Genomic DNA, 55139 nt, shown 5'->3' on the forward strand with positions numbered 1-55139 from the left:
CCGACGACGTCCACCTCGTGCTGCGGCACTTCCCCGGGCAGGCCGCCCGCCTGGACACCCACCGAACGGAGGCGTGATGCGTATCTTCGACCCGCACATCCACATGACCTCGCGCACCACCGACGACTACGAGGCGATGTACGCCGCCGGGGTGCGGGCGGTGGTCGAGCCGTCGTTCTGGCTGGGCCAGCCCCGGACCGGCGTGGGCTCGTTCCGCGACTACTTCGACGGCCTCGTGGGCTGGGAGCGGTTCCGGGCCGAGCGGTTCGGGATCCGCCACCACTGCACGATCGCGCTCAACCCCAAGGAGGCCAACGACCCCCACCTGTCGGGGGTGCTGGACCTGCTTCCCCGCTACCTGGCCAAGGACGGCGTGGTGGCGGTCGGCGAGGTGGGCTTCGACTCCGGCACCGCCGAGGAGGAGAGGGCCTTCCGCCACCAGCTGGAGCTGGCCGGGGAGTTCGGGCTGCCCGTCCTGGTGCACACCCCGCACCGCGACAAGGCGGCCGGGACCCGCCGCACCCTCCGGCTGGTCGCCGAGTCGGGGATCGCGCCCGAGCGGGTGCTCGTGGACCACCTCAACGAGGCCACCGTGGCCATGGTGCACGAGTCGGGGTGCACGCTGGGCTTCTCCATCTACCCCGACACCAAGATGAGCCCGGAGCGCATGGTGCGCGTCCTGTCGGAGTGGGGCCCGGAGCGGATGGTGGTCAACTCGGCCGCCGACTGGGGCCGCAGCGACCCGCTCGCCACCCTGCGCACCGGCGAGGCCATGCTCGCCGCGGGCTTCACCGAACGCGACGTCGAACGCGTGCTGTGGGACAACCCCGTGGAGTTCTACGGCCGCAGCGGACGCCTGCTGCTGGACGACGTGCACGGGGCCGACCGCACCGCGACCTACTCGGGGAACTCGGTACTGCGCGGCGAGCGCGCGGGCGGAGGTGCCGCGTGAGGCTGCGCCACCCCGACGGAACGGTCGTCCACCTCGCCTACTGCACCAACGTGCACCCCGCCGAGGACCTGGACGGCGTCCTGCGCCAGATCCGCGTCCACGGCGGCGGCGTGCGCGAGGCCCTGGGCGCGGACCGGCTCGGCCTGGGCCTGTGGCTGCCCGCCCCGCTGGCCCGGGAGCTGGCGGCGGACCCGCGCCTGACCGACCGGCTGCGCGCGGAACTGGGAGCCGCCGGGCTGGAGACGGTGACCCTCAACGCCTTCCCCTACACCGGGTTCCACGCGCCCGTGGTCAAGCGGGCCGTGTACCTCCCCGACTGGACCGACCGGGCCCGGCTGGACTACACGGTGGACTGCGCCCGGGTGCTGGCCCGGCTGCTGCCCGACGACGCCGCGCGCGGCAGCGTCTCCACCCTGCCCCTGGCCTGGCGCGAACCGTGGGACCCCGGCCGCCTGTCCGCCGCCCGCGCGCACCTGGCCGAACTCTCCGACGCCCTGGAGGACCTGGCACGGCAAGGACGCCCGGTGCGGGTGGGGCTGGAGCCCGAACCCGGGTGCGTCGTCGAGACCACCCGGGACGCGGCCCGCCTGCTCGGGGACCCGCCGCCGCACCTGGGCGTGTGCCTGGACACCTGCCACCTGGCGACGGCCTTCGAGGAGCCGGAGGCGGCCCTGGACCGGCTCTCCGGCGCGGGCCTGCCCGTGGTCAAGACGCAGGCGTCGGCGGCCGTGGAGGTCCCCGACCCCGCCGACCCGGCCGCGCGCGAGGCCCTCGCCGCCTTCACCGAGGACCGCTTCCTGCACCAGACGCGCGCGCACGGCCGGGACGGGGCGCGGCAGGGCCGCGACGACCTGGACGAGGCCCTGGGCGGCGCCGACCCCCTGCCCGACGGCGCACCCTGGCGCACCCACTTCCACGTGCCCCTGCACGCGCCCGCCGCCACCCCGCTGCGCGGGACCAACGAGCACCTCACCCGCACCCTCGAATGCCTCCTGGGGCCCGGCGGCGCGCGCACCGACCACGTGGAGGTGGAGACCTACACCTGGTCGGTGCTGCCGAAGGAGCGGCGCCCCGCCGACGACAAGGGGCTCGCCGAGGGCATCGCGGCCGAGGTGGCCTGGGCGCGCGACCGGCTGACCGACCTGGGCCTGACCCTGCTCTGACCCCCGCGAAACGAAGGGACACCCCCATGCCGACGGAGGAACCGCGCCTGCTCGTGGTCGACGCGGTCGGGCTCACGCCCCGGCTGCTGCGGTACGCGCCCCGGCTGCGCGCCGTGGCCGACCAGGGCTGGCAGGCCCCGCTGGAGACCGTCCTGCCCGCCGTGACCTGCACCGTCCAGTCCACGTTCCTGACCGGCCGGACCCCCGCCGGGCACGGTGCCGTCGGCAACGGCTGGTACTTCCGTGACCTGGGCGAGGTGTACCTGTGGCGCCAGCACAACCGCCTGGTCCAGGGTGAGAAGGTGTGGGAGACCGCCCGGCGCCACCGGCCGGGTTTTCGCACCGCGAACGTGTGCTGGTGGTACGCCATGGGCGCCACCACCGACTGGACCGTCACGCCCAGGCCGGTCTACCACGCCGACGGGCGCAAGTCCCCCGACTGCTACACCCGGCCGCCCTCCCTCCACGACGAGCTGACCGCGGAGCTGGGGCCCTTCCCGCTCTTCCAGTACTGGGGGCCGACCGCGTCGCTGCGCTCCACCGAGTGGATCGTGGCCGCGACCCGCAGGCTGATGCCGCGGGCCGACCTGACCCTGTGCTACGTCCCCCACCTGGACTACGACCTGCAAAGGTACGGGCCCGACTCGGAGGAGGCCCGCCGTGCGGTGGGCGACATGGACGCGGCCCTGGCGCCCCTGCTGGACGACGCCGAGCGCTCGGGCACGGCCGTGATGGTCCTGAGCGAGTACGGCATCACCCCCGCCGACAGGCCCGTGCACGTCAACCGGGTGCTGCGCGAGGCCGGGCTGCTGGAGGTGTACACCCAGCACGGGATGGAGTACCTGGACCCGTGGGAGTCGCGCGCCTTCGCGGTGGCCGACCACCAGTGCGCCCACGTCTACGTCCGCGACCCCGGCGACGTGCCCGCGGTCGCCCGCCTCCTGGCCGGTGTGGAGGGGGTGGACCTGGTCCTGGACCGCGACGGGCAGGCCGGGCACGGGCTGGACCACGAACGCTCCGGCGAGCTGGTCCTCGTGGCCGACCCGGGCGCCTGGTTCACCTACTACTACTGGCTGCGCGACACGGCGGCGCCGGACTTCGCGCGGGGCGTGGACATCCACCGCAAGCCGGGCTACGACCCCGCCGAACTCTTCCTGGACCCCGCCGACCGGCTGGTCAGAGCGCGCGCGGCGGCCAACCTCGCCCGCAAGAAGGTCGGCCTGCGCTACGCCATGAACGTGGTCCCGCTCGACCCGGGCTGTGTGCGCGGCACCCACGGGCGCGCGCACGCCGACCCCGAGGACGGTCCCCTGGTGCTGTGCTCCGACCCCGGCTCCGCCCGGGAACGCGTCGCGGCCACCGAGGTCCGCGACCTCATACTCGGTCTCGCCGGTGTGCCGGCACCGGCGGGGCCGTCCCCTTCCCTCTGATGCGGTCACCGCAAGGGACCACCGGCCCGCCCCCTTCACGGTGATCTCGTACTCGTAGCGGGGTTCGGCGCTCCGGACCCGCTACGGGTACGAGATCACCGCGGGTCGGAACCCCCGTGCCGCACCGGCAACGTCTTCGGCCAGTCCGACGGGGCCGCGTCCGGCCAGCCGGAGGCGGACGAGCGCGGGACGGATGCGGCGGTCCCGGTGCCGCCGAGGCGCAAGCCCCCTGGGAGGCGGAGCACGCCGGGGACGTCCGCGGCGCCCGGTCCGGACGGAGCTCCCCGTCGCGCGGAAACCGGTCCGCGGCGCCCCGGTCCGGATGCGGCGTGAAGGCGCGCGCGGCGGCTACCCTGCTCCGGCGGAGGTGTCGACGCACCGCCTCCGCGACCGGCACGGACACGAGGTGAAGAAGGAGGTCCATGGACCCGCTCCCCCTGGCGTACGCGGCCGTCGGCACGCTCAGCGTGCTCCTCGCACTGTTCAGCGACCGCTTCCGGGAACTGCCCCTGAGCGAGCCGCTCCTCGCCCTGCTGCTCGGCGCGGCCCTGGGCCCCTGCGCGCTCGGCCTGCTGACGCTGTCCGCCGAGACGCGGGACACCCTCCTCCTGGAGGGAACCCGCCTCCTGCTGGCGGCCTCGGTCATGACGGCCGCGCTGCGGTTCCCGGTGACCTCGCTGCGCGGGCTGGTGGCCCCGCTGGCGCTGCTGCTGTGCGTCGCCATGCCGGTCGCGGCGGCCGTGACCGGCGCCGCGGCGCTGCTGCTCGGCCTTCCCCTGGCCCTGTCGGCGCTGGTGGGCGCCTGCCTGTGCCCCACCGACCCGGTGCTCGCCGCGTCGGTGGTGACCGGGAAGCCCGCCCGGCGCGACCTGTCCGAACGCCTGCGCAAGCTCCTCACCGGGGAGAGCGGGGCCAACGACGGGCTCGCCCTGGCCCTGGTCGGAGTCGCGGTGGCCGCCGCACTGCCCTCCGCCGGTCCCGTCGACGTGGCGGGACGCCTGGCGTGGGAGGTCCTGGGGTCCGTGGTCCTGGGTGTGCTCCTGGGAGCGGCCGCGGGAAAGGCGATGGAGGCGGCCACCCGCCACCGGGAGCTGGAGGACGGGCCCGCGCTCGTCTTCACACTGCTGCTCGCCGTCGCCGTGCTCGGGGCGGCCCGGCTGATCGGGGTGGGCGGTGTGCTCGCCGTCTTCGTCGCGGGGCTGGCCTACAACCGGACGGTGCGCAGGGGGGAGCGCGGCCCGCAGCAGAACATCGACGAGGCGGTCAACCGCTACCTGGCCCTGCCCGTGTTCGTCCTGCTGGGCGCGGTCCTGCCGTGGCGGGAGTGGGTCGGCTTCGGACCGGCCGCGCTCGCCTTCGTGCTGGCCGTCCTGCTGTTGCGCCGTCCGCCCGCGCTGATGGCCCTGACGCGGCCCCTGGGGCTGCGTCCGCGCGACGCGGCCTTCGCCGGGTGGTTCGGCCCGATGGGCGTCAGCGCGCTCTTCTACGCGGCGCACTCGGTCCACGAGGGCGTGCACGACCCGCGCCTGTTCGCCGCCGTCACGCTGGCGGTCACGGCCAGCGTGGTCGCGCACGGTGTCACCGCCTCGCCCCTGCGCCGGGTGTACGCCCGCCGCTAGGCAGTGTTTTTTTGGACCTCCGCTTCGCTTCGGTCCGTGTTCGGGCGCCCGGAGCACGGGAACCTTCGGTGTCTCCGGCGGGTTCGCTCGTTCCTCACGAACCCGCCTCCGCCACCTCCAGAACCCCGTGGGCGCCCGAACCAACCCCCACAAGCTGAGACCGGTTCAAAAAACAGACCCTAGCCGCTCCACCGGGGACGCCGCCCGCCCCGTCGTCGGGGACGGGGCGGGCGGGGAGGGCGGGAAGGTCACCCCCGACGCGGAGTCACAGGTCCCATTCGGTGCCGTAGCGCCCGGTCAGCTCGCGCACGTCCTCGGGCGAGAGCACGGAGAACTCGCTCCCCCGCAGCGACACGACGATGCGCGAGGCCTCCTCCAGCTCGACGGCGCCGTCCAGGGCTGCCGCCGGACCGGCGGCGGCCACGATCGAACCGTGGTTGGCCAGCAGGGCCGCGCGGAACCGCCCGGGCAGGCGGGAGAGGTTGTCGGCGAGCCGGTCGCTGCCCGGAGCCGCGTAGGGCACCAGGGGCGCCTGGCCGACCCGCATGACCAGGTAGGGCGTGACGGGCGGCAGCGCGGAGGCCTCCGACCAGGCGGGCAGGCACGAGGCCGCGCAGGCGTGCGGCGAGTGCAGGTGGACGACGGCGCCCGCGTCCGCGACCCGCCGGTACATCGCCTGGTGGAGCGGGAACTCCTTGGAGGGGGGCGGACCGGCGACGTGCTCGCCCGCCGCGTCCAGGACGGACAGGCCCTCGGGGTCGAGGTCGCGCAGGGAGACCCCCGTGGGGCTCATCAGGGTCAGTTCCCCGGCCCGCGCGGACACGTTGCCCGAGGCGCCGGGGCTGAGCCCCAGTTCGACGGCGCGGCGTCCGACCGCGCACAGCTCCCGGGCCGCCTCTCGCGCTTCGCGGTTCACTTGTCCCCCTCCCAGGCGCGGACGAACAGGTCCTCGCGGCCGAAGTTGCCGGACTTGAGCATGAGCTGGACGTCCTCGCCGTCGCTGTGTCCGAGCGTCCACGCGACGCCCGGGTCGATCTCGGGTCCCAGCGCGAGCGAGGCCACGCCCAGGCGCCGTACGACGGCTCCGCTCGTCTCGCCGCCCGCGACCAGGAGCGCGCGCACTCCCGCGGCGACCAGGCGTGCGGCGATCTCGGCCAGCGCCTCCTCGATGAGCGGCGCGTCGGCGGTGTCCACGACGTGTTCGGGTGCGGCGGTCGCGTACACCACGAACGGGGACGCGCCGCCCTCCAGGGCGCGCTCCACGGCCAGCGACACCGCCGCCCCGAAGTCCCGGCGCAGGTCGGACGGGAGCAGGTGGTGTCCCCCGCCGTGGGCGAGGGCGTGGCGCACCTGGCCCTGGGTCGCCCGCGAGGCGCTGCCCGAGAGCACGACGCGCGGCCCCGGGGGCGGGGTGAGCGGCAGGTGGCCGGTCCCGTGGGGGCCGGTGAGCCCCTGGGCCAGGGCGCTGCCGCCGGTCAGCAGGCGCAGGTCCCGCGTCGCGTCGGCGAGCGTGCGCAGGTCGGCGTCGGTCAGGGCGTCCACGACCACGAACCGGGCCCCCTCCGCGCTGGCGGACGCGATGGCGCCGCGCACCGCGTCGGCCCCTCGGGCGACCACCGGCCAGGGCACCAGTGCGACGTCGTCCGCGCCGCCGCTGACCTGGGGGGCGAGCAGGCGCGGGAGGCTGGAGTCGGTCATGGGCGTGAGCGGATGGTGGCGCATCGGGGACTCGTCGAGGGGGTCGTCCCCCACGAAGAGGTGGCCGCGGTAGACGGTGCGCCCGTTGGCGGGGAAGGCGGGTGCGACGACCGTGACCTCCTCGCCGAGGGCGTCGAGGACCGCCTCCGCGACCGGGCCGATGTTGCCGTCCGGGGTGGAGTCGAAGGTGGAGCAGTACTTGAGGTAGAACCGCTCGCACCCCGCGCTCCGCAGCCGGGCGAGGGCGTCCAGCGAGGCCGCGACCGCCGCGTCGGCGGGTGTGGTGCGCGACTTCAGGGCCACGACGACGGCGTCGGCCCCCTCCGCCGCGGCGGCGACGGGGTCGGCGCCGCCGGGGTCCCGCGTGTCCAGGACGACCGTGGTCCGGTGGCCGGAAGCGGTGAGGGCGATCGCGACGTCGGTCGCTCCGGTGAGGTCGTCGGCGATCACGCCGAGGGTCGCCATGTGAGGTACTCCCTGTGGTCGGGGCGGGTCGGTCGGGCAGGGGGTCCGGCGCACTGTGCGGCCCGGTGGCCGGGTGCGCCGGAACCCCCCTGTGGGACGGGCGGGCCGAAGTGGAGCGGAGGCCCGAAGGAACACTGGTCAGACGACGCCGGTCGCGATCATGACGTTGAGCACGAGGAACCCGGTGACGCCCGAGAGGAACGAGGCGACGCCGATCGACCGGATGCCCTGGCCCACCGTCATGTTGGACAGCGTGGTGGTGACCCAGAACCCGGACGAGTTCGCGTGCTTCATGATCTGGGCGCCGGTCGCGCAGGCCAGGTACACCACGATCGGCGCCAGGCCGAGGTCGTCCATCAGGGGCTGCATGATGGCCGCCGAGGTCATCACGCCCAGGATGTTGGAGCCGGTGATCGTGCAGACCGCCGCGCCGACGAGGAAGGGGATGACGACCGGTGACATGCCGGTGCCCTCGATGCTCGCGGCGACGTTCTCGGCCACGCCGGTCTCCCGGATGATGGTGGCCAGCGCTCCGCCGACGCCGGTCAGGGCCAGGGGCATCGCGGCGATGCGAAGCCCCGCCTCGAACAGGTCGTTGAGGGTGGCTTTGTCCTTCCAGCGCCCGCGGAACAGCGGCAGGGCCAGCAGGCAGGAGAGGAAGAGCGCCACCGTCGGCTCGCCGACGAACAGGACGGCCTCGGTGAACCAGGCCCCCTCCGGGAGCACCGGACCGGCCAGGGAGGCGACGATGATGAGGACGATGGGGGCCAGGATCGGCACCAGGGAGCCGAACAGGCCCACGTTGGCGGGGGCCGCGGCGCCGCCGGAGGCGGTCTTGGGGCCGGTGCCGTCGGAGATCCCCGGGGCGCCGGCGGAGGGGGTGCCCGAGCCGCCCGCGCCCGCCAGGTGTTCGACGAACTCCGGCTTGGGCGGCACGTAGGTCTTGATGAAGGACAGGTAGACCGTCGCGGCGATGACGCCGGGGACGCCCACCATCAGGCCGTAGAGGATGGCCTCGCCCATGCTGACGCCGAGCAGCGACGCCGACGCGAGCGGGCCGGGGCCGGGCGGGACGACCGAGGTCATGATGTAGGCGCCGAGGTAGAGGATCGGGCCGAGCTTCATCATCGACATGCCCGTGCGGTAGGCCAGGGCGGAGACGATCGGGATGAGCATGACGACCGCGGTGTCGGCGATGAGGGGGATGCCCAGCACGGTCGAGGCCAGGGCGATCGCCCAGGGCACCCTCTTCTCCGCGAACAGGCTCAGGGCGGTCTCGGTGATCTTGGTGGCCGCGCCGCTCAGTTCGAGCATCCTGCCGAGCACGCAGCCGAAGACGACCAGAAGGCCGACGTCGGCGAGGGTGCCGCCGAAGCCCTCGGTGACCAGGCCGATGGTCTCGGTGCCGCCCATGCCCAGGACCAGGCCGAGCGCCACGACCACCATGAACAGCGTGGCCACGGGGTGGACCTTGAAGCGGGCGATGAGCAGTACGAGTACCGCGATGGCGGTGAGGAACGCCAACAGGGTGTAGATGTCCGACATGTCAGTTGGTCCGATCGTTCACAGGTGCGTGCGGGCGTGGCGCCAGGCGTCCAGGAGGGGGGCGCTGGCGTCTGCCAGGTCGTCCAGGCGCACCAGTGCGCCCGCCGCGACGTCGCGGCCCAGGGTGGCGTGGGCCGCCAGGTAGAGCGGTGCGACGTCGTCGGGGGCGTCGGCCGTGTCCAGCAGGACGGGGGCCACTCCCTGGACGTCGTGGTGGTGTCCGCCCATGTCCAGCCTGGTCCCGGCGGGGAGGTCGCGCCGGGCGCGCCCGGCCAGGACCGCGTGCGGGGCCGGGTGCCGGGGGGTCACCGCGCGGCGGCGGTCCACGGCGTCCAGCAGGCTCAGCGGGGTCTCCACACCCATGAGGTGGTAGGGCAGGTACAGGCAGGCGTAGCGCCCCGAACGCGAGACCACGTGGCCCTTCTGCGCGAGCAGTGCCCAGGAGACGGGGTCGCCGGTGCGGACGACGGCGAAGACCCCTCCGGCGAAGGAGGCCTCCCCGGGCAGGCGGAGCACGCTGAAGACGTCCACGGCGCCGGACCGGGAGAGGATTCCGCCGTCCTCGGCGAGGGAGTAGACGTCGGCGAGTTCGGCGACGCGCGCGACGGGGTAGTGCAGCGCCTCGGTGTCGGGCACCAGGCCCGTGTGGTTGGCGACGACCCCCATCTCGCAGTAGTCGGCGGCGGCCGAGCGCGACAGGCCCGCCACCGCGCGGGCGCGGGCGGCGAGCGTGGCGGGCACGTCCTCGCCCAGGGTGAGCAGACCGGCCAGGCCGGGGGCGTCGACCTCCTGGTCGAGCTGGCGCACGCGGCCCGTGTCCGGGTCGAAGACCAGGTCGTACTCGCCCGACTTGCCGATCGCGACGACGTCCAGGCCCAGCAGGCGGGTCCGCTCGTACCACTCGATGAGGTTGGCGGGCTGGTCGCCGATCCCGGGGGTGTAGACCACGCCCCGTTCCCGGGCGAGGTCGGCCAGCGCGATCCCGGAGACGGAGTCGACCTCCTTGGAGACCATGACCACGTGGCGTCCGGCCGCGATGGCGGTGCGCGCGGCCCGGGTGCCCGCCTCGGGGCTGCCGGTGGCCTCGACGAGCACGTCGTAGTCGGCGTGTTCGAGGAGGCCGGCGTCGGCGATCACCGCGATCCGCCCGTCGGCCAGCGCGGCCACCTCGTCCGCGCTGGAGCACACCGTCAGCGCGTCGGCGGGGTAGCCGAGCTCGGCGCACAGCGCGATCGTCCCCTCGGTGTCCAGGTCGCACAGGACCGAGGGCCGCAGCCGCTCCATCCGCGGGGTCTGGGCGAGCAGGGTGCGCGCGAAACCGCCGCGGGCTCCGGTGAGCGCGTAGCGCACGGGCGGTGGCGGCGCCGTGGTGGCGTCGGTGGCTTGCATGGGTTCTCCTTCTTCCGGCCTCGCGAGGGGCACGTGTGTGCCAGGCCGCTACGGCAACGCGCCATGTTTAACACCAGCGGAACATTAGAGTCAACAATTATCACGACTGGTACCATCTGAGAACACTCGTTACCATGATGCCCATGAGCGGAACCGAGGGAGAGCGATGATTCCGGCGCAACGGCGTGAGCTGCTCGTGCGGGAGTTGCGCGGTACGGGCGTGCTGAGCGTGAAGGAGCTGTGCGAGATCCTCGACGTCTCGCACATGACGGTGCGCCGCGACATCATGACGCTGGAGGAGGAGGGCCGAGTCCGCTCGGTGCCCGGCGGCGTCGAACTGGTCTCGCAGGTGCGCTCGGAGCCCTCCTACCGCGACAAGTCGCGGGTGGACGTGGCCGAGAAGCGGGCGATGGCCCGCGCGGCGGCGGCCCTGGTCGGCGAGGGGCAGACCGTCTACCTGGACGCGGGCACGACGCTGGGCCATCTGGTGCCGTCGCTGTGGAGCGTCACCGGCCTCACCGTCATCACCAACGACATCACCACCGCCGCCTCCCTCACCGACCACCCCGACGTGACCCTGTTCCTCATCGGCGGGCAGATCGACCGCGAGAACCGCTCCTCGGTCGGCGACATCGCGGCCGCCACCATCGAGGAGTTCAACATCGACGTCGCCTTCGTCTCGACGAGTTCGTGGGACCTGAGCCGGGGCACCACCACGCCCTCGCGCGCGAAGGTCGCGGTCAAGCGCGCGGCCATGGCGGCGGCCTCGACGTCGGTGCTGGTCGCCGGGGCCGACAAGTACGGGGCCTTCGGCACGTTCAAGGTCGCCGCGCTCACGAGCTTCGCCTCGGTGATCACCGACGACCGCCTCGCCGAGTCCTCCGTGCGCGCGATCCGGGAGCTGGGCGTGGGCCTGGAGGTCGTCACGCCCCAGCGGGAGGCCGACGAGGAGGCGGAGGCCCCTACCGCCTGTCCCCCGCTCCGCCGGGAGTTTCCGTAAACCGGGCGCGCGTGCGCGTGACCGGGGGCGCCTGAGCCGAAGCAGGCGGAGCCCCGGGCTCTGGACCCCCGCGTGCGCGTGGCCGGGTCGGCCCCCGCCGCGCCGGGGCGCCGCCCGGCCCTTCGGCATGCCCTCCGGTCCTCCTGCGCGCTGTGGCGCGCCCGCCCGTGTGCCGCGTGCCGTTCACGTGCCCGGATCGTGGGCCCGGACCGTGCGCGCCAATCGTGTAACCGGACCGTGCTCCCCGATCGTGGGCCTGGAGCGTGCGCTCAGATCGTGGACCCCGATCGTGGGCTCAGATCGTGCGCCCGGAAAAACCCTGGACAAAAATCTTCCAATGTAAGAATCTGGGTGCGCGGCCCCGCCCCGCACCCTCGGGGGCGTGCCGCGATGTGAGCGACAGGGCGATGCCCGAGCGAACGAAGGAGCCCCCCGTGCCGACAACATCCGTGCAGCTGTACTCGGTCCGTGACGAACTCGCCGACGGCCTGGAGAGCGCCGTGGCACGCCTGGCCGAGATCGGGTTCGCCCATGTGGAGCCGTACGCGTTCCACCTGGACACCGAGGAGTACCGGCGCGTGTTCGCCGCGACGGGCGTCACCGCGCCCTCCGGCCACGCCCCCGTGATCGACGCCCAGACCCCCGAGGCGGTCTTCGACGCCGCCGCCGAACTGGGCATCGCGACGGTCATCGACCCGCTGGTCCCGGCCGAGCGGTGGCAGACCGCCGACCAGGTGGCCGGACTGGCCGAGCGCGTGAACCGGCTGGCGGAGCTGGCCGCCGAGCGGGGCCTGGAGTTCGGCTACCACAACCACGCCTGGGAGCTGAGCACCCGCATCGGCGACAGGCACGCGCTGGAGGTGTTCGTGGAGCACCTGGAGCCGCGGGTCGTGCTGGAGGTGGACACCTACTGGGCGGGGGTCGGCGGCGCCGACGCCGCCGCGCTGCTGCGGGCCTTCGGTGACCGGGTGCGGCTGATCCACGTCAAGGACGGCACCCTGGACGGCGACGTGACGCGGCAGCGGCCCGCGGGCGAGGGCGAGGTCGACGTCCGCGCGGTCCTGGAGGCCGCGCCGCGGGCGATCCGCGTGGTCGAGTTCGACGCCTACGCGGGCGACGTGTTCGACGGCATCGCGCGGTCGCTGGCCTGGCTCGGGGAGAACGACCGATGACGCGCACCGGGACCGGGGCTGCCGGGGCCAGCGGGGTCGCCGGGGCTGCCGGGGCTGCCGGGGTCGGCGTCATCGGCGCGGGCAACATCTCGACCCAGTACCTGGAGAACCTGACCCGGTTCCCCGACGTCGAGGTTCGCTTCATCGCGGACCTGGACCTGGCGCGCGCCGCCGCGCAGGCCGACGCGTACGGTGTTCCGGCGTCCGGGACCGTGGCGGAGCTGCTGGCGCGCGAGGATGTCGAGGTCGTGGTCAACCTGACCGTCCCGGCCGTGCACACCGAGGTCGGGCACCAGATCCTCGACGCGGGCAAGCACGTGTGGAGTGAGAAGCCCATCGCCCTGGACCACGACGCGGCCGCCGCGCTGCTGGCCAGGGCCGGGGAGGAGGGGCTGCGGGTCGCCTGCGCGCCGGACACGGTGCTGGGGGCGGGGACGCAGACCGCGCTGCGCGCGATCGCCCGCGGCGACATCGGGGAGCCGCTGACCGCGACCACGATGTTCCACGTGCCCGGGCCCGAGTCCTGGCACCCGGACCCGGACTTCCTCTTCGCCCACGGGGCGGGGCCCCTGTTCGACATGGGCCCGTACTACGTCACCGCGCTCGTGCACGTCTTCGGCGCCGCGACCCGGGTGCAGGCCGTGGCCTCCACCGGCCGCGCGACCCGCACGATCGCGAGCGGCCCCCGGGCGGGCCAGGTGTTCGAGGTGCAGGTGCCGACGCACCACGCCGCGCTGGTGGAGTTCGGCCCGGGCCGCTCCGCCCAGTCCACGTTCTCGTTCCAGCACGCGCTGCACAGGGCGGGAATGGTGGAGGTCAACGGCACCGAGGGCACGATCGTCCTGCCCGACCCCAACACGTTCGGCGGGGACACCACCCTGTGGCGGTACGACCGGGAAGAGCCGGTCACCATGCCCGCCGAGGGGCCCGTGTACGGGCGCGGGGCCGGGGTCGTCGACCTGGTCCGCGCGGTACGCGCGGGCAGGACCGAACGGGCGTCGGGGGCCGTGGCCTCGCACGTGCTCGACGTGCTGCTGGGCATCCGCGACGCGGCGGCCGGCGGAACGCCGGTGGAGATCACCTCCGTGGTGGAGCCGGTGGCTCCGCTTCCGCAGGGGTGGGACCCGGCCAGCCCGACGCTCTAGTCAGCACGGGCCTGACATGGAGGGCCCCGGGCGCCGTCACCGTTCGCGTGCGGTGACGGCGCCCGGGGCGCGTTCACGGGGTTTGGGCCGACGCCCCGCCACCGGTCCCGCCGCTCTCGGTCCCGGCGCCCGGGGCGCGTTTACAGCGTCTGGGCCGACGGGTCTCCCCCGGTCGTGTCGGTTCCGGTCTCGTCGGCTCCGGTTCCGTCGGCTCCGGTTCCGTCGGCTCCGGTTCCGTCGGCTCCGGCGTCGCTGTCCCCGGCCCTGTCGGCCCCGGTCCCGGCGCCCTCTCCCCCGCCGGGCAGCAGCCGTTCCAGGACCTGGAGCGAGCGGTAGACGTCCACTTCCCGCGGGTCGAGCAGCCACTGCAACTGCAACCCGTCGGACGCGGCGATCACCAGGGCCGCCGCGTCGTCGGGGTCGATGTCGGCCGCGATCTCGCCGGAGCGCTGACCGGCGCGGACGCGCTCGGCGATGTCGGCGCGCAGCGCCCGGAACCGTGCCCGGACGAACTCCCGCGTCGCGGGGTGCCGCTGCTCCTGCAACGCGTCCGTGGTCAGTGTCGCGTACAGCTCGACCAGGCCGGGGATGGAGCGGTTGCGCTCCGCGCTGCGCTCCATGACCGCGACCGCGGAGACGGTGTCCGCATCCGAGGGCTCGCACCCCGTCGCCTCGTGTTCGCGGTAGACCTCCACCAGGAGCTCGTCGCGGGAGGCGAAGTAGTAGCGCAGCGCCGCGTGGGACACCCCGATGGCCTCGCCGATCGCCCGTAGCGACGCGCCCACCCCGTGCTCGGCGAACACCTCGATCGCGCGCGACAGGATCTGTGACCGCCGCTTCTCGGCCTTCCGGTACGTCCGGCCGGAAGCACCCGCACCGCCCGCGCCAGCCGCGCCATTCGCGCTGTCCGCGCCGTCCGCACCACCCGCGCCACCGTTCACCACGCCCTCCTTCGACCCGGACCGCACGGTCGGCCGCCGCTGACGCGCGGCGGGACCGGTGCGGTTCTCTCCCTCGTGGACGCCTACCAGTGTGTCGGCATCGGCGCCGCGGCTCGTCCGTGACCGGGTCCGGGAGCCGGTCGGGATCACCGCCGGTTCAGGGGAGAGCGGACGCCAGGCCCAGGGTCAACAGCGGGGGTGCGATCAGCGCCACGACGCGGACGACGGCTCCCGCGGCGGAGGAGAAGGTGACCGCCAGGCAGGCCCGGTGGACGAGGTAGCCGAACAGGCCGATGAACAGGGAGATGGCGATGATGAAGGCGTCGGGGCCCTCGGTGATCATCATGGACGCGGGGAGGCAGGCGTAGAGCAGGGCCGCGACCGCGGAGGGGGCGGCCTTCGTGGCACGGAGCGTGGGGGTCCTGCGGCCGGACGCGCGCCCGTGCTCGCACGCGCACCTGCGGTTGGACTCGCGTCTGCTGCCGGACGCGCGCCTGCGCTCCAGGAGGAAGGCGATCAGGCCGGGAAGCGTGGTGACCGTGAGAAGGACGGCGTAGGCAGTCGTGAGCACGGTGAGGAGGAACCCGGGGGTGACGCCGTCCGCGATCGAAAAGGGCATCAGGAGGATCAGGAAGGCGTGGATGCCGCCGCCGGAGGCGATCCTGGAGACCGCTTCGGCAGCGGTCATCGCGTGTGCGGGCTCGGAATCCGGGCCGGGGCTCGGGTTCGCTTTCGGGTTCGAGTTCGAGTTCGAGTTCGAGGGCCTGGACGTGCTACGGAACGAGTACGGCAGGGGGTGCGCGTTCTCAGGGGGTTTCGACCGCGGAGCCATACCGACATCCCACCACGCCGGAATCCGCTGTCACCTCCGGCCCCTGCGGTGGGAGCAGGGCGCAGTTGGGGGCTTGTTCCCGTCCCATCAGGGCTCGTCCTCCTCCTGTGGGGGTTCGGGACAGATGGAAGTCCCCCTTCAACCCCCCAGGGCTCGGGACCGCTGGAAGTCCCCTTCAACCCCCTGGAGCTGAGCATGACAGGAGACCCGATAACCCCCCTGAACTTGCTGACGCAGGAACGCTCTACAACGTGCGGACCCCCTACGACGCGCGGTCACGCGCGGGGCTTCATGGTCGCTCTTGGCCGGAACCGTATACCCCCGTTCACGGATGGCTGAGGGAGATTCCCGGTGGGCGTTCCCACCAGCGACCTCCCGAACCCCTTCGTGACGCCCACCAGACACCTCGAACGACCGGCGTGCAGGGATCTCCTTCGGCAAGTTCGCTGGGCGAACTTGCTCTCAGTCGGTCCCCGCCCCCAGCACTGGACCTTGGAGTCAGAACCCACCACGACCACCCACCCCCCAGGGGCGGATGGGGAACCCGCAACCTCTACGGGTGCCTGGTCGCCGTCACCGGCACGCCCTACGCCAACCCCCCAGGGGTGAACGGCCACAGGACGTTCCACCCCAACCCCCTACGGCGCACTGCCGCTGTGCGCTCTACGGGCGGGTGGTTCGGCTTCGCGAAGGGCTCAACCCTCGGGGGCGAACGGCTACAGGATGTTCTACGCCGATCCCCTTGACGGAGCCGGTCAGAAGCCCTCGACGCGGGCTAGGAAGCGCAGCAGCCCCGCGTTGAAGGCGCCCGGCCGCTCCATGTTCACGGCGTGCCCGGCCTCGCGCACCACGGCCGCACCGGCGCGCGGGTTGGGCTTGGCGGCGGCCGCGGCGTGCTCGGCGGGCCACAGCTCGCTCTCGGCCCCGGCCACGAACAGGGCGGACACGTCCAGCCCGGCGACCGCGTCGCGCCAGTCGCGCCGGGCGTGGTCGCCCAGCAGTTCCAGCTCAGCCGGGGTGAGCTCGCGGTCGGTGCCGCGCATCGCGCGCAGCGTCCTGAGCAGGCGCACGCCGCGCCGCCACAGGGGCGTGCCGTGGCCGGTGGCGGGGATGCCGTCGGCGAAGTAGGTGTCGGCGTTGCCCTCGTCGTAGCCGTAGAAGCCGTAGGGCCAGTCCGCGGTGTTGAGCATCTTCGGCGTCTGGTCCACCGACACCGCGCCCGACAGGCGACCGGTGCCGTGCTTGGAGGTGTACGCCCAGACGGTGTTGGCTCCCATCGAGCCGCCGACGAGCACGACGCCCTCCAGGTCCAGCCGCTCCAGGAGGGCGTGGACGCAGTCGCCGCGCCGGTCCATGGTCATGCCCGGGGGCAGGGGTCCCGCGGCGCCGTGGCCGGGCAGGTCCACGGCGAGGACCCGGTATCCGGCGTCCGTGAGCGCGGGGACCTGGTGGCACCAGGAGGTCGCGGGGGCCTTGAACCCGGCCAAGAGGACGACCGGGCGCCCCCGGGAGTCACCGTGTTCGGTGTACTCGATGCCAAGCCCGTCGTCCGTGGTGATCAGCGTCATCGCCCCTCCCGAAATCCGGGGCCATCCTCGCACACGCCCCCGGGGGCTCCGAGGTCCGGGAGCGTGTAGGATTTTGGGAACGATAATCGTTTTCAGTCACCACGGGCGGCGGTGGAGAGGAGGAGGACGCGTACCCGCGGCCCGGCAGAGAGGGCGCGCACGGACCGTGCACCCTCGGGAATGCGAATCTCAGAAAGGTGAACATGCCCTCTTCAGCACACCGCCCGGGTAAGCGCAAGCCCACGCGGAGTTTCGCCAATCCGCTGGGAGATATGGACTACATCGACTACAAGGACACCACTCTTCTGCGCAAGTTCATCTCCGAGAAGGGGAAGATCCGCAGTCGCAGGGTCACGCGGGTGACCGCACGCCAGCAGCGGCTGATCGCGGCGGCGGTCAAGAACGCGCGCGAGATGGCCCTGCTGCCCTACCCGTCCAACACTCCGACGCACAGGTCCTGAGGACCCGCCGAACCCGTCCGGGAACCCCCCGGACGGGCCGTCGCGGTCAGGAGTGCTCGTCCCAGTGACCGTCGTGCTCGCGGTGCAGGTGACCGTCGTGGACGTAGTCCACGTGGTCCTCGTGCGGCACGGCCACGTGCCCGCAGCCGTGACCGTGCTCGTGCGCGTGCCCCTCGTGGACGGTGTGGCCCCGCGCGGAGCACTCGTCCCAGTGACCCTCGTGCTCATGGTGCAGGTGACCCTCGTGGACGTAGTCCACGTGGCCCTGGTGCGGCACGGCCACGTGCCCGCAGCCATGACCGTGCTCGTGCGCGTGCCCCTCGTGGACGGAATGCTGTGTGGCCATCTCTCCCCCTCGAAAACGACCGGCGGAAAAAGCGGGAACACATCCAGGACTATTCGATCAACGATCGCGCATCAAGCGCAGCCGGGGCGGTGCACGGAGAATTTATCCGCCTCCCATAGGAATTTCACACCGGGCCCCGGAGAAATGATTGTGCTTTTCATTTCCGCCGCAGCGGCGGGGACTACTAGGGCTCGGCAATGATTATCATTTCCTTGACCCACCACGACGAGGAGGCACCCCATGCCTGAGTACGACGATCCCTACGCCCGCTCCGGGCAGTACCTGGACCTGATGATCGCCGGATGGTGGGAACACCACCGGGAGGTCCTGACCGAGGCACTGGCCTCCCTGCCCGGGGATTCCGGCCCCGTCGTGGACGCGGGTGCGGGCGGCGGCCACGGAACCCGGCTCATCGCCGCGGCCCTGCCCACGGCCCGCGTCCTGGCCGTGGAGCCCTCCCTCCTGCTGCGGACGGTGCTGCTCTCCCGGATCGCCGACGACCCCGGTCTGCGGGAGAGGGTGACCGTGGACGGTGACGACCTGCTCTCGGCCCACCTGCCCGACCGGATCGGCGGCATGGTGATGGCCAACCTCATCGGCCACTTCAGCCCCCACGAGCGCGACCGCCTGTGGGAGGACCTGGCTCCGCGACTGGCCCCGGGGGCCTTCGTCCTGCTCAACCTCGCCGCCCCGCTGCGGCCCGAACACGTGGAGCGGGCGCGGATGAGCGAGGTCAGCGTCGGCGCCCGATCCTACGTCGGCTGGGCCGCCGCCGAACCCAGCGGACCCGAACAGGTCGAGTGGCACATGACCTACGAGGTCCACGAGCGGGACCGGGTCCTGGCCCGTGACGAGGTCCACTACGACTGGTGGACGCTCACCGAGGACGCGCTGCGCGCCGAGACCGAGCCCCACCGCCTGCGGGTCCTGCCCCACGGCCCCGCCGGGGCCGGACTGTACAAACTCCTCGCGTAGAACCGACCGCGGCCCCGCCGAGCGCCGCGCTCAGGAGGCGGGCGGCGGGGCGCTGCTGCGTCTGACCACCAGGTCGGTGGCCAGGTCCAGGCGCAGGTTGGCGGGGGTGCCGCCGCGCGCCAGGGTGAGCGCCATCCGGGTCGCCTCCTCGGCCATCTCGGTGAGCGGCTGGCGCACGGTGGTCAGCGGCGGCCCCATCCAGCGGGCCACCGGCAGGTCGTCGTAGCCGACCACGCTCAGGTCCTCGGGGATGCGCACGCCCAGCTCGCGGGCGGCCTCGTACAGGCCCATGGCCTGGAGGTCGTTGCCCGCGAAGACGGCCGTGGGCGGGTCGTCCAGCCGGAGCAGCTCCCGGCCCCGGTCGCGCCCGCTCTCCACGTGGAAGTCGCCGTAGCGCACGAGCGCGGGGTCGGCCGTCAGCCCGGCCGAGTCCAGCGCGGAGGCGTAGCCGTCGATGCGGGCCTTGCTGCACAGCACGTGCCGGGGCCCGCCGATGACGCCGATGCGCCGGTGGCCGAGCTCGATGAGGTGGCGGGTGGCGACCAGGCCGCCGTTCCAGTTGGCCGAGCCCACCGAGGGCATGTCCGGTCCCGGGTCCCCCGCCGGGTCCACCACGACGAAGGGGATGCCGCGCGCGGTCAGGCGGGTGCGCTGTTCGGGCGCCAGGTCGGAGAAGACCAGGATGACGGCGGTGGACTGGCGGGCGAGCACGGCGTCGACCCAGTCGTCGCGGGGGGTCTGGGCGCCCCCGGACTCGGTCAGTACGACGCTGAGCCCCTCCGAGCGCGCCACGCTCTCCACGCCCCGGATGACCTCGACCGCCCAGGCGCTGTCGAGTTCGTGGAAGACCAGGTCGACCATGGAGGAACGGCCTCCGCCCGGACCCCGGCGTCGCCGGTAGCCGTGGCGGCGAATCAGCTCCTCCACGCGTGCGCGGGTCTCGCTGGCCACGTCGGCGCGTCCGTTCAGCACCTTCGAGACCGTCGGCACCGATACGCCTGCGGCTTCCGCAATTTTCGAGATGGTGACCGGCTCCGAAAGGGTGTTTCGGGCGGAGTCGGGGGTCGGGTCTGCGCTCACGACGCCTGATCCTACGCGGTCATGGCAACTCCGCGCGGCCACGGGTGACCCAGCTCTCATCCTCCTATTGACGCTCGGGGTGACGCCGCGTACATTCGGGCGCAAATATTTCGAAATACTTACCGATAGTTTCGAAAGAGGAGTGGCCATGAGAACCCCCCGCCTGGGCTCCGCCGCCGGAGCGACGGCGCTCTGCCTGCTCGCCGTCACCGCCTGTTCCGGTGGCGGCGGCGGAGACGACCGCATGCACGTGTGGATGTACCAGGACACCCTGGTCGTGGTGCAGGAGGGCGCCGTCGAGAGGTTCAACGGAGCCTCCGAGACCGAGGCGGTCATCGACGAGGTCCCCGGGGACAGTTACGAGGAGCGCCTGCGCACGGCGATGGGCTCCAGCGAGAAGCCCGACGTGTTCTTCAACTGGGGCGGCGGCAGCATCGAGCCCTACGTCGAGCAGGACATGCTCGTCCCCCTGGACGACATGCTCGCCGAGAACCCCGAGTTCGCCGACTCCTTCATCCCCTCCATCCTGGAGGCGGGCAAGGTCGACGGCGTGCAGTACGGCATCCCCCTGCGCGGCACCCAGCCGGTCATCCTCTTCTACAACGAGACGGTGTTCGAGGAGGCCGGAGCGGAGCCCCCCGAGACCTGGCAGGACATCCTGGACCTGGTCGACACCTTCACCGAGGAGGGCGTCACCCCCTTCGCCCTGGCCGGGGCCGACCCCTGGACCGAGCAGATGTGGCTCCAGTACCTCGTGGACCGCATCGGCGGGCCGGAGGTGTTCGCGCGCATCGTGGAGGGCGACTCCGAGGGCTGGCGCGACCCCGCCGTGCTGGAGGCCGCCCAGATGGTCCGGGAACTGGTGGACCAGGGCGCGTTCGGCGACTCCTACGCCTCGGTCAGCTACACCGAGGGAGCGGCCTCCGCGCTGCTGTCCGAGGGCCGGGCCGCCATGCACCTGATGGGCTCGTGGGAGTACTCCACCATCCTGGACCAGAACGAGGAGTTCGCGACGAACGACCTGGGGTACGTGGCCTTCCCGCCGATCGGGGGCGGGGAGGGCGACCCCGCCAACGTGGTCGGCAACCCGACCAACTACTTCTCGGTCTCCGCCGAGACCGAGTACACGGACCAGGCGATGGAGTTCCTGACGTACATGTCCCAGGAGGAGTACGTCGCCGACATGGTGGAGAACGGCGAGGTGCCCACCACCACCAACGCCGAGGAGGTCGTCGCCGACAGCCCCAGCCCGGACTTCGCCACCTTCCAGTACGAGATGGTGCGCGACGCGCCGCACTTCCAGCTCTCGTGGGACCAGGCGCTGCCCCCGGAGGTGGCCACGCCGATGGTCACCGAGATCGAGTCGCTGTTCAACGGTGAGAGCACGCCCGAGCAGTTCGTCGACGCGCTGGCGGCCCTGTGACCGGCCGCACCGACAGCCAGGCGACCGGTGCCACCATGACCGGCGACCCGGCGGCCACGGGCGCCGGGGCGGGCGGCCCCGCCTCCCCCGGCCCCCGGCCCGGCCTCCCGCGCGGCGGAGCCGCCGCGCGGGGCGCCGCCCCCCGCACGGGGCGGCCCGGCCCGCTGTGGGCGGTGCCCGGCCTGCTGTACTTCGGGCTCTTCGCCGCCCTGCCGATGGTGCTGGTGGCCTACCTGTCCCTGACCTCCTGGGGCGGGCTGGGCTCGCCCCGCTTCATCGGCCTGGAGAACTGGTCGCGCCTGGCGGGCGACCCGCTGATGCACAACGCCGTGTGGCTGAGCGTGCTGCTGACCGCGCTCTCCTGGATCGTCCAGACCCCCATCAGCCTGCTGTTGGGAGTCTGGGCCGCCGGTCAACAGCGCAACCGCGCGGTGCTCTCCGCCGTCTTCTTCCTGCCGCTGCTGCTGTCCTCGGCGGCGATCGCCCTCGTCTGGCGGGCCCTGCTGGACCCCAACTTCGGCCCGCTGGCCTGGCTGGGGCCCCGCCTGGGACTGTCGTCGGTGGACGTGCTGGGCGGTTCCGACAGCGCGTTCCTGGTGATCGTGTTCGTCAGCGCCTGGCAGTTCATCCCGCTGCACATGCTGCTCTACCAGGGCGGCGCTCGCCAGATCCCGGCGACGCTGTACCAGGCGGCCGAGATCGACGGGGCGGGAAGGCTGCGGGCGTTCTGGTACATCACGCTGCCCCAGCTCAGGCACACCGTCACCACGTCGTCGGTGCTGATGGTGGTGGGCGCGCTGACCTACTTCGACACCGTGCTCATCATGACCGGGGGCGGGCCCGGCACCAACACCACGATCGTCCCGTACCTGATGTACCAGGCCGGTTTCCAGAGCTGGGAACTGGGCTACGCCAGCGCCGTCGCGTTCACCCTGGTGGTGACGGCGACGCTGATCGCCCTGCTCCTGGTCCGCTTCACCGGTTTCGGCGACATGCGCAGCACCCGGGAGGGCATGTGACCATCCGTCTCGCAGAGAGGCCCGCCGCACGGCGGCTCCCCGGCGGCGGCCGCCCCGCCCTCCCGCGGCGGCGGCCGGGCCGCCGACGACCCAACGTCCTGGCCGGGCTGGGCGCCCTGGTGTGGCTGGCCGTCGTGGGGGTGCCGCTGTACGCGCTGCTCGTGGCCACGGTGCAGCGCTCCGAGAACTACACCTCCGCCGGGCCGCTCACCCCGCCCACGGACCCGACCCTGGACAACTACGTCAAGGCGGTCGAGAACGGGGTGCTGGGCTTCGTGCTCAACACCGCGATCGTCACCGTCGCGGTGGTGGCGATCGTGCTGGTGCTCGCCTCCATGACCGGGTTCGCCGTGGTGCGCTCGCGCACCCGGTGGACCACGGGGGTGTTCCGGATGTTCCTGCTGGGGCTGGCGATCCCGTCCCAGGCGGTGATCATCCCGGTGTACCTGATCATCATCGAACTGGGGCTGTACGACACCCTGACCGCGATCGTGCTGCCCACGGCGGCGTTCGCGCTACCGGTGTGCGTGCTGATCCTGGTGGGGTCGATGCGCGACATCTCCGAGGAGCTGTACGAGGCCATGGCCCTGGACGGTGCGGGCCCGGTGCGCACCTTCCTCCAGCTGGTGGTGCCGATGTCGCGGTCGGGGCTGAGCACCATCGGCGTGTACGCCGCGCTCCAGGCCTGGAACGGGTTCCTGTTCCCACTGATCCTCACCCAGTCGTCGGACAACCGGCTGATCACCATGGGCCTGTTCGAGTTCCAGGGCGAGTACCGCGTGGACGTGCCCGGCATGCTGGCCGCGGTCGTGCTGGCGACCCTGCCGCTCTTCCTCGTCTACCTCTTCGCGCGCCGCTCCCTGGTGCGCGGCATGATGGGAGTCGGTGGAAAGTAGCCCCGGGCCACTCCACTCCCGCCCGGCGGCCGAGGCCGCGCGAGGCCCCGCCGACCCCTCCCCCCGGCGCCCGTCCTCTGTCAGGGCCCTCCCCCTGAGACGGGCACCGGGGGCACCTTCGCCTAATCCCCGTTCTTGGGCAGCAGGGACCCCAGCGGGCCCAGGTCCAGGTTGAGGTCGGCGGCGGAGAGCCCGTAGCGCTCGCGCAGCTCGGTCATGCGCTCCTCCAGCAGCATCAGCGTCATGCCGATGCGCTCCTCCTGGTCCTCGGTGAGGTCGCCCTGGTCCACGCGCCGCAGGGCCTGGCGCTCCATGAGCTGGCGCACCAGCTCCACCACGGTGAGCACCAGCTTGATCAGGTCGCGCTCGACCGTGTCGGGCTCGGTCTCGATCCGGTGGCGCAGTCCCCGCATCTCGGACTCCGGAGCCCCCTCGCGGGACCGGTCCGGGTCCGCCGTCTCGTCCAGGGCGTCCTGGAGCCGTCCCAGGATGTCGTTCCCGCCTCCCGGAACCGTGTCGGCGTCGGCCACGCGCACGGGCCCCTCGGGGCCCCGCGCCGCGCGGAGCGGGTTCCCGTTCACCTCTGGCATACCGTCTCCTTCCCCCTCCCTCCGGGGCCGGTCCTCACTCCTGCCGGATCCATCCGCTCAGGGGGTGACCGTGCTCCCAGGGCGAGGGCACGTTCTCGTTGATCGACGACACCAGGGCGTGCAGGGAGACCCGGACCAGGTCCACGTCGGCGATGGAGACGGTCAGGTCCCCCGAGACCACCACCCCCTTGGCCAGGACCCGGTCGAGCAGGTCGACCAGGGAGATCTCCCGGTTGGCCAGGGGGTGGTCCTCGTCCAGCATCGTGGTCAGGGAGTGGGCCTGGCCGGGGAAGCCGCCGGTGCCGGGCGGGCCGTCCCCGGCGGGGCCGGTTCCGTTCACCGTGCTCATGCGCCCGCCTCCACAGCTCGGGGGGAGGAGAAGGAGTAGGGGGCCCACGGCCCGGACGCCTCGATCCTGGTGCCCTCGGGCGCGCGGGAGTTCAGCTCGTCCACCGCCGCGAGGAACCCCGTCACCCGGTCCCCGTCCACGAGGTAGGCGTTGTTCATGACGTTCTCGCCGGGGGCCTCGGACAGCGCGGCGTTCTGCGTCTGGTGCTGGGCGCGCGCCCGGGCCATCGCGGCCAGGACCTCGTCGGCCCGCTCGCACAGCGCGGAGGCCCGCTGCCAGGTGTCGTCGCGGCGGTCGCGCTGCTGCCTGCGCCTGCGCAGGTAGGCCTTGCCCGGGCTCTCGTCGGCGGGGGCCCGCGGCTCGGGTTGCTCGGCGGTGCGCACGCCCGCCTCGGCGTAGACCTTCACGCCGACCTCGACCCGGTCCACGAGTTCGTCCAGGGTCGCCGCGAAGGCTCGCGCGTTCTCGCGCAGGACCCGGCGGACCCGTTCGTCCCCGCGGTAGACGGTGGCCAGCCGCAGCGGCAGGGCCACGGACCGCAGCGCCACCGCGTCCACGACGCCGTGGTGGGCGCGGGCCACCTCCTCCAGCCAGCGCAGGTCCTCCAGCTTGGCGTGGAGCGCCTGCTCGTCGAACTCGTCCAGGGGGACGGTGCTGACCGCGGCGGCCAGGTCACCCTCGACGACGAGGTGGACGGGGTGTCCGCCCACGCCCCTCAGGCCGTCGGTGGACGCCAGGCCGAAGGGGCGGCACACCGCGTAGACGTAGCTCGCCTGCTCAGGCCGTTCCATGGTCGCCCTCCTCCCGGGTCCGCTCGGACGCGCGCCGGGCGCCGGAGCCCTCCTCGGCCGGGGTCTCGGTCCCCTCCTCGGCGAGGGGGTCCGCCTCGGCCGCGGTGACCTGCGCGGTGCGGTGCTCCTCCAGGGCCTCGATGCGCTCGCGCAGGCGCCTGTTCTCCTCGGCCAGCTCGTCGTCCTCGCGCCGGGAGGCGCGGGAGGACAGGGCGGGGTCGTGCTCCCACCAGTCGATGCCCATCTCCTTGGCCTTGTCCACCGAGGCGACGAGGAGCCGGAGCTTGACCGTGAGGAGTTCAATGTCCAGCAGGTTGATCTTGATGTCGCCCGCGATCACGACACCCTTGTCGAGAACGCGTTCGAGCACGTCGGCGAGGTTGGCGGAGGAGGATCCGCCCGAGGAGCGGATCGGCCTCGGCTCGCCCCGCCAGGGCGTGGGTTCACTCATGCGTACCAGTTCCCTCCCGGTCCCGCGGAGCCGTCACGGCCACGGGTCACGCGCGTACCGCCGTCGCGGTGGCGGCCCCCGGTGCGGAGGCGGCCCCCGGCTCAGGAGCGCTCGGCCGCGGGCCGCTCCTCCTCGTCGGGGTACTCGTCCTCCTCTGCTTCCAGGTCCTGCTCGTCCGCCTCATCAGCGTCCTGGCCCTCAGCCTCGTCATCGGGGAACTCCTCCTCTTCTTCCTCTTCGCCCTCGTCGTCCTCGGGCTCTTCCTCAAGTTCCTCGTCGTCCTCGGCCTCGGGCCCCTCGTCCTCGGGCTCCTCCTCGAACCCGTCCTCGGGCTCGTCGTCGTCGGAGTCCCGCTCCTCGGGCCCGTCGTCGGAGGCGTCCCCGCTCCCGTCGCCGAGGTCGGCGAGCTCCTCCCGCTCCCCGGGGTCCAGGTCGGCGAGTTCGGCCCGCTCGTCGGGGTCCAGCTCCTCCAGCTCGGCCCACTGCTCCTCGGTGAGGTCCGCCTCCTCCAGGGCGACGGCGTCCTCGTGGGAGAGGACGACCTCGCCCTCGCGGACCTCTCCGCGCCAGCCGCGGAGTTCGGCCGCCTCGTCCCGGGGCAGCATCATGACCTGGCGCCGGTAGTGCTTGAGGTCCAGGCGCAGGCGCCTGCCCTGGGCCCGCCAGATGTTGCCCGTGCGCTCGAAGAGGCCCTTGGGGTAGTACTCCACCACCAGCAGGACGCGGGTGAGGTTCTCCCCTAGGGGGTGGAAGGTCACGACGCCCTTCATGGTGCCCTTGGCGGCCTCGGTCGACCAGGCGATCCGCTGGTCCTGGACCTGCTCGGTGACCTCGGCGCTCCAGCTGCGGCTGGACCAGAAGACCTTGCCCCTCCAGTGGGAGGAGGTGTCCCCGGTGCGCTCCGCGCTCTGCACGCCCTTGGCGAAGGAGCCGAAGTCGGGGAAGCGGGTCCACTGGTTGTAGGCCACGCGGACCGGGACGCCCACGTCGACGTCCTCGACGATGTTGACCATCTTGGCGGGCTTGCCGCCCCCTCCGGAGGAACCCGTGCCCAGGCCCTGGCCGACCTTGTCCTTGAGGCCCTTCTTGGCCTTGTCCTTCAGGCCCTTGGCCCCGCCGGTGACCACGGCGTTGACCGGGTTCTTGCCCTGGGCGAGCTTGCCGCCGACCCCGGCCGCGACGGGGGCGGCGGAGGCGCCCTCGCTGGTGAGGCGCTCCACCGTGGCCCCGAGCCTGCGGGCCGCGCCGTTGACCACGCTGGTGGCCTTGGCGCTGAGGTAGTCCTGGAGGGCGTCGGCGAGCTTGGAGGTGCCCTCGTTCCTGTCGGCGGCCGACCGCAGCCGGGCCAGCGGCCCCTGGGACTCAGTCGTCGCGGCCATCGTCGCCCCCCTTTCCGCCGGTACCCGAGGCGCGCTTGCGCCGGGCGGGCTTGGCGGCGCCCGAGGCGCGCTTGGCGGTGCCCTTGGCCCGGGTGGTGCTGCCCGAGGCGGCGCTCCGGGACGCCTTCGCGGCCTTGGTCCCGGTCCGGCGTTCGGAGGCGGGGGCCTCGCTCGACTCCGGTTCCTGCCGGGCCTCGGCGTCGCCGTCGCCTCGGGGCTCGTCCGCGTCCTCGTCGGTCCCGCCCTGCGCGGCGCCGTCCTCGTCGGCCCCGTCCTCGTCGGAGCCGGAGGCGGCCCCGGCCGCTCCGTCGCGCAGGCGTTCGGTGCGGCTGTTGAGGGAGTCGGCCAGGCCGCCCGCCCACTTGCCGGCGATGTTGCCCGCCGCGGTCCTGCCGACGTTGAGCAGCTGCTCGCGGGACTGGCCCTTGAGCTCACCCACCACCGGGAGCGCGGAGACCTCCTTGAGCAGCCCCTGGGCGAGCTGTCCGGGTTTGATGTCGAGCTTCTTGGCCCCCAGGTAGAGGCCCAGCCCCAGGGCCAGTTTGAACTTCTTCCTCCGGCCCAGCACGTAACCGCCCACTGCGGCGGCCACGATTTTCGCGGTGTCCCCCACGGGATCTCACCTCAATATCGTCTATCGAAGACCTTGTTGGTACCGCTCGGCTTCCTCCAGCCGGTCCAGCAGCTCGTCCTCCGCCTGGTCGAACTCGCTCTCGGACAACTCCCCGGCGTCGAAGCGCTCGGACAGTTCCGCCAGCTGCTGTCGGATGCGTGAGGGGTCGTACATCTCCCGCTCCGCCGCGTCCAGGACCTGGCGCGCCGTCCAGTCGACGAACCGGACCGGCGCGGCGGGAGCGGTGAGGATCATGCTGAGGAGGCCCATGCCCCTGACTCCTGTTCGGTGTCCCCGCCCGGCGGGGTCACTGTTGGGGTGACGCCACGAAGCTGTAGGGCGGCAGGGGTCCGTTGACGCGGACCTCCATGTAGGAGGCCAGCTCCTGTTGGATCCGAGCCGCCTCGCGCAGGAACCCCTCGGTGCGGTCCCGGTGCACGAGGAAGGAGGCGTTGGCCAGGCCGCCGTCCACGGCGGGCCAGGCGGACACGCGCTCGGCCAGGCCTTCCAGGGGCTTCAGGACGGTCTCGGCGTCGCGGCGCCTGAGCTCCTCCACCGCGTGGGAGACTTGCTCACCGAAGGCCATCCGCTCGGAGGGGGTGCCGCCTCCGGCCGCCTTGAGCTCCTCGTTGCGGGCCCGCAGCCCCTCGTCGGCGCGCAGCACGGCGCGCAGGGCCGCCTCCTCGTTGTGGCTGGCCTTGACGTTGAACTCCACCCGGTCCTGGAGCTGGTCCAGGAGGACGGAGTAGTGGTCGGCGAAGCGGGCCAGCTCGGCGGCGACCGCGTCGTCGTCCTCGCTCACCGCGCCGAAGCGCAGGGGCAGGACGCCGTGGCCCAGGGCCAGGTCCTGGAGGACGTTCTGGTGCGCGGTCAGGTCGCGCCGCTTGGCGCGCAGGCCCTCGGGTGCGTCGCTGACCGCGGCGGCCACGCCGTAGGCGCGCACGAAGCGCACCGGCGCCGCGTCCTCGCCCACACCGGACAGCCTCATGGCGTCGAGGGACTCGTCGTCGCGGACGATCCCGTAGACGTAGGTGCTCACTCCTCGCCCTCCTTCTTGGCGGAGGAGCGGCGGCGGGCGCGCGCGGGCTGCTTCTCCTGCTCGTCGGACTGCCCCTTGGAGAAGGACTCGGAGATGGCCTCGGCCGCCCCGGAGAGCGCGCCCTTGGACTTGCTGCGCGCGCCCTTCTCCATGCCGCTGTCGAGCAGGTCGGGGAGCCCGGCCCCGCCGCTGCTGGTCAGGTCGAGGCGGTTGCACGCCTCGGCGAAGCGCAGGTAGGTGTCGACGCTGGCGACCACGATGCGCACGTCGACGGTGAGGAGTTCGATGCCCACGAGGGAGACCCTGGCGAACACGTCGATCACCAGTCCCTTGTCGAGGATGAGGTCGAGGACCTCGTAGAGGTTGCCGGAACTGCGGCCGCCTCCGGATGACTGCTGCTGCATCACCGTCATCGGAATCATGCTCCTTTCGTCGGTGAGGTTGTGGAGGGCAGGCGCCCCGTCCGCCCGGGGTCGGCCGGGCTCAGCCGTCGGAGCGACCGCGGGTGTAGCGTTTGACGCGCTTGTATCCCTCGATCTCCCCGTCGGCGTCGAGTTCCACGGAATACGTGGCCAGCAGGCTCACCGTGTCCGGAACCCGGCGCAGTTCGAGTACTTCGAGGGTCAGGTCCCAGCCGTCTCCGGATCGTTGGAACCCGGAGACGCCCTCGACCTCCAGCCCGGTCACTTCCTCGAACTGCTCCTGGGCCTCGCGCAGACGCTGCATCATCGTCTTGCGTCGTTCCCCGCGCGGAGGGGAGCCGTCGTCCTTGCTGTCCTGACTCATGGATCTCCTGGCCGTCGGCCATTATCCGTTTTCTCTTGCCATGCCCTTGGCTTGACCCACTACCGAGAAAGACCGCGACAAAACCTTCCCGAGGTCAAGGCGGGCACAAACAGGCCGGGCGGGAACGCCCGGAACCGGGGAATCAGGGGAACGCAGGAACGCCGGGACGCCCGGGGAACGCCGGGACGCCGGGCCTCCGGGTGTTCCACGGGGCGCGGGAAAGCGGGAAATCAGGAGGGCGTCCCTGCGCACCGGCCCCGGAGAACACGGCACGGGAAAACGCCCGTGAGAATGTTCAGGGCTGCAACCTCTTAACAGGAAAGTAAAACCGCGCGGCGGCGCGGCGGAAAGTCCCTCAACCCGCGCGCAGGAGGCGGAGCAGGGCGTGCGCCTCGGCCGCCAGCGCGTCCCGGCCGGGGGCCAGGTACGCCCGCGGATCGGTCAGGTCGGGCCGTTCGTCCAGCCGCTCGCGCAGCGCCCCGGAGAAGGCGTCGTTGAGCCCTCCACCCACGGCATCCAGGACTACCTGGCGGCCTTCGACAACCCCGGCAACCAGGAGCCGGTCACCGGCTCCGGCCCGTGACGGGCGGGGGACGCGTGGCGGCGGGCCGCTCAGCCCAGCGCCTGGGCCCCGATGACCGACAGCAGGTGCAGCCTGTCGTGGCTCTCGCTGCCGGGGACGGCGGTGTAGACGAGCAGTGAGTGGGCCTGGCCGGGGTCGACCAGCCTCTGGCAGTTCAGCTCCAGGGGTCCGACCTCGGGGTGCACGAAGCGCTTGACGTGGTGGGGGCGCACACCGATCTCGTGGTCCTCCCACACCCGCCGGAACTCCTCGCTCCGGTCCAGGAGCAGGTCGGCGAGGTGGGCGGCCCGCGAGTCGGGTCCGCGCAGGGTGACGAGCTCGCGCAGCCCCGAGGCGTACATGCGGGTGAGGAACGGGTGCTCCTCGGGCGCGTAGATCCGCCGGGAGCCGGGATCGGTGAACCACCGGTACCCCGCGCTGCGTTCGGGCCCGGTGTAGACGGTCGTGTCGCCGGTGAGCGCGACGCCCATCGGGGACTGGCGCAGGGTCTCGCCGAGTTCGGTGGTGATCTCGGCGGGCGTGTCGTCCAGGCGGTCGAGGACCCGCTGCAGGCCGGGGCTGACGTGGTCGCTGACCGTGCCGCGCGGGGGCGGGTTGTGTCCGGCGAGGCGGAACAGGTGGTCGCGCTCGTCCAGTGACAGGTGCAGTCCCTGGGCGATGGAGGAGAGCATCTGGCCCGACGGCCGCGGTCCGCGCTCCCGCTCCAGCCGGGAGTAGTAGTCGGTCGACATGTGGCACAGCGCGGCGACCTCCTCGCGCCGCAGGCCGCTGGTCCTGCGGCGCTGCCCGCGCGGCAGCCCGACGTCCTCGGGTTGCAGCGCCTCCCGGCGGGTGCGGAGGAACTCGGCCAGCCCGGTGCGATCGATCACGGCACTCCTTCTTCCCAGTGGTGCTGCTCCGTGTCTACCTTGCGCGCGCGGCGGTAACCACGGACCGCCGATCCCCCCTTTACGGTCGAGGAGGTGGAAGGGGCGCCAGGGGCAGCCCGCCGATCCTGGGATCGGGAGGCCGTGGTTACGCCCCCGCTCCGGGCGGAGGATCGTTCCCGCGCACCGTGCACCGGGCACGGAGGGAACGGGGACCGCCCGAACGCGCGTCCGTGAGGACACGAGGGAGCAGAGCCATGCCACGTCGAACCATCGACATCACCGTGCCGGACCTGACCGGCAAGCGCGCGCTCGTCACCGGCGCCAGCGACGGGATGGGCCTGGGCATGGCGCAGCGGCTGGCCGCCGCCGGCGCCGAGGTGGTCATGCCCGTGCGCAACCCGCGCAAGGGCGAGGACGCCATCGCCCGGATCCGCCGGAACCAGCCCGACGCCCGGGTCTCGCTGCGCAGCCTCGACCTGTCCTCGCTCGCCTCGGTCGCGGCCCTCGGCGACACGCTCCGCGAGGAGGGCCTGCCGATCCACATCCTCATCAACAACGCGGGCGTGATGACCCCGCCGGACCGGCAGACCACGGCGGACGGTTTCGAGGTCCAGTTCGGCACCAACCACCTCGGCCACTTCGCCCTGGTGGGCCACCTCCTGCCGCTGCTGCGCGCGGGGCGCGCCCGCGTCACGTCGCAGATCAGCGTCGCCGCGAGGCGGGGAGCCGTAAACTGGGACGACCTGAACTGGGAGCGTTCCTACGACGGCATGCGCGCCTACGGCCAGTCCAAGATCGCGTTCGGGCTCTTCGGCCTCGAACTGGAACGCCGCAGCAGGGCCCACGGCTGGGGCATCACCAGCAACCTCTCCCACCCCGGGGTGGCCCCGACCAGCCTCCTGGCCGCACGCCCCGAACTGGGCCGCGACCGGGACACCCTGGGCGTGCGGCTGATCCGCGCGCTCTCGGCCCGCGGCATCCTGCTCGGCACCGTCGAGACCGCGAAGCTGCCCGCCCTCCTAGCCGCGACCGACCCGGCCGCCAAGCCCGGCGCGCTCTACAGCCCCAGCGGCCCCGGCAACCTCGGCGGCCAGCCCGCGGAGCAGCGGCTCTACACCCCGCTGCGCGGCGCCGACGAGGCCGAGCGGGTCTGGCGGGTCTCCGAGCAGCTCACCGGGACCGCCATCCCCGCCGCATGACCACGCGGCCCCCGTCGGGCGCGGCCGGTCGCACCGGACGGCCGCACCGCCGCGTCCGGCGCCTTCGCGTCCGGCGCCGTCGGCGTCGCGTCGGGTAGGGGTCGGTGGAGGTCCGCGGAGCCGCGGACTTCGGAACGGCTCGTGCCGTGTCGTTAGTATGCCTGCCATGGCCATCAGCAACTCCGAGCGGTCCGCGGCCCGCACGAAGGCGATCATGCGGGCCACGCTCGCCCTCGCCGAGGAGGCGGGGTACGCGGCGCTCAGCATCGAGGCGGTCGCCGCCCGCGCCGGCGTGGGCAAGCACACGGTCTACCGCCGCTGGCCCTCGAAGGGCCTGCTGTTCCTCGACTCGCTGCTGACGCTCAACGAGCCCGCGCTCGACTACCCCGACACCGGCGACATCGTGGCCGATCTGCGCCAGCAGATCCACGCGGCGGCGGACCTGCTGGCCAGTCCTCCGTGGGGCCCGCTCTACCGGGCCCTGGTGGGCGAGGCCCAGCACGACCCCCTGGTCGCCGCCGGTCTGAACGAGCGCTTCATCCGCCCGCAGACGGAGAGGACGTTCGCCCGCCTCAGCGCGGCCCGGGAGCGGGGGCAGATCGCGCGGGACTACGACATCGGCCTGGGCATGGCGATCCTGTCGGGCCCCCTGTACTACCGGTTGCTGATCGCCGGAGAGCCCCTGACCCACGCCTACGTCGACCAGGTTCTCGAAGCCCTCTTCACCGGGATGCGGCCGAGGGCCTGACGGGGGCTCCGTCCGCCCGGCGCGCGGTGAGGGCGAGCCCGGCGATGAGGGCCACCTCTCCCAGGTTCCCCACCGCCAGCGGCGCCGTGGGAACGGCAGAGACCGCGAACATGACCGCGGCGCCCAGCAGCATCCACCCGCTGCGCGCCCGCACCAGCAGCGCCGCACCGACCACGAGCAGCACGACGACGGTCGCCACGGCCGGGACCGGCAGGGCCGACTCGGCGGCCGAGTAGCGCAGCGCGTCGCCCTCGCGGCCGGGCACCAGGGTGAGCCCGACGAGTTCGGTCACGACGCCGTAGACGATGAGCGCGATTGTCAGCAGCCAGAACCCGGCGCGCACCGCGCGCGTGCGGGCCCAGGCGAGCCCGGCGTCGCGGGCCGCCCCGGCGGCGAAGACGATCAGCAGCGGCGTGACCAGGGCGTGCACCACGAAGCGCGGCAGGTTCAGCGCGAGCAGGAGGTCACCGGCGCCGATGGTGGAGCCCAGCGCCACGATCCCGTTGTCGTAGACGAGTCCGGCGGCCACGGCCGCCGCCGGCCAGATGTGCGGGGAACGTTGGGAGAGCGCCAGCCGGACCAGCCAGACGGTCAGGCACAGGTGGGCCAGCGCGAAGGCGGCGAAGAGGAGGGAGGTCATGCGCGTCCTTCTATCTCGCTTTGCGAGAAGACAGTTTTTCGAGGATTACCTCGGCAGTCTGCCCCGTCGAGGGAGCGCCATGCGCGCGGATCGGCCCTGCCTTCGGCCCCCTCCCCCGCCACCGAGGGCCCGCCCTCGGGGCAGGCGCTCAGCGGGAACCGGCTCGAAGGACGCGGCACACGGGCGCGACGAGGTGCCGACCAGGGGCGACGCGGGCCGCAGGCCGGAAGCGGGCGCGCCGCGGAGCGAGGGAGCGGGACGGAACCGAGTGCCCTGGCGGGCGGCGCGGGCATTCCCGGGAGCGGATGTCGGCTTTCCCACGTTTGACCAGCCCCCGGACCGTGACCCCGGTGATATTCTACAGTGGGTGCAAAAATTCCTCTTCTGCACATTTTTGGCCACCCACGGCAACCCAGTAGTCCAGCGGCCTCCCGCGCCGCCCCGTCTCCTTCCCTCAGAGGTCCATCCGTGCGCACTTCCCGTCCCTTATCCGACACCGGGCAACCCTCGATCCTGCGCTCCCTGAGCGGCCTGCTCATAGTGCTGGGCGTGACGATGCTCAGCAGCACGATCGTGTCGGTCGCCCTCCCCCAGATCGTCGGGGCGCTGGACGGCAGTCAGTCGCAGTACACGTGGGTGGTGACCGCGACCCTGCTGGCCTCCACCGCCTCCACTCCGGTCTGGGGCAAGCTGGCCGACCTCTTCGACAAGAAGAAGCTGCTCCAGCTCTCGATCGTGCTGTTCATCGTCTCGTCGCTGCTGTGCGGTTTCGCGCAGACCACCGGCCAGCTCATCGCCTTCCGGGCCGTGCAGGGTCTGGGCATGGGCGCCTCGCAGGTCCTGGTCCAGGTGATCATCGCCGCGATGGTCAGCCCCAAGCAGCGCGGCACCCTCAACGGCTACATCGGCGCGGTGATGGCCGTGGCCACCGTCGGCGGTCCGCTGATCGGCGGCCTGCTGGCCGACCTGCCGGGCCTGGGCTGGCGCTGGTGCTTCCTCATCGGCGTGCCGTTCATGCTGGTGGCCCTGGTGGCGCTGAGCCGCACGCTCAAGCTGGTGGACGTGCGCCGCCCCGACACGAAGGTGGACTACGCGGGCGCCGCGCTGATCGCGGCGGGCGTCAGCCTCCTGCTGCTGTGGGTCACCTTCGTGGGCAACGACTTCGCGTGGATCTCCTGGCAGTCCGGGGCCATGGTCGCCGGAAGCCTGCTGCTGCTCGGCCTGGCCGTGTGGGTGGAGGCGCGCGTGTCGGAGCCGGTCGTGCCCCTGCACCTGGTCATGCGGCGCGAGACGGCCATCGCCATCCTGGCCAGCTCCGCGGTCGGCATGGCGATGTTCGGCGGCGCGGTCTTCCTGGGCCAGTACTTCCAGCTGGCGCGCGGCTACTCCCCCACCGAGGCCGGTCTGCTGACCGCCCCGCTCATGCTGGGGACGATGATCTCCTCGACCGTGTCCGGGCGCATGGTCTCGCGTTCGGGGCGGGTCAAGTCCTACGTGGTCACCGGCATGGTCACGCTGACCCTGGGCTTCCTGGTGCTGGCCACCATCGACGCGACCACGCCGCTGCTCATCGTGTGCGGGGGCATGGTGCTGATGGGGCTGGGGGTCGGCATGTCCATGCAGAACCTGGTCCTGGTGGTGCAGAACTCCGTCCCGCTGCGCGAGATCGGCGCGGCCAGCGGCACAGTCGCCTTCTTCCGCACCCTGGGCGGCACCATGGGCGTGTCCGTGCTGGGAGCCTTCCTGGCCAACCGCGTCTCCACGAACATCTCCGACGGCCTGTCCGAGTCCGGGGTGAGCGCCACCGCCGGAGGCGGGGACGCCGGCACCCTGAACCTGGACGCCATGCCGCCGTTCCTGCGCGAGATCGTCGAGGGCGCCTACGGCACGTCCACCGGCGACCTGTTCCTGCTCGCCACGGGCATCGCCCTCGTCGGCCTGGTGCTGGCGGTGTTCCTGCCCCGGGTCCAGCTGCGGGACAGCCTGGACCTGCCCGAACCGGCCGCGGAGGCCGCGAAGGCCGAGGGAACCGACGAGCTCGCACAGGCCCCGAGAGCCGGGGCCCTGACGGAGCCGACGAGCACGGTCGGCACCGCGGGCACGGCGCGGACCGGCCGGGAGCCGTCCGCCGACTGACCAACCCCACACAGGAGAGGCCCTTCCCGGAATTGCCCCCGGGAAGGGCCTCTCGCGTTCGCGCCCGGAACCGGAGGCTCAGACTCCGGCGTCGGCGCCGACGCCCGCTCCGGGCCGCCGCCAGATCCCCAGCACCCGCGCGAGCACGTACACCGCCGCCGCGGCGACGAGCGCTCCGATGCCCAGCGCCCAGGGGCCGTAATTCACCGCGATCAGCGGCAGCAGCGCGGTCAACATGCCTCCCCCGGCGATCGGGCTGAAGAAGGGCGCGCGCAGCGCGTAGGCCCGCGCGGCGTCGGTCCTCAGTTCCGGGTCGGCCGTGCGCAGCAGCATCAGGCCGACCGAGGCCACCGCCGTCAGCGTGCCGAAGTTGACGATGGAGTGCTCGAACCAGGAGTCGCGGAACATCCGCGGACCCGCCCAGTAGAAGAAGCCCACGCAGACCAGCGCGGCGACCGCGACCAGCACGAGCAGCGGCACGATGTTGCCGAGCACGACGGGCACCGCGATGGACGCGACGGCCGAGACCACCAGCAGGTCGAGTGCGACCCCCTGGATGGCGCGCAGACTGCTGGGGTCCACCGCCTCGCCCAGCCGGGTGCGCGCGATGACCGCCTGCACGACGCCGCCGCCGATCATCGCCAGCGGGAACAGGGGCATGCCGGGGATCACGAGTCCGAGGAGGTACTGGAGCACCCAGCCGATCAGCACCGCCGCGGCGGTCAGCGCCCGAACAGCGCGGTGGGCATCGACCGGGGTGTGGTGGTGGCGGTGGCCACCAGCGATGGAGACCTGCTCGACCGCACCTTCCAAACCCCGAAAGAGGCCGAGCGGGAGCGCCGTCTGCGCCGACGCCTGTCCCGCCAACGCAAGGGATCGAACAACCGGGCCAGGACCAGGGCCGCCCTGGGCAAACTGACCGGGCGGGTGCGGGCCCGGCGCGCCGATTTCGCCGCGCGGACCGCGCACGTGCTGTGTGCCGAGAACGCGGTCGTGGTGCTGGAAAAGCTCAACACCACGAACATGACGGCCTCCGCCAAAGGCACCACCCACGCGCCGGGTGTCAACGTGCGTCAGAAGGCGGGGTTGAACCGGGCGATCCTGGCCAAGGGATGGCACGGCCTCACGCTGGCCTGTCAGAACGCGGCCCGGCGGACCGGGAGCCAGATCGTGGAGGTCAACCCCGCGTACACGTCCCAGACCTGTCACTCGTGCGGATACGTCGCTGTGGAGAACCGAGAGAGCCAATCGGTGTTCTGCTGCGGCAGGTGCGGGCACACAGCGCATGCGGACGTAAACGCGGCCCAGAACATTCTCACGCGCGGATGGACTAGCCCTTCGGGGTGAACCGTGCCAGCCTGCCGAGACCTCTGGGATGCCATGTCGATGAAGCAGGAACCAGTTGCGGCCGCGAGGCGCGCAGTACCACCGCCCCGCCAAGGGATGGTTGGAATCTTCCTCGTTCGCGAGGAAGGGGAAGTCAAGAGCACCATGCCCGTCACGATGCCGAATACCAGTACGGCAAGGGCCCAGCCCAGTTCGGCGTGGACCGGGTCTATTCCGGCGGCGGTGCCGTGCCCGCCCGGCCAGCCGACCTCGATGACGGTGCCGAACATCGCGTTCACGTCCCAGAAGGGCATGAGCAGCGCGGCGCACACCAGCACGGGGACGCCGATCATCAGGAAGTCGCCCATGTACCCGAACAGGAGCTGCGGCGCGATGTGGTGGTAGCTCCCGTTCGGGTCGAAGATGCGCACGCCGATGAGCATCGGGGCGAAGACCACAGTGATCAGCGCCCCGGGCAGTGCGGCCCAGGTGCCGATCATGCTCTCGGGGAACAGCCCCGCGCCGTAGGGCTCCAGCGCGACCCCCAAGACGCCGCCGATGAGCGCGGCCAGGACGAACAGGCGGCGCAGCGGGGCTAACGGCAGCCGCAGCACGACCCCGGCGAGCACGAGCAGGCCGAGAACGGTGACGGCGAACAGCAGGGTGGTGACGGCGTCATCGTCGACTTCGTCTGTGGGGAACATTCCGCTCCTTGGTACGAACGGATCGGGGAGGGGGTCGTCGGCCGCCGAACTGGCCGCCCGCACCGGCACCAGCGACGCCACCGTCGTGCGCACGGCCCGGTCGCTGGGCTACGGCGGCCTGCGCGAACTCAAGCGCGCGGTGACGGACATGCTCACCACCCGGCGCGACCCCGCCCTGGTCCTGGACCAGCGGCTGGAGCGCCTCAGCGGCACGCGCGTGTTCGACCAGGTCCTCTCCGACAGCGTCGACCTGCTGCGGGGGCTGCCCGAGGTCCTCGACGCCGGGGCCTTCGACACGGCGGTCCGCATGGTCGAGGCGGCCGGGCGCACCGTCGCCTACGGCATCGGACCGGCCTCGGCGACCGCCCGCTACTTCGCGGACGACCTGCTGGGCATCGGCGGCGACGACGCCGTGGTGGTCTTCGCGCCGCTGCGGCTCTTCCGGGAGATCGACGCCCTCCTGGACCACGCGGCCGAGGTCGGGGCGCCCGTCGTCGTGGTCACCGAGGCCGTGCGCGACCGGGTCGAGGCGGTCCTGACCACCCCGCCCTCCACCTCGGGCGCCGCGAGCGAGAACCTCGCGAGCTGGCTGGTGGCCCACGCCCTCACCATGGAACTGGCCGCCCGCGACCGCACCGGATCGGTCGCGGCCCACCAGCGCCTCAACCGCCTGCGCCGCGCCGTGGCCGGTGCCGAGATCGACACCGACGTCACCGACCGCGGCGGCGCCGCGGAAGGGCCGGGTGGAGCGCGACGCCCTTCATGACGGGGTTTTCGGGTTGCGGGCGGGTCGTGGGACGCATGAGACTGCGCGTACCGCTTGTTACGGTCCGCCCCCACCCGAGAGGCCACCATGACGGACATCCCCATCGACACCGGCGTCGCCCACACCGCGCGGGTGCGGGACTACTGGCTCGGCGGCAGGGACAACTACCCGGTGGACCGCGAGATGGGCGACGCCGTCGGAGGGCTGGCGCCCCAGATCGTCGAGGCCGTCCGGGGGGACCGGCTCTTCCTGCGCCGCGCGGTCGGCCACCTGGCCCGGGAGGAGGGCGTCCGCCAGTTCCTCGACCTCGGCGCCGGACTGCCCGCTGCCGACAACACCCACGAGGTGGCGCGGGCGCACGCGCCGGACGCGCGCGTGGTCTACGTGGACAACGACCCCATGGTCCTGGCGCACGCGCGCGCCCTGCTGGTGGGCACCGACGAGAGACGGACCCGGTTCGTGGGAGCGGACCTGCGCGACACCGACCGGGTGCTGGAGGGCGCCGGCGCGACCCTGGACCTGGACCGCCCGGTCGCGCTGTCCCTACTGGGGACGATGGGGCACTTCGGCGACCTGGAGGAGGCCCTGGGCATCGTGCGCGCCTACACGGACGCGCTGGCGCCGGGCAGTTTCCTGGCCGTGTGCGACGGCGTCCTCGCCCATGTGGAGGCCGTCACCGACGAGCGCGCGCTGAAGGCGCTCCGGCGCTGGCGGGAGAGCGTCGCGCAGCCGTACCACATGCGCACGGTGGAGGACTTCACCCGCTTCTTCGACGGGTTGGCGCTGGTCGATCCCGGGGTCGTCTGCGTCACCCGGTGGCGGCCCGAGCCGGTCGAGGTCGGAAGGGCGCGCGACATCCCCGAGTACTGCGGCCTGGCCCGCAAGGACTGAGGCGCGGCCCCGCGCGTACGCGGCCGGGCCGAGGCCGGTCCCGCCCCGTCCGCGAGAGGGCGTCCGGACCGGTCCCCGTGTCCGCAGCCCCCGTTTACGGCCTCGGGGCCCGGGTAGCCGCCGCACCCAACGGACATCCGCCGCTTCGGGGCGCGCCGACGCGTCCCGCCACCGTTGGGAGGAAGACCATGAAGGCCGTCGTATGGCACGGTATCGGTGACATCCGCCTGGATGACGTGCCGGAACCGCGCATCGAGCACTCCCAGGACGCCATCGTGCAGATCACCACGAGCGCGATCTGCGGCACCGACCTGCACATGATCCGGGGCACCATGCCGGGAATGGTGCCGGGCACCGTCCTGGGCCACGAGGGTGTCGGCGTGGTGACCGAGGTCGGTTCCCAGGTCCGCAACTTCCAGCCGGGCGACCGGGTGGTCATCCCCTCCACCATCGGGTGCGGGGCGTGCAGCTACTGCCGGTCGGGCTACTTCGCCCAGTGCGACAACGCCAACCCCGGGGGCCGACGCGCGGGCACGGCGTTCTTCGGGGGGCCGGAGGCGACCGGTTCCTTCCCCGGCCTCCAGGCCGAACGGGTGCGCGTCCCCTACGCCAACGTGGGGCTCGTCAGCATCCCCGAGCGTGTGAGCGACGAGGAGGCCGTCCTGGTCTCCGACATCTTCCCCACTGCGTGGTTCGGGGCCAAGCTCGCCGAGATCACCCCGGGCGACACCGTCGCGGTGATGGGGTGCGGGCCCGTGGGACTGTTCGCCGTGCTGAGCGCCTTCCTCCAGGGAGCGGGGCGCGTACTGGCGGTCGACGGGGTCGCGAGCCGGTTGGAGCAGGCGCGCCTGCTGCACGCCGAGGTGATCGACTACACCTCGGAGGACCCGGTGGCCACCCTGGTGGAACTCACCGGGGGCATCGGCCCGGACCGCGTGATCGACGCCGTCGGGGTCGACGCGGAGCGGCCCAAGCAGGGACCGGCCGCCCAGGAGGAGATGAAGGAGCAGTTCGCGACGGAGGTCTCCGAGCTCGTGCCCGAGCCCCGGTCCCAGGGAGACACCTGGGTTCCCGGCGACGCCCCGTCCCAGGCCGCGCGGTGGGCGGTGGACGCGATCGCGAAGGCGGGCACCCTGTCCGTCATCGGCGTCTACCCGCCGACGATGACGCACTTCCCCATCGGCGCGGCGATGAACAAGAACCTCACCCTGAAGATGGGTAACTGCAACCACCGCACCTACATCCCCGAGCTTCTGGAGATGGTGGCCAGCGGCAGCGTGGACATCACCTCGGTCCTCACCCAGGAGGTGCCGTTCGACGAGGTGCTGGACTCCTACCGCGCCTTCGACCACCGCGAGCCGGGCTGGACCAAGGTGGCCGTGACCACGGCCTGACCACCCGACGGCGCCTACCGCACGGGGGCCTCGGCGTTCGTCCTCGTGTGGAAGCCGCCCCTGCCCACCTCGACGAAGCCGAGCGAGTCGTAGAGGGGGCGGCCGTCCTCGGTCGGGACGAGGACCACGCCACGCCCCCGGTGGTGGAGCAGTACCCGCGACAGCACCGCACGCGCGATGCCGCGCGACCGGTGCTCGGGCGCGGTCACCAGCCAGTAGAGGGCGACCACGCCGCCGTGGTCGAAGGTCAGGCAGGCCGAGGCGGGCGAGCCCCGGTACGTGGCGAGCCAGGCCCGCCAGCCTCCCCCGTCCAGAAGACCGACGGGAAGGAAGCACTGAGGCGTGTGCGGCTGGCGAGACGGCAGAGGAAAGCCGTCCACCACGAGCCGCTCCACCGTGAGCAGGGCCTTCTCCTCGCCCACGGCGGCGATCCCGACCTCCGGGCGGGGACGGGGCGCGGGCGCGGGCGCCGCGGTCCCCCCGCGCACCATGACGGGCCGCGGGGTCCGCGCGAACCCCTCCAAGGGCCGGAGTCTTCCGAAGGGATCGTCCAGGCTCACACGGCCCGGCGCGGACAGGGCGGACGACACCCGGTCCGGGACGCGCGCCGCGGCACGCGTGAGGTGCACCCTCGTCTCCCGGGGGTCCGCCGTGCGCAGGACGCTGAACCCGTCGTGGGCGTCGGTCTCCTCGGTCCGGCCCGCCAGAAGGTGTCTCCACGCCTCGGCGTGGTTCCGCGCGTACGCCTCCACCGCGTCCATGTGCCTCCTTCTGCGAGCCCGGTTCACCCTGGATTGAACATGTTGGCGGGCGGCGGCGCCACCGCTTTGTCACGGCACCTGTTCACACACCGTACTGTCCGTAACCGGTCACGGACTTGACACGCATGGTGATGGCACGGGACGCTCGTGCAACCGGATGCAACTGACCCGAGAGGAAAGCATCCATGGCACTGCGTTACTTCGGCAAGGATCCGGAATCCGACACGAAGGGCTCACCGACGGTCTTCGTCGATGAGGTCACAGCCGACCTGGTCATCCAGGGCTGGAAAGCCAGCGAAGAAACCCTGACCGCATGCCGGGAGGTCGGCACCATCCCCGACCACGAAGCGGTCGTGCGTGTTCCCGCCCGTATGGTCAAGATCCTGAGGGAGGCCTGCAATGACGCAGAACGCACCCACCTTCGATGACCTGCTCAACTCCTGTCAGGAGTCCGCGATCCACCTGGAGATGCGCGACGTCTACGGTGTGGCCGACGAGGTCTCGGGCTTCGAGGAGTGGAAACGGGTCGGGCACCGCGGCGACTGGAATGACCGCGAGTCCTGGTGGGCCCCGTTCTACCAGGCGGTCGCCGAAGCCACGGCCCGAGGCGTCACCGTGCGTCGGGCACGAGTGGTCTCGATGCCGGTGACGGACTACATCCGTTTCGAGCACGCGGGCACCCAAGGGAACATCATCGCGGGAGAACACGTACGCTGGCTCCCACGCCGTCAGGCGACCGACATCGCGTTCCCCGGCAACGACTTCTGGCTCTTCGACGGACGCATCGTCCATGTCAACCACTTCACGGGAGACGGACGATGGCTTGAGCAGGAGGTCACCGAAGACCCGGAGCTCGCCAAACTGTGCTCCTCGGCCTTCGAGGCCGTCTGGGAGCGCGCCATCCCCCACGCCGACTTCCGCCTCTGACCACTAGAACACCGGATACCAGTTCGTGCCCTCGTCTTCCAGATCCAGTGCCCGAGCGGCCCGCGAGGCCGTCGCTTCGCGGCTGAGAGAAATCCGCCTGGACGCCGGGCTGACCGGGGCCGAACTGGCGTCCCTCTGTCAGTGGAACAAATCGAAGTCCTCGCGCATCGAGAACGCGAAGACACCGCCCTCCGACGCCGACATCAGGGCCTGGTGCAGAGCCTGTGGAGCGGACAGCCAGGCGGAGGACCTGGTCTCCGCATCGCGGAACGCGGAGTCGCTGTACGTGGAGTGGAGGCGCAAGCAGCGCGCCGGGCTCCGACACCTCCAGGAGTCCTACATTCCCCTGTTCGAACAGACCGGGCTCTTTCGGATCTACACCCCGAACGTGATCCCCGGGTTCCTCCAGACCCCCGGCTACATCGCCGCGCTCTTCACCGCCATCACCGATCTCGACGGTGACGACGAGGACATCGACGCGGCCGTGGACGCCCGGATGGACCGCTCACGCATCCTCAGGCGTGGCGGTCACCGGTTCTCCATGCTGCTCGAAGAGTCCGTCCTGCGTTATCGCATGGGCACTGCCGAAGTGATGGCCGGGCAGCTCGGACATGTGCTGTCCGCCATGTCCCTGCCCAACGTCTCCGTGGGGGTCATTCCCTTCTCCACCCAGCGCCTCGTGCTGCCGCTCGAAGCCTTCACCGTCTACGACGACAGCCTCGTCCGCGTCGAACTCACCACCGCGGAGCTCACCATCGAGGCCCCGACCGAGGTGGCGACGTACACGAAGGCGTTCGGCCGCCTCCAGAAGCTCGCCGTCTACGGGCCCAGGGCCCGAGCGCTGATCACCTCGGCGATCGAGGCGCTCGACTAATTTCCGTGCAACTTCGTGCAACCCGCTAGGTCCTCATAGGCCACTCTCTGTAGCGTTCCGATCAGTCCCCGACGCAGATCGGACGCTCCCGTGCAGAGTCCTCCCCCGCCCGGCGAACCCCAGGTCGATCACGCCGAAGTCGTGCTCCTCGCCCTGCGCAGGCACTACGGCGACCGCTACGCCATCCACCACAACGGCGACCTGTGGGTGGCCACCGACAGATCACCCTCCGGCCTGACGGCTCCCACCCTCATCGAACCGACGCTGGAGGCCTTCGTGGCCGCGCTGGAAGCTCCGGGACAGCGCTTCGGAAGACCGTTTCCGCCCGAACCCCCGTGCTCCCAGCGTGTTCCCGAAAGAGGCTGAGAATGGCAGACTGCTCCCCCTGCAACGGAACGGGCAAGGTCATTGCCGGAGGCGACGGCAGCGGCCCCTGGTCCGACAAGGAAATCATCGACTGCCCGCTGTGCAACGGGACCGGTGGCGTATGACCCCCGACCACGCCTCGCTGCTGGAGCTGCGGAACCGGCTGGCCGACGCGCTGGAGACGACCGGTCCCGTCCGGGAGGCCTTCGCCAAGGTGCCCCGGCACCTGTTCATCCCCGACCGCGTGTGGCCCGATGCTGTGGGCGACCCCCTGGACCGACGGGACGCGCCGCAGCGGTGGGCGGATCTCACCTACGCCGACGCACCGGTGATCACCCAGGTCAACGACGGCAACAGCGGGCCCATGAACATCCCGACGTCCTCCTCCTCGGCGCCCTCGGTCATGGCCACGATGATCGAGGCCGCCGGGGTGGGCCCCGGCCAGCACGTGTTGGAGGTCGGCACCGGTACGGGCTACAACGCCGCGATCCTGTGCGAACTCGTGGGCCCGGTCGGTGAGGTGACCACGGTGGAGGTGGACGCCGGTGTGGCCGGGCAGGCCGCCGATCGCCTCCGGGCGACCGGTTACGCGCCGCGCACCATCGTGGCGGACGGCGCCGCCGGGTACGCGGAGGGGGCGCCCTACGACGCGGTCATCGCCACCTGCGCCGTGGTCGAGGTTCCCCGGGCGTGGATCGGGCAGACCCGGCCCGGGGGCGTGGTCGTCACACCGTGGGAACCGGTGGCGAACCTGCCCGGCGGAACCATGGCCCGGCTCGTGGTGTCGGAGGAGGGTTTCGCGCAGGGGCGCTTCGCGGGTGACGCCAGCTTCATGCCCCTGCGCGACCAGCGCGCCCGGTACGGCGCTCCGCACGACCTGCACGGCACAGCCGAGCGCACGTGGAACCGCGGCGGGGACGCACGCGAGGTGGTCATGGGCGGGGCCGGTCCGCAACTGGCGCTCATGATGCCCGGTGTCCGGATCGGCATGCGCGCGGTGCGTGGCGAAGCCGATACGTGCGTGTGGCTCTCGGCGCTGGACTCCCCGTCGTGGGCGCGGCTGTACGCGGACGGCAGGGTGGAACAGGGCGGCCCGCGACCGGTGGGTGAGGAGGTCATCGCGGCGCACGGGTACTGGACGGCGCGGGGGTGCCCGGAACTGACGGAGTACGGGCTCACCGTGACGGCGTCGGGTGAGCACACGGCCTGGCTCGGTGATCCCTCCGGGCCGCGCTGGCCGCACCGGACCGCGACGGAACCCGCCTCCGCCTGACCCGGAACGCGTGGGGCCGGTGCTCACGGAGAGCACCGGCCCCGCCTGTCTTCTGGAGCCGCTGGAGCCACACGAGTCCGGCCCGCCAGGAGGCGTCTCCAGGCCTCGGCGTGGTTCCGCGCGTACGCCTCCACCGCGTCCATGTGCCTCCTTCCGCCGCTGTCCGCCCCGTCTGGGTGATGTCCGACCACGAGCCCGGTTCGTCCTTGATTGAACACTTTCGCGGGCGGCGGCGCCACCGCTTTGTCACGGCACCTGGTCGCACACCGTACTGTCCGTAACCGGTCCCGGACCTGACGGGTACCGGAGAAGGCGGTACCGGTCTCCGCGCGGGTCCCGGTTCTCAGAGAAGCCGCAGGAATCAGGCCCCGACGGCTTCCGGGCCGGTGAGCGCGGTCCGGACGGCGGCCCCGGAAACGTCGTAGGCCGGGCCTAGAGTCGTCCTCGACCGCACGGCGGACGACACACTGTTCTCCCTGGGGTTTCAGAGGTGATCACACGGGCACCTTGCAGAGACATCGGGTCGTCGGTGCGGAGGGCGCAACGGCCGGAGTGAGCGATCAACGGCCGCGGCCGTCCGGGGAAAAGGGGAGCGGGGGAACATGACGCTGGCGATTTTCGTAGCGGTTGCGGTCACGGTAGCGGTGGTCGTGGACACCCTGGCCCCGATGGGGTCCAGAAGCGGGCTGGGAGTCCGCAGGGGTGCGGCGCGCAGGGCGCTCACGGCCCTGCGGCGCAGCCTCCAGCCCCCGCACGTGCCCGCGCGCGCCGTGGAGGTGGAGGAGCCCTCCGTCAACCGGGCGCCGGAGCCGAGGCGCGAAACCGAACCGGCCGGACTGGGTATCACCGTCACGCCGTCCCGCGCCCGCCGCACCTGGAACCCGGGGCCCGCACGGACCGGCCGACCGCGCCGCGCCGCCGCGAAGGCCTCCCTCTCCTGACAGCCGCCTGACAGCCAAACGACCGGGGCCGGTGCTCGCCTGCGAGCACCGGCCCCGTCCTCGTGTGCGGTCCGGCCTCAGCCGTGGAGCAGACGCTCGGCGGCCTCCCACGGGGCCTGCGGCCCGCTCGGGCGGTACCGTCCGACCTCGGTGGAGTCGGCCACGATCCGGCGCAGGTCGGCCAGGCCGCCCTCCACCACTCCGACCGCGCGGGCCTGCACCAGCAGGTTGCCGATCGCCGCCCCCTCCGCGGGCCCGGCGACCACCTCCAGCCCGACCGCGTCCGCGGTGAGCTGGCACAGCAGCGCGTTGCGCGAGCCCCCGCCGACCACGTGGACCACCTCCACGTCCGTCCCGCTCAGCTCGGCGGCCCGGCGCACCGCCCGGCGGTAGGCCAGCGCCAGGGAGTCCACCACGCACCGCGCCACCTCGGCCTCGCCCTCCGGCGGGCGCTGCCCGGTCTCGGCGGCGAACGCGGCGATCCGCGCGGGCATGTCCCCCGGCGGCAGGAACCGGGGGTCGTCCACGTCCACCACGCACGACAGCGCGGGCACGCGGGCGGTCCGCTCCAGCAGGTCGGCCAGGTCCACCTCCCGTCCCCGCTCCCGCCAAGTGCGCAGCGACTCCTGGAGCAGCCACAGTCCCGCGACGTTGCGCAGGTAGCGCACCGTGCCGTCCACGCCCAGCTCGTTGGTGAAGTTGGCCGCCCGGCTCGCCTCGGTGCGCACCGGGGCGTCCAGCTCCACGCCCACCAGAGACCACGTCCCCGAGGAGACGTAGGCGAAGCGGCGCGTGGTCGCGGGCACGGCCACCACGGCGGAGGCGGTGTCGTGCGAGCCCACCGCCACCAGCGGCGCGCCCGCCGCGGCGCCGAGGCCCGCACCGGATTCCGGGCCGCCCCGGAGGGCGCCGACGACGGTTCCGGGTTCGACCAGGCCGGGCAGCAGGTCCCGCGCCGCGACGCCGAAGCCCGTCTCCAGCAGGTCCAGGCAGGCGTCGGCCCAGCGGCGTTCGCGCACGTCGACCAGGCCGGTGGTGGAGGCGTTGGTCAGCTCCGCGACCCGCTCGCCCGTCAGCCAGTACCCGAGCAGGTCGGGCACGAGCAGCAGATCGCGGGCCGCGGCCAGCTGGGCGCCGCCGGATGCGGCGGCGAGCTGGAACACCGTGTTGAACGGCTGCACCTGCAACCCGTTGACCGCGTACATCCGCTCGGCGGGCAGGTGCGCGAACACCCGCTCGGGCGCCCCGTCGGTGCGGCCGTCGCGGTAGTGCACGGGGTTGCCGAGCAGGGCTCCGTCGGCGTCCAGCAACCCGTAGTCCACCGCCCAGGAGTCCACGCCGACCGAGACCAGGCCGTGGGGTCCGGCGGCCCGCCGCAGCCCTCCGACCACGCCCGCGTACAGGGACAGCACGTCCCAGTGCAGGCTGGCGCGGCCGTCCGCGGGCACGGTGACCGGCCCGTTGGGGAAGCGGGCCACCTCCTCGGTGCGCAGCCGCCCGTCCTCGAACCGCCCGGCGATGACCCGGCCGCTGGAGGCGCCCAGGTCGACGGCGGCGTGGACGGCGCCCCCTCCAGCGGCACCCCCTCCGACGTCTCTCATCGCAGGAACGCTGCGGCGACGCCGCTGTCCACGGGGATGTGCAGGCCGGTGGTGTGCGACAGCTCCCCCGCGGTCAGCGCGAACACCGCGTTGGCCACGTGCTCGGGCAGCACCTCGCGGCCCAGGATGGTGCGCTGGGCGTAGAACGCGCCCAGGTCCTCCTCCCTGACCCCGTACACCTTGGCCCGCTGGGCGCCCCAGCCCCCGGCGAAGATCCCCGAGCCGCGCACCACCCCGTCGGGGTTGACGCCGTTGACCCGGATGCCCTCGCCGCCCAGTTCGGCGGCCAGCAGCCGCACCTGGTGGGCCTGGTCGGCCTTGACCGCGGAGTAGGCGACGTTGTTGGGACCGGCGAACACGGCGTTCTTGGAGGCGATGTAGACGATGTCGCCGCCCATGCCCTGGGCGGTCATCGTCCGGGCCGCCTCGCGCGAGACCAGGAAGGACCCCTTGGCCATGACGTCGTGCTGCAGGTCCCAGTCGCGCTCGGTGGTCTCCAGCAGCGGCTTGGAGATGGACAGCCCGGCGTTGTTGACCACCAGGTCCACGCCGCCGAAGGCCAGGGCGGCCTCGGCGAAGGCGCGGGCCACCGCACCCGAGTCGCTGACGTCGCAGGCCAGGCCCACCGCCGTGTCTGCGCCGCCCAGTTCGGCCGCGGCGGCGGCCGCCCTGTCCGCGTCCAGGTCGGCCACGACCACGCAGGCACCCTCGCCCGCCAGGCGTGCGGCGATGGCCTTGCCGATACCGCTGGCCGCGCCCGTGACCAGGGCGACCCGGGCGGCGAGCGGCTTGGGCCTGGGCAGGCGGGCGAGCTTGGCCTCCTCCATCGCCCAGTACTCGATGCGGAACTTCTCCGACTCCTCGATGGGCCGGTAGGTGGAGACGGACTCGGCGCCGCGCATCACGTTGACGGCGTTGACGTAGAACTCGCCCGCCACGCGCGCGGTCTTGGCGTCCTTGCCGAAGGAGAACATGCCCACGCCGGGGACCAGCACGATCGCCGGGTCGGCGCCGCGCATGGCGGGGCTGTCGGCGTCGGCGTGGCGCTCGTAGTAGGCGCGGTACTCGGCCCGGTACTCCCGGTGCAGTTCGCGCAGGCGCTCCACGGCCCGCTCCAGCGGGGCGTCGGCGGGCAGGTCGAGCACCAGGGGGCGGACCTTGGTGCGCAGGAAGTGGTCGGGGCAGGAGGTGCCCAGCGCGGCCAGGCGGGGGTGTTCGGCCCCGGCCAGGAAGTCCAGGACCACGTCGCTGTCGGTGAAGCGGCCCACCTGGGGGTGGTCGGTGGAGGCCAGTCCGCGGATGACCGGGGCCAGGGCGGCGGCGCGCTCGCGGCGCTCGGCCCCGGGCAGGGCGCCGTAGCCGTCCAGGGCGGGGCCGAAGGGCTCGGGGCGGCCGTTCTCCTCCAGGAACCTCTCGGCGGTGCGGATGATCTCCAGGGAGTTGGCCTGGCACTGCTCGCTGGTCTGGGCCCAGGCGGTGATGCCGTGGCCGCCCAGGATCGCGCCGATGGCGTCGGGGTTCTCCTCGGCGATGCGTGCGATGTCCAGGCCGAGCTGGAACCCGGGGCGGCGCCAGGGCACCCACACCACGCGGTCGCCGAAGCACTCGCGGGTCAGGCGCTCGCCGTCCGCGGCGGTGGCCAGGGCGATGCCGGAGTCGGGGTGCAGGTGGTCCACGTGCGCGGCGCGCAGCAGGCCGTGCATGGCGGTGTCGATGGAGGGCGCGGCGCCGCCCCTGCCGAACAGGCAGTGGTCGAAGGCGGCGACCATCTCGTCCTCGCGGTCCTCGCCGGGGTAGACGTCCACGAGGGCGCGCAGGCGGTCCAGGCGCAGCACGGCCAGGCCGTCCTCGGTGAGGGTGCCCAGGTCGCCGCCGGAGCCCTTGACCCAGAGCAGGTCGACGTCCTGTCCGGTGACGGGGTCGGTGCGGGTGCCCGCGGCGGAGGTGTTGCCCCCGGCGAAGTTGGTGTTGCGCGGGTCGGCGCCGAGGGTGTTGCTGCGGGCGAGGAGCTGTTCGACGACGTCGGGCACGGGATCTCCCTGTTCGGTGCTGCTGTGCTGGGTCGGCGGCCGGTTCACGCGCCCCACCCGGCCTGGGCGCCGCCCTTACGCTCCTCGGCGACGCGCTCGGCGTAGCCGGAGCGGGCGTGCGCGGCCATGGGGTCGGGGTCCAGCCCCTGCTCCCGGCGCAGGTCGGCGAGCATGGGCCGCACGTCGGTGTTGTAGGCGTCCATCAGGGCGGCGTTGGCGGCCAGGACGTCTCCCTCGCGCTGGGCGGCGGCGAGCGCGTCGGCGTCCACGAGCAGGGCCTTGGCGGTGGCCTCCTGCACGTTCATGACCGAGCGGATCTGACCGGCGATCTTGGGCTCGATGTTGTGGCACTGGTCGAGCATGAACGCGACCCCGGTGTCGGCGGCCAGGCCGCCGCCGCGCACGACCTCGTACATGATGCGGAAGAGCTGGAAGGGGTCGGCGGCGCCGACCATGAGGTCGTCGTCGGCGTAGAAGCGCGAGTTGAAGTCGAAGGCGCCGAGCTTCCCGGCGCGCAGCAGGAACGCGACGATGAACTCGATGTTGGTGTGCGCGGCGTGGTGGCCGGTGTCCACGCAGACCACGGCCCTCTCCCCCAGCTCCAGGCAGTGGGCGTAGGCGGTGCCCCAGTCGGGGACGTCGGTGGCGTAGAAGGCGGGCTCGAAGAGCTTGTACTCCAGCAGCAGGCGCTGGTCGGGGCCGAGCCGGTCGTAGACCTCGGACAGGGCCTCGGCGAGGCGGTCCTGGCGGGCGCGCAGGTCGTCCTGGCCGGGGTAGTTGGTGCCGTCGGCGAACCACAGCTTGAGGTCGCGCGAGCCGGTGGCGTCCATGACGTCCACGCACTCCAGCAGGTGGTCGATCGCCTTGCGGCGCACGCCCGGATCGGGGTTGGTGACGCTGCCGAGCCGGTAGTCGTCGTCCTGGAAGACGTTGGCGTTGACGGTGCCGACGCCGATGCCCAGGTCGCGCGCGTGGGCGGCGAGCGCGGCGTAGTCGTCGACCCGGTCCCAGGGGATGTGCAGGGCGACCGTGGGGGCGACCCCGGTGAGGCGGTGGACCTCGGCGGAGTCGGCGACCTTCTCCCAGGGGTCGCGGGGGACGCCGGGCTGCGCGAACACCTTGAACCGGGTACCGGAGTTCCCGAAGGCCCAGGAGGGGAGTTCGATGTGCTGGCGCCGCAGGACGGCCAGGGCGTCCGCGCCGCGTTCGGGGAGTGCTGCCACGGTGGGGCTCCGTTCGGGGAGGGCTCGCCTGCCGGTCCGACCGGCGGGAAGGCCCATTGAATCGTTTCACTCAGGTTGCGCTGAAACTACCGCCAGCTCTTCTGATGTGTCAAGGTTCACTTACCCTTACGCCTGGCCAGGCGATCATCCGCTGCTTGAAACGTTTTATGAACAGGGGGCGCACGGCCCGAGAAGGAGACCCGCGCCACGCCGGGGCGACGGCGGTGGGAGCGGCCCGGGGGGCGGTTCCGACGCCCGCCCCTTCGCCGGGCCGGGCGCCCGGCCCGGCGAAGGGGCCGCGGCTCAGGCTCCGAGGGCCATGCGCACGCCCAGGGTGAGCATGACGGCGGCGATGAGCGCGTCCAGGACCCGCCAGGCGCCCGGGCGGGCGAAGACCGGGCGCAGCAGGCGGGCGCCGAAGCCCAGACCGAAGAACCACACGAAGCTGCCCGTGACCGCGCCCGCCGTCCACCACCAGCGCGCGTCGCCGCCCTGCTGGTTGGCCAGCGAGCCCAGGAACACCACCGTGTCCAGGTACACGTGCGGGTTGAGCCAGGTGAGCACCAGCGCCGTGGTCACCGCGGCCCCGCGCCCGCCGGGGAGCCCGCCGCCGACCACCAGGGAGCCGGGGCGCAGGACGCGGCGCGCGGCGGACAGGCCGTAGACGACCAGGAAGCCCGCGCCGAGCAGGCGGACCGCGGTGACGGCGAGGGGCGCGGCCTCGACGACGACGCCGACGCCGAGGACCCCGGCCGTGATGAGCACGGCGTCGGACAGGGCGCAGACCAGCACCACCGGCAGGACGGTTCCGGTGCGGCCCTCGATGCCGATCCGCAGGACGTGGGCGTTCTGGGCGCCGATGGCCACGATGAGCGCGAGCCCGGTGCCGAGGCCGAGCAGGGCGGGGAGGAGTGTCTCGTTCACCCCGAAAAGCTAGGTCGGGCACCCGTGTGTAGTAAAGCTAAACTTTCTTAGCATCCCTGAGAGAGGCTTAACATGCCGTTCCAGTTCGACCATCTGCGCACCCTGACGACCCTGGTGGACGAGGGCACGTTCGAGGCCGCCGCGCGGCGGCTGCACGTGACGGCCTCGGCGGTGTCCCAGCGGGTCCGGGCCATGGAGCAGACCGCGGGCCGGGTGCTGGTCCAGCGCACGAACCCCGTGCGGACCACCGCCGCCGGGGACGTGGTGCTGCGCTACGCCCGCCAGGTGCTGCTGCTGGACGAGGACGCCGACGCGGAGCTGCGGCTGGGCGAGCACGAGCGGGGCCGGGTGTCGGTGCCGCTGGCCGTCAACGCCGACAGCCTGGCCACCTGGTTCCTGGAGGCGCTGGCGGACCTGCCAGCCGACCTGGGCGCGGTGTTCGAGATCTACCGCGAGGACGAGGAGCACACCACGTCCCTGCTGCGTTCGGGGGCGGTGATGGCCGCCGTGACCTCCACACCCGAGGCGGTCCAGGGGTGCACCGTGGCGGGCCTGGGCGCGATGCGCTACCACGCGGTGTGCAGTCCGGACTTCGACCGGGAGCACCTCGGCGGCCGGGCGGACCCGGAGCTGCTCGCCCGTGCGCCGGTGGTCAACTTCGACCGCCGCGACGACCTCCAGGACCGGTTCCTGCGCGAGTCCGTCGGCGGCGAACCCTCCGGCCCCCGGCACTACATCCCCGCGTCGGAGGACTTCGCCCGGACCGTCCTGCTCGGGTTCGGGTGGGGCGTGGTGCCCGAACCGCAGTGCTCGGAGCACATCGCCTCGGGGCGGCTCGTGGCCCTGGCCCCGGACCGCCCCGTGGACGTGCGCCTGTACTGGCAGCGGTGGAACCTGCGCTCCCCGGTCCTGGACCGGGTCTCGGAGGCCGTGCGCGCGGGCGCGGCCGAGCGCCTGCACCCGCTGGGCTCCGACCGGGGGCGCTCGGTCGGGGCGCAAGGTGGGTAGGTCCCCCCGTGCCCGTTCGGCGGGCCGCCGGGGGCGGCACGTCGACACCACCGTCAAAGGAAGGCCCGTCATGAGCCTGAACGCCACCGCCGTCGACCTGGGGACCTACGGAGTGTGGGTGAACAGGACCGACCTGACCGCCGAAGCGGCCGCCGAGATCGAACGGCTGGGCTACGGCGCCGTCTGGGTCGGCGGCTCCCCCGGCGCCGACATGGAGGAGGTGTCCACGGCGCTGGCCGCGACGTCGCGGCTCGCGGTCGCGACGGGCATCGTCAACATCTGGACCGCGGACGCGGAGGCGGTGGCCGACTCCTTCCGCCGAATCGAGTCCGAACACCCCGGCCGGTTCCTGCTCGGCATCGGCGCGGGCCACCGCGAGGCCAACGGCCCCGAGGCGGTCAAGCCCTTCGGCGCGGTGGTGGACTACCTGGACGTCCTCGACCGCGGGGGCGTGCCCGCGGACCGGCGCGTGGTGGCCGCCCTGGGGCCGCGGATGCTCCGCCTGTCCACCGAGCGCGCCGCCGGAACCCACCCGTACCTGGTCAACCCCGAGTTCACCCGCGACGCGCGCGAGGCGCTGGGCGAGGGTCCGCTGCTGGCGCCCGAACACAAGGTGGCCCTGGGCGGGGACCGTGCGGAGACCCGGCGCACCGCCAGGAAGGGGCTCAGCGTCTACGTCGACAACCGGCTGACCAACTACCTCGCCAACTTCCGGCGCCTGGGCTTCTCCGACGAGGACTTCGCCGACGGCGGCAGCGACGCGCTGGTGGACGCCATGGTCGCCCAGGGCGCACCGGAGACGGCGGCGGCGGAGCTGCGCGCGCACCTGGAGGCGGGCGCGGACCACGTCGCGGTGCAGCCGCTGGCCGAGGACGACGACATCCTGCCGGTGCTGGCCCGGCTCGCCCCGGCTCTGGGGCTCACCGCCCGGGGCTGAGTCCTCCCCCGAAGCGCCTCCACCCGAGACGCGGGGAGCTCCCCGGCGATCTTGCTCCCAGTGCCATTTTCGGCGTTCACAGTGACGCCGGGAGCAAGGTCACTGCGTGTGAGCCCCCTCCCGGTCAGCGGACTCCCGCGCGCAGGTGGTCGCGCAGCTCCCGCGCCACGCGCGCCATGAGCGCCTCGGCCCCGGGCTGGTGGTAGGCGGGCACGCGCGACTCGGTCAGCACCGCGACGGCGAAGGCCTGGCCGTCGGCGTGCTCGACCACACCGATCTCGTGGCGCAGGTTGAGCAGGGTTCCGGTCTTGGACGACCACCGGGAGAGGTCGGAGGTGAAGTCGGGGGCCAGCCGGTGGCGCAGCAGGTTGTCACCCATCAGCTCCCGTACCCGGGCGGCTACGTCCGGGTCGATCGCCCGGGGCCGCCACAGCGCCTCCAGCAGGTCGGCGAAGGCCCGGGCCGCCCCGGAGCTGGCCCGGGTGACGTCGAGCTGCTCGATGCGGTGCCCCCGCCCGGCGGTGCCCTCGCCGATGGCCAGCGAGTGCGCCAGGTGCGCGCCCTCGGGGCCGAGCCGGTCGGCGGGGGTGTCGCTGAGGCCGCGCATCGTGTGCCGGACGGTGATGCCGCGCAGCCCGGCCGCGCGCAGCGACGCGGCGACCCGCTCGGGAGGGGTGATCTCGAACAGGGCGTCGGTGGCGGTGTTGTCGCTCAGGCACATGCTGAGGTAGAGCAGGTCCTCGACGCTGACGCGGGCCGGGTGGCGGAACCGGCTCATCCCGGTGGGTCCCGGGGTAGTGACCCGGCCCGGCTGCACGAGGACCTGTTCGGCGCCGTCGATCTCACCCGCGCGGATACGTTCGAGCGTGGCGACGGCGAGCGGGACCTTGACGAGCGAGGCCGTCGAGAACTCCAGGTCGGGTTCGATGCCCAGTTCCTCGCCCGTGCGCATGTCCCGTACCAGGAAGGAGCCCCGCAGTCCGCCCTCGTCGAGTTCGCGGCGCAGGTCGCGGACCAGGGCGGTGGCGCTCACGCGGACTCCCGTTCTGCGTCGGTGCGCCCGGGCGGCCCGTCCGTGCCGGGCCGCCCCTCCCCCTCCGGGGCGCCCAGGCACCGGGCGATCGCCCGCCCCAGGAGGGCGCGCAGCCGCTCGGCCTCGTCCCCGGTCTCGGCGGCCACCTCGTAGCCGCGTGCGAGGCGGACCTCGCCCGTGGGGCGCCAGTACAGCCCCAGGTCCTCGGCCTGGCGGGGAGAGCACAGCAGGAGGTCCCGCGAACCCAGGACCTCGGCGGCGGCGGAGGCCAGGGAGGCGGCGAGGACCACCTGGCCGGGCCGCAGGCCCACGGCGTCGCGCAGGCGGTTGAGGGGGTCGCGCACGTGGGGGACGTCGTCCTCGGGCTGGAGCCAGACGCGGCGGCCGCGCGAGGACGAGCGGTCGCGGGGCAGGCGCAGGGTCTCCAGGTAGACGGCCCCGGCGCGCGGCTCCCCGGTGCCCGCCAGCCCCAGCGGGACCGTCCACGCGGCCTCGTCGGGCGGCACCCCCGCCAGGGCGGCGCGCACCTCGCGGGCGCCCAGCAGCTCGGTCCGCGCCGCGGGCGCGGCGGAGCGGAAGTCCAGGTGGATGCCCTCCTCGCGGGCCTCGGCGCCCAGGAGGGCGAGGTCGCGCGTGGCGCAGGTGTCGGGCACGGCCAGGCGCAGCGGGCGCAGCGCCGCCCTCTCCGCGTCGTGCTCCATCTCCTCGGCCAGCCGGACCAGGCGCCTGGCCGAGGGCAGCATGTCGCGGCCGAACTGGGTGAGGGTGGCCCGGCGGGTGGAGCGGTCGAACAGGCGGGCGCCCAGGTGCCGCTCCAGGGCGGCGATGCGCCTGCTGGCGACCGGCTGGGGGATGCGGGCGGCGGCGG

General features: G+C 72.8%; 58 protein-coding genes (2 of these 58 only partly in view). 28 read left to right on the plus strand and 30 right to left on the minus strand.

Annotated elements, in window-relative coordinates:
• The 5 genes from ACSTA4_RS16405 to ACSTA4_RS16425 all read left to right on the plus strand — a co-directional run.
• Positions 1-77 carry the 3' end of an EboA domain-containing protein gene (locus ACSTA4_RS16405; protein WP_444960026.1) on the plus strand. It extends 601 nt beyond the left edge of the window, so 77 of the gene's 678 nt are visible here — the last part of the coding sequence; its start codon lies off the left edge, out of view; the stop codon is at positions 75-77.
• Complete coding sequence (locus tag ACSTA4_RS16410; RefSeq protein WP_444960027.1) at positions 77-952, plus strand: TatD family hydrolase; 876 nt, start codon at positions 77-79, stop codon at positions 950-952. Before ACSTA4_RS16405 ends, ACSTA4_RS16410 begins: the two co-directional genes overlap by 1 nt.
• A complete protein-coding gene (gene eboE, locus ACSTA4_RS16415) occupies positions 949-2115 on the plus strand; it encodes a metabolite traffic protein EboE (protein ID WP_444960028.1) in 1167 nt (388 codons plus the stop codon). Before ACSTA4_RS16410 ends, eboE begins: the two co-directional genes overlap by 4 nt.
• A 26-nt stretch (positions 2116-2141) precedes the next feature.
• Positions 2142-3545: an alkaline phosphatase family protein gene (locus tag ACSTA4_RS16420; RefSeq protein ID WP_444960029.1), complete on the plus strand. Its 1404-nt coding sequence runs from the start codon at positions 2142-2144 to the stop codon at positions 3543-3545.
• 422 nt (positions 3546-3967) lie between these two features.
• Positions 3968-5164 (plus strand): cation:proton antiporter domain-containing protein, encoded by a 1197-nt coding sequence (locus ACSTA4_RS16425; RefSeq protein ID WP_444960030.1) that lies wholly within the window; start codon positions 3968-3970, stop codon positions 5162-5164.
• Between the two features lie 265 nt (positions 5165-5429).
• On the opposite strand, the gene ACSTA4_RS16430 is transcribed toward ACSTA4_RS16425, so the two are convergent.
• The 4 genes from ACSTA4_RS16430 to ACSTA4_RS16445 all read right to left on the minus strand — a co-directional run bounded on the left by ACSTA4_RS16430 (position 5430) and on the right by ACSTA4_RS16445 (position 10261).
• Complete coding sequence (locus ACSTA4_RS16430; protein WP_444960031.1) at positions 5430-6080, minus strand: class II aldolase/adducin family protein; 651 nt, start codon at positions 6078-6080, stop codon at positions 5430-5432.
• Complete coding sequence (otnK, locus tag ACSTA4_RS16435) at positions 6077-7327, minus strand: 3-oxo-tetronate kinase (protein ID WP_444960032.1); 1251 nt, start codon at positions 7325-7327, stop codon at positions 6077-6079. Before otnK ends, ACSTA4_RS16430 begins: the two co-directional genes overlap by 4 nt.
• 138 nt (positions 7328-7465) lie before the next feature.
• The gene (locus ACSTA4_RS16440) at positions 7466-8872 is read right to left on the minus strand and encodes a GntP family permease (protein WP_444960033.1); all 1407 of its coding nucleotides are present in this window, start codon (positions 8870-8872) and stop codon (positions 7466-7468) included.
• 18 nt (positions 8873-8890) lie between these two features.
• A complete protein-coding gene (locus ACSTA4_RS16445; RefSeq protein ID WP_444960034.1) occupies positions 8891-10261 on the minus strand; it encodes a homoserine dehydrogenase in 1371 nt (456 codons plus the stop codon).
• Between the two features lie 166 nt (positions 10262-10427).
• Between ACSTA4_RS16445 and ACSTA4_RS16450 the strand changes: the two genes are divergently transcribed.
• The 3 genes from ACSTA4_RS16450 (at position 10428) to ACSTA4_RS16460 (ending at position 13578) form a co-directional block, all read left to right on the plus strand.
• The gene (locus ACSTA4_RS16450) at positions 10428-11261 is read left to right on the plus strand and encodes a DeoR/GlpR family DNA-binding transcription regulator (RefSeq protein WP_444960035.1); all 834 of its coding nucleotides are present in this window, start codon (positions 10428-10430) and stop codon (positions 11259-11261) included.
• A gap of 434 nt (positions 11262-11695) precedes the next feature.
• On the plus strand, positions 11696-12433 hold the full coding sequence (locus ACSTA4_RS16455) for a sugar phosphate isomerase/epimerase family protein (protein WP_248770693.1): 738 nt from the start codon (positions 11696-11698) through the stop codon (positions 12431-12433).
• Positions 12430-13578, plus strand: a complete 1149-nt coding sequence (locus ACSTA4_RS16460; RefSeq protein ID WP_444960036.1) for a Gfo/Idh/MocA family protein — start codon at positions 12430-12432, stop codon at positions 13576-13578. The genes ACSTA4_RS16455 and ACSTA4_RS16460 overlap by 4 nt, the downstream gene beginning before the upstream one ends.
• A gap of 140 nt (positions 13579-13718) precedes the next feature.
• On the opposite strand, the gene ACSTA4_RS16465 is transcribed toward ACSTA4_RS16460, so the two are convergent.
• The 3 genes from ACSTA4_RS16465 to ACSTA4_RS16475 form a co-directional block, all read right to left on the minus strand.
• Positions 13719-14519, minus strand: coding sequence for a TetR/AcrR family transcriptional regulator (locus ACSTA4_RS16465; protein WP_444960037.1), 801 nt, complete (start codon positions 14517-14519; stop codon positions 13719-13721).
• Between the two features lie 157 nt (positions 14520-14676).
• A complete protein-coding gene (locus ACSTA4_RS16470; RefSeq protein WP_444960038.1) occupies positions 14677-15207 on the minus strand; it encodes a hypothetical protein in 531 nt (176 codons plus the stop codon).
• 899 nt (positions 15208-16106) lie between these two features.
• Positions 16107-16919: an alpha/beta fold hydrolase gene (locus ACSTA4_RS16475; RefSeq protein WP_444960039.1), complete on the minus strand. Its 813-nt coding sequence runs from the start codon at positions 16917-16919 to the stop codon at positions 16107-16109.
• 203 nt (positions 16920-17122) lie between these two features.
• Between ACSTA4_RS16475 and rpsR the strand changes: the two genes are divergently transcribed.
• Positions 17123-17380 (plus strand): 30S ribosomal protein S18, encoded by a 258-nt coding sequence (gene rpsR, locus ACSTA4_RS16480; protein ID WP_444960040.1) that lies wholly within the window; start codon positions 17123-17125, stop codon positions 17378-17380.
• A gap of 46 nt (positions 17381-17426) precedes the next feature.
• On the opposite strand, the gene ACSTA4_RS16485 is transcribed toward rpsR, so the two are convergent.
• The gene (locus tag ACSTA4_RS16485) at positions 17427-17726 is read right to left on the minus strand and encodes a threonine dehydratase (RefSeq protein WP_444960041.1); all 300 of its coding nucleotides are present in this window, start codon (positions 17724-17726) and stop codon (positions 17427-17429) included.
• 240 nt (positions 17727-17966) lie between these two features.
• Here ACSTA4_RS16485 and ACSTA4_RS16490 point away from each other — a divergent pair, with 240 nt between their 5' ends.
• Complete coding sequence (locus ACSTA4_RS16490) at positions 17967-18701, plus strand: class I SAM-dependent methyltransferase (RefSeq protein ID WP_444960042.1); 735 nt, start codon at positions 17967-17969, stop codon at positions 18699-18701.
• 30 nt (positions 18702-18731) lie between these two features.
• Here the strand turns inward: ACSTA4_RS16490 and ACSTA4_RS16495 are convergent, their stop codons facing one another.
• On the minus strand, positions 18732-19781 hold the full coding sequence (locus ACSTA4_RS16495) for a LacI family DNA-binding transcriptional regulator (protein ID WP_308211664.1): 1050 nt from the start codon (positions 19779-19781) through the stop codon (positions 18732-18734).
• A gap of 148 nt (positions 19782-19929) precedes the next feature.
• Here ACSTA4_RS16495 and ACSTA4_RS16500 point away from each other — a divergent pair, with 148 nt between their 5' ends.
• Genes ACSTA4_RS16500 through ACSTA4_RS16510 form a run of 3 tightly spaced genes read left to right on the plus strand, consistent with a single transcriptional unit; the run spans position 19930 to position 23119 of the window.
• On the plus strand, positions 19930-21204 hold the full coding sequence (locus ACSTA4_RS16500) for an ABC transporter substrate-binding protein (protein ID WP_444960043.1): 1275 nt from the start codon (positions 19930-19932) through the stop codon (positions 21202-21204).
• Positions 21201-22223 carry a carbohydrate ABC transporter permease gene (locus ACSTA4_RS16505; protein ID WP_444960044.1) on the plus strand — a complete coding sequence of 341 codons (1023 nt, stop codon included), beginning with the start codon at positions 21201-21203 and terminating at the stop codon, positions 22221-22223. Before ACSTA4_RS16500 ends, ACSTA4_RS16505 begins: the two co-directional genes overlap by 4 nt.
• Positions 22220-23119 (plus strand): carbohydrate ABC transporter permease, encoded by a 900-nt coding sequence (locus ACSTA4_RS16510; protein ID WP_444960045.1) that lies wholly within the window; start codon positions 22220-22222, stop codon positions 23117-23119. Before ACSTA4_RS16505 ends, ACSTA4_RS16510 begins: the two co-directional genes overlap by 4 nt.
• A gap of 122 nt (positions 23120-23241) precedes the next feature.
• Here ACSTA4_RS16510 and ACSTA4_RS16515 read toward each other — a convergent pair whose 3' ends face one another.
• The 12 genes from ACSTA4_RS16515 to ACSTA4_RS16570 form a co-directional block, all read right to left on the minus strand.
• On the minus strand, positions 23242-23709 hold the full coding sequence (locus tag ACSTA4_RS16515; RefSeq protein WP_444960046.1) for a gas vesicle protein K: 468 nt from the start codon (positions 23707-23709) through the stop codon (positions 23242-23244).
• Positions 23710-23743: 34 nt separating this feature from the next.
• Positions 23744-24058 (minus strand): gas vesicle protein, encoded by a 315-nt coding sequence (locus tag ACSTA4_RS16520; protein WP_248770705.1) that lies wholly within the window; start codon positions 24056-24058, stop codon positions 23744-23746.
• Entirely contained in the window at positions 24055-24849 is a 795-nt protein-coding gene (locus tag ACSTA4_RS16525) for a GvpL/GvpF family gas vesicle protein (RefSeq protein ID WP_444960047.1), read from the minus strand. Before ACSTA4_RS16525 ends, ACSTA4_RS16520 begins: the two co-directional genes overlap by 4 nt.
• Positions 24836-25300: a gas vesicle protein gene (locus ACSTA4_RS16530; protein ID WP_444960048.1), complete on the minus strand. Its 465-nt coding sequence runs from the start codon at positions 25298-25300 to the stop codon at positions 24836-24838. Before ACSTA4_RS16530 ends, ACSTA4_RS16525 begins: the two co-directional genes overlap by 14 nt.
• Before the next feature lie 101 nt (positions 25301-25401).
• Positions 25402-26679 (minus strand): SRPBCC family protein, encoded by a 1278-nt coding sequence (locus tag ACSTA4_RS16535; RefSeq protein ID WP_444960049.1) that lies wholly within the window; start codon positions 26677-26679, stop codon positions 25402-25404.
• On the minus strand, positions 26663-27292 hold the full coding sequence (locus ACSTA4_RS16540) for a hypothetical protein (RefSeq protein WP_444960050.1): 630 nt from the start codon (positions 27290-27292) through the stop codon (positions 26663-26665). The genes ACSTA4_RS16535 and ACSTA4_RS16540 overlap by 17 nt, the downstream gene beginning before the upstream one ends.
• A gap of 21 nt (positions 27293-27313) precedes the next feature.
• Positions 27314-27562, minus strand: a complete 249-nt coding sequence (locus ACSTA4_RS16545; protein WP_444960051.1) for a gas vesicle protein GvpG — start codon at positions 27560-27562, stop codon at positions 27314-27316.
• A gap of 37 nt (positions 27563-27599) precedes the next feature.
• The gene (locus ACSTA4_RS16550; protein ID WP_444960052.1) at positions 27600-28331 is read right to left on the minus strand and encodes a GvpL/GvpF family gas vesicle protein; all 732 of its coding nucleotides are present in this window, start codon (positions 28329-28331) and stop codon (positions 27600-27602) included.
• A complete protein-coding gene (locus ACSTA4_RS16555) occupies positions 28328-28744 on the minus strand; it encodes a gas vesicle structural protein GvpA (protein ID WP_212644141.1) in 417 nt (138 codons plus the stop codon). The genes ACSTA4_RS16550 and ACSTA4_RS16555 overlap by 4 nt, the downstream gene beginning before the upstream one ends.
• 70 nt (positions 28745-28814) lie before the next feature.
• Positions 28815-29117, minus strand: a complete 303-nt coding sequence (locus tag ACSTA4_RS16560; protein ID WP_248770712.1) for a gas vesicle protein GvpO — start codon at positions 29115-29117, stop codon at positions 28815-28817.
• A gap of 355 nt (positions 29118-29472) precedes the next feature.
• On the minus strand, positions 29473-29628 hold the full coding sequence (locus ACSTA4_RS16565) for a hypothetical protein (RefSeq protein WP_444960053.1): 156 nt from the start codon (positions 29626-29628) through the stop codon (positions 29473-29475).
• Between the two features lie 101 nt (positions 29629-29729).
• Positions 29730-30569, minus strand: coding sequence for a helix-turn-helix transcriptional regulator (locus ACSTA4_RS16570; RefSeq protein ID WP_444960054.1), 840 nt, complete (start codon positions 30567-30569; stop codon positions 29730-29732).
• A 254-nt stretch (positions 30570-30823) separates the two neighbouring features.
• Here ACSTA4_RS16570 and ACSTA4_RS16575 point away from each other — a divergent pair, with 254 nt between their 5' ends.
• On the plus strand, positions 30824-31768 hold the full coding sequence (locus ACSTA4_RS16575; RefSeq protein ID WP_444960055.1) for an SDR family oxidoreductase: 945 nt from the start codon (positions 30824-30826) through the stop codon (positions 31766-31768).
• A 166-nt stretch (positions 31769-31934) separates the two neighbouring features.
• Positions 31935-32516 (plus strand): TetR/AcrR family transcriptional regulator, encoded by a 582-nt coding sequence (locus ACSTA4_RS16580; RefSeq protein WP_444960056.1) that lies wholly within the window; start codon positions 31935-31937, stop codon positions 32514-32516.
• On the opposite strand, the gene ACSTA4_RS16585 is transcribed toward ACSTA4_RS16580, so the two are convergent.
• Entirely contained in the window at positions 32491-33156 is a 666-nt protein-coding gene (locus tag ACSTA4_RS16585; protein WP_444960057.1) for a hypothetical protein, read from the minus strand. The genes ACSTA4_RS16580 and ACSTA4_RS16585 overlap by 26 nt on opposite strands.
• 555 nt (positions 33157-33711) lie before the next feature.
• On the opposite strand from ACSTA4_RS16585, the gene ACSTA4_RS16590 reads away from it, so the two are divergent.
• The gene (locus tag ACSTA4_RS16590) at positions 33712-35292 is read left to right on the plus strand and encodes an MDR family MFS transporter (protein WP_444964198.1); all 1581 of its coding nucleotides are present in this window, start codon (positions 33712-33714) and stop codon (positions 35290-35292) included.
• Positions 35293-35370: 78 nt separating this feature from the next.
• Here ACSTA4_RS16590 and ACSTA4_RS16595 read toward each other — a convergent pair whose 3' ends face one another.
• On the minus strand, positions 35371-36105 hold the full coding sequence (locus ACSTA4_RS16595) for a hypothetical protein (RefSeq protein ID WP_444960058.1): 735 nt from the start codon (positions 36103-36105) through the stop codon (positions 35371-35373).
• On the opposite strand from ACSTA4_RS16595, the gene ACSTA4_RS16600 reads away from it, so the two are divergent.
• From ACSTA4_RS16600 to ACSTA4_RS16615, 4 genes are all read left to right on the plus strand, one after another.
• Positions 36064-36639 carry an RNA-guided endonuclease InsQ/TnpB family protein gene (locus tag ACSTA4_RS16600; RefSeq protein ID WP_444960059.1) on the plus strand — a complete coding sequence of 192 codons (576 nt, stop codon included), beginning with the start codon at positions 36064-36066 and terminating at the stop codon, positions 36637-36639. The two genes, ACSTA4_RS16595 and ACSTA4_RS16600, sit on opposite strands and share 42 nt — an antisense overlap.
• A 672-nt stretch (positions 36640-37311) precedes the next feature.
• Entirely contained in the window at positions 37312-38088 is a 777-nt protein-coding gene (locus tag ACSTA4_RS16605; protein WP_444960060.1) for a MurR/RpiR family transcriptional regulator, read from the plus strand.
• An 87-nt stretch (positions 38089-38175) separates the two neighbouring features.
• The gene (locus tag ACSTA4_RS16610; protein WP_444960061.1) at positions 38176-38979 is read left to right on the plus strand and encodes an SAM-dependent methyltransferase; all 804 of its coding nucleotides are present in this window, start codon (positions 38176-38178) and stop codon (positions 38977-38979) included.
• A gap of 188 nt (positions 38980-39167) precedes the next feature.
• On the plus strand, positions 39168-40373 hold the full coding sequence (locus ACSTA4_RS16615; RefSeq protein ID WP_444960062.1) for a zinc-dependent alcohol dehydrogenase: 1206 nt from the start codon (positions 39168-39170) through the stop codon (positions 40371-40373).
• Between the two features lie 14 nt (positions 40374-40387).
• Here the strand turns inward: ACSTA4_RS16615 and ACSTA4_RS16620 are convergent, their stop codons facing one another.
• Positions 40388-41134 (minus strand): GNAT family N-acetyltransferase, encoded by a 747-nt coding sequence (locus ACSTA4_RS16620; RefSeq protein ID WP_444960063.1) that lies wholly within the window; start codon positions 41132-41134, stop codon positions 40388-40390.
• Between the two features lie 185 nt (positions 41135-41319).
• Here ACSTA4_RS16620 and ACSTA4_RS16625 point away from each other — a divergent pair, with 185 nt between their 5' ends.
• From ACSTA4_RS16625 to ACSTA4_RS16650, 6 genes are all read left to right on the plus strand, one after another.
• Positions 41320-41562 carry a hypothetical protein gene (locus tag ACSTA4_RS16625; protein ID WP_444960064.1) on the plus strand — a complete coding sequence of 81 codons (243 nt, stop codon included), beginning with the start codon at positions 41320-41322 and terminating at the stop codon, positions 41560-41562.
• Positions 41534-42061, plus strand: a complete 528-nt coding sequence (locus ACSTA4_RS16630; protein WP_444960065.1) for a DUF6879 family protein — start codon at positions 41534-41536, stop codon at positions 42059-42061. The genes ACSTA4_RS16625 and ACSTA4_RS16630 overlap by 29 nt, the downstream gene beginning before the upstream one ends.
• Before the next feature lie 25 nt (positions 42062-42086).
• Positions 42087-42935 carry a helix-turn-helix domain-containing protein gene (locus tag ACSTA4_RS16635; RefSeq protein ID WP_444960066.1) on the plus strand — a complete coding sequence of 283 codons (849 nt, stop codon included), beginning with the start codon at positions 42087-42089 and terminating at the stop codon, positions 42933-42935.
• Positions 42936-43025: 90 nt separating this feature from the next.
• Positions 43026-43301 (plus strand): hypothetical protein, encoded by a 276-nt coding sequence (locus ACSTA4_RS16640; protein ID WP_444960067.1) that lies wholly within the window; start codon positions 43026-43028, stop codon positions 43299-43301.
• 121 nt (positions 43302-43422) lie between these two features.
• A complete protein-coding gene (locus ACSTA4_RS16645; protein ID WP_444960068.1) occupies positions 43423-44574 on the plus strand; it encodes a methyltransferase domain-containing protein in 1152 nt (383 codons plus the stop codon).
• Positions 44575-45176: 602 nt separating this feature from the next.
• The gene (locus ACSTA4_RS16650) at positions 45177-45515 is read left to right on the plus strand and encodes a hypothetical protein (protein WP_444960069.1); all 339 of its coding nucleotides are present in this window, start codon (positions 45177-45179) and stop codon (positions 45513-45515) included.
• A 77-nt stretch (positions 45516-45592) separates the two neighbouring features.
• On the opposite strand, the gene ACSTA4_RS16655 is transcribed toward ACSTA4_RS16650, so the two are convergent.
• From ACSTA4_RS16655 to ACSTA4_RS16670, 4 genes are all read right to left on the minus strand, one after another.
• Complete coding sequence (locus ACSTA4_RS16655) at positions 45593-47116, minus strand: rhamnulokinase (protein WP_444960070.1); 1524 nt, start codon at positions 47114-47116, stop codon at positions 45593-45595.
• Positions 47113-49203, minus strand: a complete 2091-nt coding sequence (locus ACSTA4_RS16660; protein ID WP_444960071.1) for a bifunctional aldolase/short-chain dehydrogenase — start codon at positions 49201-49203, stop codon at positions 47113-47115. Before ACSTA4_RS16660 ends, ACSTA4_RS16655 begins: the two co-directional genes overlap by 4 nt.
• Entirely contained in the window at positions 49191-50369 is a 1179-nt protein-coding gene (gene rhaI, locus ACSTA4_RS16665) for an L-rhamnose isomerase (RefSeq protein ID WP_274973429.1), read from the minus strand. Before rhaI ends, ACSTA4_RS16660 begins: the two co-directional genes overlap by 13 nt.
• A 303-nt stretch (positions 50370-50672) precedes the next feature.
• The gene (locus ACSTA4_RS16670; protein WP_444960072.1) at positions 50673-51293 is read right to left on the minus strand and encodes a LysE/ArgO family amino acid transporter; all 621 of its coding nucleotides are present in this window, start codon (positions 51291-51293) and stop codon (positions 50673-50675) included.
• Between the two features lie 72 nt (positions 51294-51365).
• Between ACSTA4_RS16670 and ACSTA4_RS16675 the strand changes: the two genes are divergently transcribed.
• Complete coding sequence (locus ACSTA4_RS16675; RefSeq protein ID WP_444960073.1) at positions 51366-52301, plus strand: LysR family transcriptional regulator ArgP; 936 nt, start codon at positions 51366-51368, stop codon at positions 52299-52301.
• A 70-nt stretch (positions 52302-52371) separates the two neighbouring features.
• The gene (locus ACSTA4_RS16680; protein WP_444960074.1) at positions 52372-53238 is read left to right on the plus strand and encodes an LLM class F420-dependent oxidoreductase; all 867 of its coding nucleotides are present in this window, start codon (positions 52372-52374) and stop codon (positions 53236-53238) included.
• A 124-nt stretch (positions 53239-53362) separates the two neighbouring features.
• Here ACSTA4_RS16680 and ACSTA4_RS16685 read toward each other — a convergent pair whose 3' ends face one another.
• Together ACSTA4_RS16685 and ACSTA4_RS16690 are read right to left on the minus strand one after the other, a co-directional pair.
• A complete protein-coding gene (locus tag ACSTA4_RS16685; protein ID WP_444960075.1) occupies positions 53363-54271 on the minus strand; it encodes a serine hydrolase in 909 nt (302 codons plus the stop codon).
• A protein-coding gene (locus tag ACSTA4_RS16690) for a LysR family transcriptional regulator (protein WP_416028142.1) crosses the window boundary here: on the minus strand, positions 54268-55139 show its 3' portion. The gene runs 67 nt beyond the window's last position; the window shows 872 of its 939 coding nt (coding positions 68-939); its start codon lies off the right edge, out of view; it ends in the stop codon at positions 54268-54270. The genes ACSTA4_RS16685 and ACSTA4_RS16690 overlap by 4 nt, the downstream gene beginning before the upstream one ends.

This window comes from Nocardiopsis sp. M1B1 (genome assembly GCF_052466615.1).

Coding starts and splice junctions, on each gene's coding strand:
- ACSTA4_RS16620 (WP_444960063.1), bottom strand. CDS start 41,134: ATGGACGCGGTGGAGGCGTACGCGCGGAACCACGCCGAGGCGTGGAGA.
- ACSTA4_RS16500 (WP_444960043.1), top strand. CDS start 19,930: ATGAGAACCCCCCGCCTGGGCTCCGCCGCCGGAGCGACGGCGCTCTGC.
- ACSTA4_RS16515 (WP_444960046.1), bottom strand. CDS start 23,709: ATGCCAGAGGTGAACGGGAACCCGCTCCGCGCGGCGCGGGGCCCCGAG.
- ACSTA4_RS16675 (WP_444960073.1), top strand. CDS start 51,366: ATGCCGTTCCAGTTCGACCATCTGCGCACCCTGACGACCCTGGTGGAC.
- ACSTA4_RS16555 (WP_212644141.1), bottom strand. CDS start 28,744: ATGACGGTGATGCAGCAGCAGTCATCCGGAGGCGGCCGCAGTTCCGGC.
- ACSTA4_RS16535 (WP_444960049.1), bottom strand. CDS start 26,679: ATGGCCGCGACGACTGAGTCCCAGGGGCCGCTGGCCCGGCTGCGGTCG.
- ACSTA4_RS16520 (WP_248770705.1), bottom strand. CDS start 24,058: ATGAGCACGGTGAACGGAACCGGCCCCGCCGGGGACGGCCCGCCCGGC.
- ACSTA4_RS16580 (WP_444960056.1), top strand. CDS start 31,935: ATGGCCATCAGCAACTCCGAGCGGTCCGCGGCCCGCACGAAGGCGATC.
- ACSTA4_RS16460 (WP_444960036.1), top strand. CDS start 12,430: ATGACGCGCACCGGGACCGGGGCTGCCGGGGCCAGCGGGGTCGCCGGG.
- ACSTA4_RS16610 (WP_444960061.1), top strand. CDS start 38,176: ATGACGGACATCCCCATCGACACCGGCGTCGCCCACACCGCGCGGGTG.
- ACSTA4_RS16490 (WP_444960042.1), top strand. CDS start 17,967: ATGCCTGAGTACGACGATCCCTACGCCCGCTCCGGGCAGTACCTGGAC.
- ACSTA4_RS16645 (WP_444960068.1), top strand. CDS start 43,423: ATGACCCCCGACCACGCCTCGCTGCTGGAGCTGCGGAACCGGCTGGCC.
- ACSTA4_RS16545 (WP_444960051.1), bottom strand. CDS start 27,562: ATGGGCCTCCTCAGCATGATCCTCACCGCTCCCGCCGCGCCGGTCCGG.
- ACSTA4_RS16450 (WP_444960035.1), top strand. CDS start 10,428: ATGATTCCGGCGCAACGGCGTGAGCTGCTCGTGCGGGAGTTGCGCGGT.
- rpsR (WP_444960040.1), top strand. CDS start 17,123: ATGCCCTCTTCAGCACACCGCCCGGGTAAGCGCAAGCCCACGCGGAGT.
- ACSTA4_RS16420 (WP_444960029.1), top strand. CDS start 2,142: ATGCCGACGGAGGAACCGCGCCTGCTCGTGGTCGACGCGGTCGGGCTC.
- ACSTA4_RS16475 (WP_444960039.1), bottom strand. CDS start 16,919: ATGACGCTGATCACCACGGACGACGGGCTTGGCATCGAGTACACCGAA.
- ACSTA4_RS16655 (WP_444960070.1), bottom strand. CDS start 47,116: ATGAGAGACGTCGGAGGGGGTGCCGCTGGAGGGGGCGCCGTCCACGCC.
- ACSTA4_RS16530 (WP_444960048.1), bottom strand. CDS start 25,300: ATGAGTGAACCCACGCCCTGGCGGGGCGAGCCGAGGCCGATCCGCTCC.
- ACSTA4_RS16590 (WP_444964198.1), top strand. CDS start 33,712: ATGCTCAGCAGCACGATCGTGTCGGTCGCCCTCCCCCAGATCGTCGGG.
- ACSTA4_RS16615 (WP_444960062.1), top strand. CDS start 39,168: ATGAAGGCCGTCGTATGGCACGGTATCGGTGACATCCGCCTGGATGAC.
- ACSTA4_RS16575 (WP_444960055.1), top strand. CDS start 30,824: ATGCCACGTCGAACCATCGACATCACCGTGCCGGACCTGACCGGCAAG.
- ACSTA4_RS16680 (WP_444960074.1), top strand. CDS start 52,372: ATGAGCCTGAACGCCACCGCCGTCGACCTGGGGACCTACGGAGTGTGG.
- ACSTA4_RS16410 (WP_444960027.1), top strand. CDS start 77: ATGCGTATCTTCGACCCGCACATCCACATGACCTCGCGCACCACCGAC.
- ACSTA4_RS16650 (WP_444960069.1), top strand. CDS start 45,177: ATGACGCTGGCGATTTTCGTAGCGGTTGCGGTCACGGTAGCGGTGGTC.
- otnK (WP_444960032.1), bottom strand. CDS start 7,327: ATGGCGACCCTCGGCGTGATCGCCGACGACCTCACCGGAGCGACCGAC.
- ACSTA4_RS16560 (WP_248770712.1), bottom strand. CDS start 29,117: ATGAGTCAGGACAGCAAGGACGACGGCTCCCCTCCGCGCGGGGAACGA.
- ACSTA4_RS16630 (WP_444960065.1), top strand. CDS start 41,534: ATGACGCAGAACGCACCCACCTTCGATGACCTGCTCAACTCCTGTCAG.
- ACSTA4_RS16485 (WP_444960041.1), bottom strand. CDS start 17,726: ATGGCCACACAGCATTCCGTCCACGAGGGGCACGCGCACGAGCACGGT.
- ACSTA4_RS16425 (WP_444960030.1), top strand. CDS start 3,968: ATGGACCCGCTCCCCCTGGCGTACGCGGCCGTCGGCACGCTCAGCGTG.
- ACSTA4_RS16585 (WP_444960057.1), bottom strand. CDS start 33,156: ATGACCTCCCTCCTCTTCGCCGCCTTCGCGCTGGCCCACCTGTGCCTG.
- ACSTA4_RS16625 (WP_444960064.1), top strand. CDS start 41,320: ATGGCACTGCGTTACTTCGGCAAGGATCCGGAATCCGACACGAAGGGC.
- ACSTA4_RS16445 (WP_444960034.1), bottom strand. CDS start 10,261: ATGCAAGCCACCGACGCCACCACGGCGCCGCCACCGCCCGTGCGCTAC.
- ACSTA4_RS16440 (WP_444960033.1), bottom strand. CDS start 8,872: ATGTCGGACATCTACACCCTGTTGGCGTTCCTCACCGCCATCGCGGTA.
- ACSTA4_RS16525 (WP_444960047.1), bottom strand. CDS start 24,849: ATGGAACGGCCTGAGCAGGCGAGCTACGTCTACGCGGTGTGCCGCCCC.
- ACSTA4_RS16470 (WP_444960038.1), bottom strand. CDS start 15,207: ATGACCGCTGCCGAAGCGGTCTCCAGGATCGCCTCCGGCGGCGGCATC.